Annotated in this window: 54 protein-coding genes, 1 tRNA gene and 3 pseudogenes (2 of these 58 cut by a window edge); 24 read left to right on the forward strand and 34 right to left on the reverse strand. The window is 73.8% G+C overall.

Annotation, left to right across the window (positions count from 1 at the left end; all coding sequences use genetic code 11):
* A protein-coding gene (locus tag EES41_RS10890; RefSeq protein ID WP_123077633.1) for a hypothetical protein crosses the window boundary here: on the forward strand, positions 1 to 91 show its final stretch. It extends 800 nt beyond the left edge of the window; 91 of the gene's 891 nt are visible here — the last part of the coding sequence; its start codon lies beyond the left edge, outside the window; it ends in the stop codon at positions 89 to 91.
* Positions 92 to 304: 213 nt separating this feature from the next.
* Here EES41_RS10890 and EES41_RS10895 read toward each other — a convergent pair whose 3' ends face one another.
* Together EES41_RS10895 and EES41_RS10900 are read right to left on the reverse strand one after the other, a co-directional pair.
* Positions 305 to 1216: an SDR family oxidoreductase gene (locus EES41_RS10895; RefSeq protein ID WP_123077635.1), complete on the reverse strand. Its 912-nt coding sequence runs from the start codon at positions 1214 to 1216 to the stop codon at positions 305 to 307.
* A gap of 1 nt (position 1217) precedes the next feature.
* Positions 1218 to 1988, reverse strand: a complete 771-nt coding sequence (locus EES41_RS10900) for an SDR family oxidoreductase (protein WP_123077637.1) — start codon at positions 1986 to 1988, stop codon at positions 1218 to 1220.
* A gap of 56 nt (positions 1989 to 2044) precedes the next feature.
* Between EES41_RS10900 and EES41_RS10905 the strand changes: the two genes are divergently transcribed.
* The 5 genes from EES41_RS10905 to EES41_RS10925 are packed head-to-tail and all read left to right on the forward strand — an operon-like array spanning position 2045 to position 6462.
* Positions 2045 to 2794 (forward strand): enoyl-CoA hydratase family protein, encoded by a 750-nt coding sequence (locus tag EES41_RS10905; protein ID WP_123077639.1) that lies wholly within the window; start codon positions 2045 to 2047, stop codon positions 2792 to 2794.
* Positions 2791 to 3642 carry a CoA transferase subunit A gene (locus EES41_RS10910; protein ID WP_123077641.1) on the forward strand — a complete coding sequence of 284 codons (852 nt, stop codon included), beginning with the start codon at positions 2791 to 2793 and terminating at the stop codon, positions 3640 to 3642. The genes EES41_RS10905 and EES41_RS10910 overlap by 4 nt, the downstream gene beginning before the upstream one ends.
* Complete coding sequence (locus tag EES41_RS10915) at positions 3639 to 4394, forward strand: CoA-transferase subunit beta (protein ID WP_123077643.1); 756 nt, start codon at positions 3639 to 3641, stop codon at positions 4392 to 4394. The genes EES41_RS10910 and EES41_RS10915 overlap by 4 nt, the downstream gene beginning before the upstream one ends.
* A gap of 4 nt (positions 4395 to 4398) precedes the next feature.
* On the forward strand, positions 4399 to 5484 hold the full coding sequence (locus EES41_RS10920) for a nitronate monooxygenase family protein (RefSeq protein WP_123077645.1): 1086 nt from the start codon (positions 4399 to 4401) through the stop codon (positions 5482 to 5484).
* A gap of 30 nt (positions 5485 to 5514) precedes the next feature.
* Complete coding sequence (locus EES41_RS10925) at positions 5515 to 6462, forward strand: tyrosine-protein phosphatase (RefSeq protein ID WP_254211403.1); 948 nt, start codon at positions 5515 to 5517, stop codon at positions 6460 to 6462.
* A gap of 78 nt (positions 6463 to 6540) precedes the next feature.
* Here the strand turns inward: EES41_RS10925 and EES41_RS10930 are convergent, their stop codons facing one another.
* From EES41_RS10930 to EES41_RS10950, 5 genes are all read right to left on the reverse strand, one after another.
* Positions 6541 to 8238 carry a DEAD/DEAH box helicase gene (locus tag EES41_RS10930; RefSeq protein WP_250569898.1) on the reverse strand — a complete coding sequence of 566 codons (1698 nt, stop codon included), beginning with the start codon at positions 8236 to 8238 and terminating at the stop codon, positions 6541 to 6543.
* A 108-nt stretch (positions 8239 to 8346) separates the two neighbouring features.
* The gene (locus tag EES41_RS10935; RefSeq protein WP_008743912.1) at positions 8347 to 8550 is read right to left on the reverse strand and encodes a cold-shock protein; all 204 of its coding nucleotides are present in this window, start codon (positions 8548 to 8550) and stop codon (positions 8347 to 8349) included.
* 222 nt (positions 8551 to 8772) lie between these two features.
* Positions 8773 to 9930 (reverse strand): acetyl-CoA C-acetyltransferase, encoded by a 1158-nt coding sequence (locus EES41_RS10940; RefSeq protein WP_123077649.1) that lies wholly within the window; start codon positions 9928 to 9930, stop codon positions 8773 to 8775.
* A 24-nt stretch (positions 9931 to 9954) separates the two neighbouring features.
* The gene (locus tag EES41_RS10945; RefSeq protein WP_008743914.1) at positions 9955 to 10569 is read right to left on the reverse strand and encodes a TetR/AcrR family transcriptional regulator; all 615 of its coding nucleotides are present in this window, start codon (positions 10567 to 10569) and stop codon (positions 9955 to 9957) included.
* Between the two features lie 15 nt (positions 10570 to 10584).
* Entirely contained in the window at positions 10585 to 11367 is a 783-nt protein-coding gene (locus tag EES41_RS10950) for an SDR family oxidoreductase (protein ID WP_123077651.1), read from the reverse strand.
* A 119-nt stretch (positions 11368 to 11486) separates the two neighbouring features.
* On the opposite strand from EES41_RS10950, the gene EES41_RS10955 reads away from it, so the two are divergent.
* Positions 11487 to 12632, forward strand: coding sequence for an acyl-CoA dehydrogenase family protein (locus EES41_RS10955; protein ID WP_123077653.1), 1146 nt, complete (start codon positions 11487 to 11489; stop codon positions 12630 to 12632).
* Positions 12632 to 13597, forward strand: a complete 966-nt coding sequence (locus tag EES41_RS10960; protein WP_123077655.1) for an acyl-CoA dehydrogenase family protein — start codon at positions 12632 to 12634, stop codon at positions 13595 to 13597. The genes EES41_RS10955 and EES41_RS10960 overlap by 1 nt, the downstream gene beginning before the upstream one ends.
* Before the next feature lie 10 nt (positions 13598 to 13607).
* Here EES41_RS10960 and EES41_RS10965 read toward each other — a convergent pair whose 3' ends face one another.
* Together EES41_RS10965 and EES41_RS10970 are read right to left on the reverse strand one after the other, a co-directional pair.
* Complete coding sequence (locus tag EES41_RS10965) at positions 13608 to 14354, reverse strand: class I SAM-dependent methyltransferase (RefSeq protein WP_123077657.1); 747 nt, start codon at positions 14352 to 14354, stop codon at positions 13608 to 13610.
* Between the two features lie 62 nt (positions 14355 to 14416).
* Positions 14417 to 14725, reverse strand: a complete 309-nt coding sequence (locus EES41_RS10970; RefSeq protein WP_123077659.1) for a hypothetical protein — start codon at positions 14723 to 14725, stop codon at positions 14417 to 14419.
* A gap of 43 nt (positions 14726 to 14768) precedes the next feature.
* Here EES41_RS10970 and EES41_RS10975 point away from each other — a divergent pair.
* Positions 14769 to 14839, forward strand: a tRNA-Ala gene (locus EES41_RS10975).
* Positions 14840 to 14862: 23 nt separating this feature from the next.
* Here EES41_RS10975 and EES41_RS10980 read toward each other — a convergent pair.
* Positions 14863 to 15591, reverse strand: coding sequence for an SDR family NAD(P)-dependent oxidoreductase (locus tag EES41_RS10980; RefSeq protein ID WP_123077661.1), 729 nt, complete (start codon positions 15589 to 15591; stop codon positions 14863 to 14865).
* Between the two features lie 96 nt (positions 15592 to 15687).
* Here EES41_RS10980 and EES41_RS10985 point away from each other — a divergent pair, with 96 nt between their 5' ends.
* From EES41_RS10985 to EES41_RS10995, 3 genes are read left to right on the forward strand one after another with little or no spacing between them, the layout of a single operon-like run.
* Positions 15688 to 16278 carry a PadR family transcriptional regulator gene (locus tag EES41_RS10985; protein ID WP_123077663.1) on the forward strand — a complete coding sequence of 197 codons (591 nt, stop codon included), beginning with the start codon at positions 15688 to 15690 and terminating at the stop codon, positions 16276 to 16278.
* A 14-nt stretch (positions 16279 to 16292) separates the two neighbouring features.
* Complete coding sequence (locus tag EES41_RS10990) at positions 16293 to 17021, forward strand: VWA domain-containing protein (protein ID WP_073774392.1); 729 nt, start codon at positions 16293 to 16295, stop codon at positions 17019 to 17021.
* A gap of 36 nt (positions 17022 to 17057) precedes the next feature.
* Positions 17058 to 17570: a pyridoxamine 5'-phosphate oxidase family protein gene (locus tag EES41_RS10995; protein ID WP_123077665.1), complete on the forward strand. Its 513-nt coding sequence runs from the start codon at positions 17058 to 17060 to the stop codon at positions 17568 to 17570.
* On the opposite strand, the gene EES41_RS11000 is transcribed toward EES41_RS10995, so the two are convergent.
* Both EES41_RS11000 and EES41_RS11005 read right to left on the reverse strand, forming a co-directional pair.
* Positions 17563 to 18897 (reverse strand): DUF1906 domain-containing protein, encoded by a 1335-nt coding sequence (locus EES41_RS11000; RefSeq protein ID WP_123077667.1) that lies wholly within the window; start codon positions 18895 to 18897, stop codon positions 17563 to 17565. The genes EES41_RS10995 and EES41_RS11000 overlap by 8 nt on opposite strands.
* A gap of 291 nt (positions 18898 to 19188) precedes the next feature.
* Positions 19189 to 19860, reverse strand: coding sequence for a hypothetical protein (locus tag EES41_RS11005; protein ID WP_164495805.1), 672 nt, complete (start codon positions 19858 to 19860; stop codon positions 19189 to 19191).
* Between the two features lie 128 nt (positions 19861 to 19988).
* Here EES41_RS11005 and EES41_RS11010 point away from each other — a divergent pair, with 128 nt between their 5' ends.
* Complete coding sequence (locus tag EES41_RS11010) at positions 19989 to 22856, forward strand: LuxR family transcriptional regulator (protein WP_174261670.1); 2868 nt, start codon at positions 19989 to 19991, stop codon at positions 22854 to 22856.
* A gap of 118 nt (positions 22857 to 22974) precedes the next feature.
* Here the strand turns inward: EES41_RS11010 and EES41_RS11015 are convergent.
* From EES41_RS11015 to EES41_RS11025, 3 genes and pseudogenes are all read right to left on the reverse strand, one after another.
* A pseudogene (locus EES41_RS11015) lies at positions 22975 to 23304 on the reverse strand (GNAT family N-acetyltransferase); the annotation flags it as partial.
* A 67-nt stretch (positions 23305 to 23371) separates the two neighbouring features.
* Positions 23372 to 23497: pseudogene (locus EES41_RS42910) on the reverse strand (hypothetical protein); the annotation flags it as partial.
* Between the two features lie 15 nt (positions 23498 to 23512).
* Entirely contained in the window at positions 23513 to 24046 is a 534-nt protein-coding gene (locus EES41_RS11025; protein ID WP_123077671.1) for an NUDIX hydrolase, read from the reverse strand.
* A 171-nt stretch (positions 24047 to 24217) separates the two neighbouring features.
* Between EES41_RS11025 and EES41_RS42915 the strand changes: the two are divergent.
* Positions 24218 to 24402: pseudogene (locus EES41_RS42915) on the forward strand (UTRA domain-containing protein); the annotation flags it as partial.
* A 98-nt stretch (positions 24403 to 24500) separates the two neighbouring features.
* Here EES41_RS42915 and EES41_RS11030 read toward each other — a convergent pair.
* On the reverse strand, positions 24501 to 24890 hold the full coding sequence (locus EES41_RS11030; protein WP_123077673.1) for an ATP-binding protein: 390 nt from the start codon (positions 24888 to 24890) through the stop codon (positions 24501 to 24503).
* Positions 24891 to 25036: 146 nt separating this feature from the next.
* Here EES41_RS11030 and EES41_RS11035 point away from each other — a divergent pair, with 146 nt between their 5' ends.
* Positions 25037 to 25579, forward strand: coding sequence for a GntR family transcriptional regulator (locus EES41_RS11035; RefSeq protein ID WP_123077675.1), 543 nt, complete (start codon positions 25037 to 25039; stop codon positions 25577 to 25579).
* Positions 25576 to 26358 (forward strand): GntR family transcriptional regulator, encoded by a 783-nt coding sequence (locus tag EES41_RS11040; protein ID WP_123077677.1) that lies wholly within the window; start codon positions 25576 to 25578, stop codon positions 26356 to 26358. The genes EES41_RS11035 and EES41_RS11040 overlap by 4 nt, the downstream gene beginning before the upstream one ends.
* Positions 26359 to 26481: 123 nt before the next feature.
* Here EES41_RS11040 and EES41_RS11045 read toward each other — a convergent pair whose 3' ends face one another.
* The 3 genes from EES41_RS11045 to EES41_RS11055 form a co-directional block, all read right to left on the reverse strand.
* Positions 26482 to 27942 (reverse strand): glutamate synthase subunit beta, encoded by a 1461-nt coding sequence (locus EES41_RS11045; protein WP_123077679.1) that lies wholly within the window; start codon positions 27940 to 27942, stop codon positions 26482 to 26484.
* Positions 27935 to 32488: a glutamate synthase large subunit gene (gltB, locus tag EES41_RS11050; protein WP_174261803.1), complete on the reverse strand. Its 4554-nt coding sequence runs from the start codon at positions 32486 to 32488 to the stop codon at positions 27935 to 27937. Before gltB ends, EES41_RS11045 begins: the two co-directional genes overlap by 8 nt.
* 423 nt (positions 32489 to 32911) lie before the next feature.
* The gene (locus EES41_RS11055; RefSeq protein ID WP_123077683.1) at positions 32912 to 33643 is read right to left on the reverse strand and encodes a VIT1/CCC1 transporter family protein; all 732 of its coding nucleotides are present in this window, start codon (positions 33641 to 33643) and stop codon (positions 32912 to 32914) included.
* 246 nt (positions 33644 to 33889) lie between these two features.
* On the opposite strand from EES41_RS11055, the gene EES41_RS11060 reads away from it, so the two are divergent.
* From EES41_RS11060 to EES41_RS11090, 7 genes are all read left to right on the forward strand, one after another.
* Entirely contained in the window at positions 33890 to 34876 is a 987-nt protein-coding gene (locus EES41_RS11060; RefSeq protein WP_037797419.1) for an ADP-ribosylglycohydrolase family protein, read from the forward strand.
* Entirely contained in the window at positions 34873 to 36201 is a 1329-nt protein-coding gene (locus EES41_RS11065; protein ID WP_254211404.1) for an ADP-ribosylglycohydrolase family protein, read from the forward strand. The genes EES41_RS11060 and EES41_RS11065 overlap by 4 nt, the downstream gene beginning before the upstream one ends.
* Positions 36198 to 37352, forward strand: a complete 1155-nt coding sequence (locus EES41_RS11070; protein WP_123077685.1) for an ADP-ribosylglycohydrolase family protein — start codon at positions 36198 to 36200, stop codon at positions 37350 to 37352. The genes EES41_RS11065 and EES41_RS11070 overlap by 4 nt, the downstream gene beginning before the upstream one ends.
* A gap of 338 nt (positions 37353 to 37690) precedes the next feature.
* Complete coding sequence (locus EES41_RS11075) at positions 37691 to 39079, forward strand: ADP-ribosylglycohydrolase family protein (RefSeq protein WP_123082390.1); 1389 nt, start codon at positions 37691 to 37693, stop codon at positions 39077 to 39079.
* Positions 39076 to 40026 (forward strand): ribokinase, encoded by a 951-nt coding sequence (rbsK, locus tag EES41_RS11080; RefSeq protein WP_123077687.1) that lies wholly within the window; start codon positions 39076 to 39078, stop codon positions 40024 to 40026. The genes EES41_RS11075 and rbsK overlap by 4 nt, the downstream gene beginning before the upstream one ends.
* Complete coding sequence (locus tag EES41_RS11085) at positions 40023 to 41240, forward strand: CaiB/BaiF CoA-transferase family protein (protein WP_123077689.1); 1218 nt, start codon at positions 40023 to 40025, stop codon at positions 41238 to 41240. Before rbsK ends, EES41_RS11085 begins: the two co-directional genes overlap by 4 nt.
* Positions 41237 to 42058 (forward strand): CoA ester lyase, encoded by an 822-nt coding sequence (locus EES41_RS11090; RefSeq protein WP_123077691.1) that lies wholly within the window; start codon positions 41237 to 41239, stop codon positions 42056 to 42058. Before EES41_RS11085 ends, EES41_RS11090 begins: the two co-directional genes overlap by 4 nt.
* A gap of 210 nt (positions 42059 to 42268) precedes the next feature.
* Here EES41_RS11090 and lgt read toward each other — a convergent pair whose 3' ends face one another.
* From lgt to hisI, 11 genes are all read right to left on the reverse strand, one after another.
* Complete coding sequence (lgt, locus tag EES41_RS11095) at positions 42269 to 43318, reverse strand: prolipoprotein diacylglyceryl transferase (protein ID WP_123077693.1); 1050 nt, start codon at positions 43316 to 43318, stop codon at positions 42269 to 42271.
* 78 nt (positions 43319 to 43396) lie between these two features.
* A complete protein-coding gene (locus EES41_RS11100) occupies positions 43397 to 44296 on the reverse strand; it encodes a thioredoxin domain-containing protein (protein WP_123077695.1) in 900 nt (299 codons plus the stop codon).
* A 110-nt stretch (positions 44297 to 44406) separates the two neighbouring features.
* The gene (trpA, locus tag EES41_RS11105) at positions 44407 to 45219 is read right to left on the reverse strand and encodes a tryptophan synthase subunit alpha (RefSeq protein ID WP_123077697.1); all 813 of its coding nucleotides are present in this window, start codon (positions 45217 to 45219) and stop codon (positions 44407 to 44409) included.
* Positions 45216 to 46460, reverse strand: a complete 1245-nt coding sequence (gene trpB, locus EES41_RS11110) for a tryptophan synthase subunit beta (RefSeq protein ID WP_123077699.1) — start codon at positions 46458 to 46460, stop codon at positions 45216 to 45218. Before trpB ends, trpA begins: the two co-directional genes overlap by 4 nt.
* A gap of 172 nt (positions 46461 to 46632) precedes the next feature.
* On the reverse strand, positions 46633 to 46875 hold the full coding sequence (trpM, locus tag EES41_RS42920) for a tryptophan biosynthesis modulator TrpM (protein ID WP_073774408.1): 243 nt from the start codon (positions 46873 to 46875) through the stop codon (positions 46633 to 46635).
* A 9-nt stretch (positions 46876 to 46884) separates the two neighbouring features.
* Positions 46885 to 47694, reverse strand: coding sequence for an indole-3-glycerol phosphate synthase TrpC (trpC, locus tag EES41_RS11120; protein WP_037797442.1), 810 nt, complete (start codon positions 47692 to 47694; stop codon positions 46885 to 46887).
* A gap of 183 nt (positions 47695 to 47877) precedes the next feature.
* Positions 47878 to 48315, reverse strand: a complete 438-nt coding sequence (locus EES41_RS11125; RefSeq protein ID WP_254211750.1) for a DUF2752 domain-containing protein — start codon at positions 48313 to 48315, stop codon at positions 47878 to 47880.
* 149 nt (positions 48316 to 48464) lie between these two features.
* Positions 48465 to 48716, reverse strand: a complete 252-nt coding sequence (locus tag EES41_RS11130; protein WP_037797444.1) for an HGxxPAAW family protein — start codon at positions 48714 to 48716, stop codon at positions 48465 to 48467.
* A 109-nt stretch (positions 48717 to 48825) separates the two neighbouring features.
* Positions 48826 to 49464 carry a TIGR02234 family membrane protein gene (locus tag EES41_RS11135; RefSeq protein ID WP_123077703.1) on the reverse strand — a complete coding sequence of 213 codons (639 nt, stop codon included), beginning with the start codon at positions 49462 to 49464 and terminating at the stop codon, positions 48826 to 48828.
* Positions 49465 to 49538: 74 nt separating this feature from the next.
* Complete coding sequence (locus EES41_RS11140) at positions 49539 to 51041, reverse strand: anthranilate synthase component I (protein ID WP_123077705.1); 1503 nt, start codon at positions 51039 to 51041, stop codon at positions 49539 to 49541.
* Positions 51042 to 51056: 15 nt separating this feature from the next.
* Positions 51057 to 51422 carry a phosphoribosyl-AMP cyclohydrolase gene (gene hisI / locus EES41_RS11145; protein WP_123077707.1) on the reverse strand — a complete coding sequence of 122 codons (366 nt, stop codon included), beginning with the start codon at positions 51420 to 51422 and terminating at the stop codon, positions 51057 to 51059.
* 83 nt (positions 51423 to 51505) lie between these two features.
* Between hisI and EES41_RS11150 the strand changes: the two genes are divergently transcribed.
* Positions 51506 to 52138, forward strand: coding sequence for a TIGR03085 family metal-binding protein (locus EES41_RS11150; RefSeq protein ID WP_123077709.1), 633 nt, complete (start codon positions 51506 to 51508; stop codon positions 52136 to 52138).
* Positions 52139 to 52237: 99 nt separating this feature from the next.
* Here EES41_RS11150 and hisF read toward each other — a convergent pair whose 3' ends face one another.
* The 4 genes in view from hisF to hisH are tightly spaced (each overlapping or abutting the next) and all read right to left on the reverse strand, a layout consistent with a single transcriptional unit that may run on beyond the window.
* A complete protein-coding gene (gene hisF / locus EES41_RS11160; RefSeq protein WP_008738612.1) occupies positions 52238 to 52993 on the reverse strand; it encodes an imidazole glycerol phosphate synthase subunit HisF in 756 nt (251 codons plus the stop codon).
* Positions 52990 to 53370 carry a RidA family protein gene (locus EES41_RS11165; RefSeq protein WP_123077711.1) on the reverse strand — a complete coding sequence of 127 codons (381 nt, stop codon included), beginning with the start codon at positions 53368 to 53370 and terminating at the stop codon, positions 52990 to 52992. Before EES41_RS11165 ends, hisF begins: the two co-directional genes overlap by 4 nt.
* On the reverse strand, positions 53367 to 54098 hold the full coding sequence (gene priA / locus EES41_RS11170; RefSeq protein ID WP_008738616.1) for a bifunctional 1-(5-phosphoribosyl)-5-((5-phosphoribosylamino)methylideneamino)imidazole-4-carboxamide isomerase/phosphoribosylanthranilate isomerase PriA: 732 nt from the start codon (positions 54096 to 54098) through the stop codon (positions 53367 to 53369). The genes EES41_RS11165 and priA overlap by 4 nt, the downstream gene beginning before the upstream one ends.
* On the reverse strand, positions 54098 to 54374 hold the 3' end of the coding sequence (gene hisH / locus EES41_RS11175) for an imidazole glycerol phosphate synthase subunit HisH (RefSeq protein WP_073774413.1). The gene runs 374 nt beyond the window's last position; the window shows 277 of its 651 coding nt (coding positions 375-651); its start codon lies beyond the right edge, outside the window; its stop codon occupies positions 54098 to 54100. The genes priA and hisH overlap by 1 nt, the downstream gene beginning before the upstream one ends.

A 54374-nucleotide genomic window follows, 5' to 3' on the forward strand; every position in this document is an offset into this window, starting at 1 on the left:
GGTGTGCGCGCAGCGGCTGCGGCTGCCGGTGCGGGGGCCGCTCACGGCCCGCTGCGCGCTGTGTCACACGGTGCTCGAATGCGACACCTGACCGGTCCGCGGGATTGCCCGGAACATGATGGGGCCGAGGCGGTTCAGGGCGGGTCGGGGGTGGGTACAGATATCCCACGCACAAGTGCGGGATGCGGGCCCGACCCCTCGCCAGGGGGCCGGGCCCGGACCCTTTTCCGGGGCCGTCGCCACCCGCCCCGGCACCCACCCCGGCACTCGCTCCGCCACCCGCCCCACCCCGCCGACGGCCCCGCTACTCGGCCCCGTACACCGGGTGCGGGGGCTCGGCGCGGGAGAGGAGTTTGGCCGCCGCCTCGCCCGCCTCCGACGGGGTCCAGCGGGCACCGCGGTCGGCCGTGGGGCCCGGCCGCCAGCCCTCCATCACGGTGATCCGGCCGCCCTCCGCCTCGAAGACCCGGCCCGTCACCCCCGCCGACGCGTCCGAGCCCAGCCACACCACGAGCGGCGACACGTTCTCCGGAGCCATCGCGTCGAAGGAGCCCGCCCCCGGGGCCGCCATGGTGTCCGCGAACGTCTGCTCCGTCATCCGGGTCCGCGCCGCCGGCGCGATCGCGTTCACCTGCACCCCGTACCGCGCCATCTCCGCCGCCGCGACCAGCGTCATCCCGAGGATGCCCGCCTTGGCCGCGCTGTAGTTGCCCTGCCCGACCGATCCCAGCAGCCCGGCGCCCGAGGAGGTGTTGACCACCCGGCCCGCCACCGCGCGCCCCGCCTTGGCCTGCTCCCGCCAGTGCGCCGCCGCGTACTTCAGCGGCAGGAAGTGCCCCTTGAGGTGCACCCGCATCACCGCGTCCCAGTCCGCCTCCTCCAGGTTGACCAGCATCCGGTCCCGCAGGAACCCCGCGTTGTTGACGAGGGTGTCCAGCCGGCCGAACGCCGTCAGGGCCGCCCCGACCAGCGAGGCCGCGCCCTCCGGCGACGCGATGTCCTTGCCGTGGGCGACGGCCTCGCCGCCCAGCGCCCGGATCTCCGCGACCACCTGCCCGGCCGGGCTGTCCTCGCCCGGCTGTCCGTCCAGCCCCACCCCGAGGTCGTTGACCACGACCCTGGCCCCCTCCGCCGCGAACGCCAGCGCGTGGGCGCGCCCCAGTCCCCGCCCCGCGCCCGTCACGATGACCACGCGGCCCTCGGCGATTCCCGTCATCTCAGCTCTCCTCGTCCTGGTTCACAGTCGCCGCATCCAAAAACGCCGGGCGTTCCCCGCCGCCGTGCAGGAGCAGGCTCGCCCCGCTGACGTACCCGGCCCGGTCGGAGGCCAGGAACACCGCCGCCTCCCCCACGTCCGAGGGTTCCGCCAGCCGCCCCAGCGGTACGGTCGCTCCCACGGCCGCGATCCCCGCCTCGTCCCCGTAGTGCAGGTGCGCGAGCTCGGTCCTCACCATTCCCAGCACCAGCGAGTTGACCCGTACCCGCGGCGCCCACTCCACCGCCATCGAGCGGGCCAGGTTCTCCAGCCCCGCCTTCGCCGCCCCGTACGCCGCCGTGCCGGGCGAGGGCCGGGTGCCGCTGACGCTGCCGATCATGACGACCGAGCCCCGGCTCTCGCGCAGCCACGGGTACGCGGCCAGCGAGGCGGTCAGCGGGGCCAGCAGGTTGAGCTCGACGACCCGTGCGTGGCGCTCGGCCTCGCCCTCCCCCAGCAGCCGGTACGGGGTGCCGCCCGCGTTGTTGACCAGGCAGTCGAGCCGCCCGTGGCGGGCCGCGACCGCGCCGAAGAAGTCCCGTACGGCGGCCGGGTCGCGCAGGTCCAGCGCGGTGAAGGAGGCCGCGCGGCCCGCCGCTGCGACCGGTTCCCGCGGCGGCCTGCGGGCGCAGACGACCACCTCCGCGCCCGCCGCGAGGAACGAACGCGCGATCCCGGCGCCAACGCCCCGGGTTCCGCCGGTGACGACGACGACCCTCCCGCCCAGCTCCATCGGCTGCTACCTTCCTCACCTAACAAATGTTTGGTGGAAAGGTAGCTGATCCGCTCATGGGTGTCTCCACCTCAAGCCCGGGCAAGGGCATCGCACTCGTCACAGTCGACTTCCCACCCGTCAACGCGCTCCCCGTACAGGGCTGGTACGAGCTCGCCGACGCCCTGCGTTCCGCCGGCCGCGACCCCGAGACCCGCTGCGTCGTCCTCGCCGCCGAGGGCCGGGGCTTCAACGCCGGCGTCGACATCAAGGAGATGCGGCGAGACTCCGGCCACGCCGCCCTCATCGGCGCCAACCGCGGTTGCTACGAGGCCTTCGCGGCCGTGTACGAGTGCGAGGTCCCGGTCGTCGCCGCCGTGCACGGGTTCTGCCTGGGCGGCGGCATCGGGCTCGTCGGCAACGCCGACGCGATCGTCGCCTCCGACGACGCCACCTTCGGGCTGCCCGAGCTCGACCGGGGCGCCCTCGGCGCCGCCACCCATCTGGCCCGGCTCGTCCCCCAGCACCTGATGCGCGCCCTGTACTACACCTCGCGCACCGCCACCGCCGCCGAACTGCACGCGCACGGCTCGGTCTGGCGGGTGGTGCCGCGCGCGGAGCTGCGGTCCGCCGCCCTCGCGCTCGCCGCCGAGATCGCCTTGAAGGACGGGTACCTGATCCGGCTCGCCAAGGCGGCCATCAACGGCATCGACCCCGTGGACGTGCGCCGCAGCTACCGCTTCGAGCAGGGGTTCACCTTCGAGGCCAACCTCAGCGGGGTCGCGGCCCGGGTCCGCGACGCCTTCGGAGAGGAGGAGCGCTCATGACCGACAAGTCCATGACCCCCGAAGACGTGGTCGGGCGGCTGCGCAGCGGGATGACCCTCGGCATCGGCGGCTGGGGTTCCCGGCGCAAGCCGATGGCCCTGGTGCGAGCGCTGCTCCGGTCCGAGATCACCGATCTCACCGTGGTCTCGTACGGCGGCCCCGACGTCGGCCTGCTGGCGGCCGCCGGCCGGATCCGAAGGCTCGTCGCCCCCTTCGCCACCCTCGACTCGATCCCGCTGGAGCCGCACTTCCGGGCCGCCCGCGAGGCCGGCGCGTTCGCGCTGACCGAGCTCGACGAGGCCATGTTCATGTGGGGGCTGCACGCCGCCGCGAACCGGCTGCCCTTCCTCCCCGTCCGCGCGGGCCTCGGCTCCGACGTGATGCGGGTCAACCCGGAGCTGCGCACCGTCACCTCCCCCTACGCCGACGGCGAGGAGCTCGTGGCCGTGCCCGCGCTGCGGATGGACGCGGCGCTCGTCCACCTCAACCGCGCCGACCGGCTCGGCAACGCCCAGTACCTGGGCCCGGACCCGTACTTCGACGACCTGTTCTGCGAGGCGGCCGACGCCGCCTACGTCTCCTGCGAGCAGCTCGTGGAGAGCGCCGAGCTGTCCAAGGCGGGGCCGCCGCAGTCGCTGCTGGTCAGCCGGCATTGCGTCACCGGGGTGGTGGAGTGCCCGAACGGGGCGCACTTCACCTCCTGCGTCCCCGACTACGGCCGTGACGAGGCGTTCCAGAAGCTGTACGCGTCCACCCCCTGGGCGGAGTTCGCCGCCCGCTTCCTCTCCGGCGCGAGCGAGCAGGACTACCAGCGCGCCGTCCGGGCCTGGCACGAGGAGCAGAGTTGAGCAGCGGGAGGAGCGAGAGCGCGGCGACCGCGGTCAGCCGCGCCGAATACTGTGTGGTCGCCTGCGCCGAGGCCTGGCGGGACAACGGCGAGGTGCTGGCCAGTCCGATGGGGCTGATCCCCTCGTTCGGGGCCCGGCTGGCGAAGCGGACCTTCTCCCCCGATCTGCTGCTGACCGACGGGGAGGCGATGCTGGTCGGGCTCGACGGGACGGCCGAGGGCTGGCTCCCGTACCGCCGTCATCTCACGATGGTCACGGGCGGCAGGCGGCACGTGATGATGGGCGCGAGCCAGATCGACCGGTTCGGCAACCAGAACATCTCCTGCGTCGGGGACTGGGAGCGGCCTTCGCGCCAGTTGCTCGGGGTGCGCGGGGCGCCCGTCAACACGCTGAACAATCCGGTGAGTTACTGGGTGCCCCGGCATTCCCCCCGGGTCTTCGTCGAGCGGGTCGACATGGTCAGCGGCGTCGGTTACGACCGTGCCGAGGCGGCGGGGGTGACCCGCTTCCACCGGCTGCCGCGGGTGGTGAGCGATCTCGGCGTCTTCGATTTCACCGGTCCCGGGCACAGCATGCGGCTGGTTTCCCGCCACCCGGGGGTCACCGTCGAGCAGGTGCGGGCGGCGACCGGATTCGAGCTGGCGGCCCGGGGCGAGGTCCCGTACACGCGGGAGCCGACGGCGCGCGAGCTGGCGCTGATCCGCGAGGTGATCGATCCCGGGGGGCTGCGCGAGCGGGAAGTGCGGGGCTGACGCGATGAAGACGGCGTTCACGAAGCTGGTCGGGGTCGAGCACCCGATCGTACAGACGGGCATGGGCTGGGTCGCCGGACCCCGCCTGGTGTCGGCGGCCGCGAACGCGGGCGCCCTGGGGATCCTGGCCTCGGCGACGATGACCCTGGAGCAGCTGCGCTCCGCGGTACGGGAGGTCGCGTCCCGGACCGACGCCCCGTTCGGGGTGAACCTGCGCGCGGACGCGGGGGACGCGGCCGAGCGGGCCGCCCTGATCGCCGACGAGGGCGTACGGGTGGCCTCGTTCGCGCTGGCCCCGTCGAAGGAGCTGATCGCGCGGCTCAAGGACGCGGGCGTGGTCGTCATCCCGTCGGTCGGGGCGCGCCGGCACGCCGAGAAGGTCGCGGCGTGGGGCGCGGACGCGGTGATCGTGCAGGGCGGCGAGGGCGGCGGGCACACCGGGGACGTGGCGACGACGGTGCTGCTGCCGCAGGTGGTCGACGCCGTGGACATCCCCGTGATCGCGGCGGGCGGCTTCCACGACGGCCGGGGCCTGGTCGCGGCGCTGTCGTTCGGGGCGGCGGGCGTCGCGATGGGCACCCGGTTCCTGCTGACCTCCGATTCCACCGTCCCGGACGCGGTGAAGGCCGAGTACCTGAAGGCGGGCGTCCGGGACGTCACCGTGACGACGGCGGTCGACGGGCTGCCGCACCGGATGCTCCGCAGCGAGCTGGTCGCCTCCCTGGAGCGGGCGGGCCGGGCCCGGGCGCTGGCCCGGGCGGTGCGGCACGCGGCCGGGTTCCGGAAGCTGTCGGGGCTGTCGTGGTCGCGGATGGTGCGCGACGGCCTCGCGATGAAACACGGCAAGGAGCTGTCCTGGAGCCAGGTCTTGCTCGCCGCGAACACCCCGATGCTCCTGAAGGCGTCCATGGTCGAGGGCCGTACGGACCTCGGCGTCATGGCATCGGGCCAGGTGGCCGGTGTGATCGAGGATCTCCCGTCGTGTGCGGAGCTCGTCACCCGGGTCATGGCCGAGGCGCACACCGTGCTGGAACGACTGCACGGGCTCACCCCCCCGCACCCGCTCGGCACCCTGCCACCACCAAGGTGATCCCCCTTCTCCTCCCCAGGAGTCGCCCAGATGAGCCGTGCCCGAATCCGCCTATCGACCGCGGTGCTCGCCGCCGCCCTCGCCATGGCGGGCCTGCCCGCCTCCGCGTTCGCGGAGGCGGCGCCCGCAGCCGCCGACGCCGACGCCGACGCCCAGCACCGGTACCCGGCGCACCCGCAGGCGGAAACGATTCGCCAGATTCCGCTCCAAGGTGCGGTCAACGTCCGTGACCTGGGCGGTTACCGCACCTGGACGGGCGGCAAGGTGCGCCGGGGCCTGGTCTACCGTTCCGACGCGCTGAGCAGGCTGACCCCTGCCGACGTCACCACCGTCGCCGGTCTGGGCCTCACCGAGGTCGTCGATTTCCGCATCCCGGCGGAGCTCCAGTACGACGGCGCCGACCGGCTGCCCGCCGGGCTCACCGCCACCTCACGCCCCGTCAGCGACCTCGGTCTGTACGCGACCCTGGTCGGCGCGATCGCCAGCGGCGATCCCGTCCAGCAGGAGCGGATGCTCGGCGGCGGCCGCGCCGAGGCGTACATGCGCGACATCTACCGCACGTTCGTGACGAGCCCCGAGAACCGGGCGGGGTTCGCGGCGACCCTGCGGGAGATCGCGGACGGCGGCCGGGGACCGCTGCTCTACCACTGCACCTCGGGCAAGGACCGGACGGGCTGGCTGAGTTACGTACTGCTGCGCGCCCTGGCCGTGCCCGAGGACTCCGCGGAGCGCGACTACCTGGCCTCCAACACCTTCCGGGGCGCGTACGACGCCCAGGTGCGGGCGGGCCTGAAGCAGTCCGGGCGGATGCTGAACCCGGACCTGCTGATCCCGCTCCAGGAGGTCCGCACGGACTACCTGGACTCCGCGACGGCCCAGATGGAGGCCGATTTCGGCGGCTTCTACGGCTACCTGACGGACGGTCTGGGCCTGGACCTCAGGACCCTGGCGAAGCTCCAGGCCAAGCTGGTCGGGTAACGGGCCAACGGGCCCGGACAGCGGAGCGCCGGGCAGCGCGCGTGCGCTGCCCGGCGTTCCGGCGTGTGGAGAGAGGGGTCAGGAGCTGGTGCGCCCCGCGGCGGGACGACCGCCACCGGAGCGGCGGCGCGACGCCGCCGGAGCGCCGCCGGTGCGGGCACCGCCCTGGCCGCCGCCCGCCTGGCCGCGGGCGCCGCCCTGACCGCGCCCGGCGGACTGACCGCCCTGGCCGCGCGAGCCGGCCTGGCCGCCGCCGCCCTGACCACCGGCGGAGCGGGCCCGGCGCGGCCGGCCCTCGCCCGAACCGGCCGCCGGGGCGGAGGCACCCTGGGCGCCGCCCTGACCGCCACCGGAGCGGCGGCGGGCGCCGCCGGAACCGGAGCCGGAACGGCCGGAGCCGGAGCGCGCCTTGGGCTGCGGCGGCTGCGGGACCTCCAGCACCACGGGGATGCCCGAGGGCTCCTTGGCGCCGGTGAGGCGGGACAGCTCCTCGTCGGAGGACTTGATCTGCGCGGTGCGCGGGGAGATGCCGGCGTCCGACATCAGGCGGGTCATCTCGCGGCGCTGGTCGGGCAGGACCAGGGTGACCACGCTGCCGGACTCGCCGGCGCGGGCGGTACGGCCGCCGCGGTGCAGGTAGTCCTTGTGGTCGGTGGGCGGGTCCACGTTCACGACGAGGTCGAGGTCGTCGATGTGGATGCCGCGCGCGGCCACGTTGGTGGCGACCAGTGCGGTGACCTCGCCCGTCTTGAACCAGTCCAGGGTCCGGTTGCGCTGCGGCTGCGAGCGGCCGCCGTGCAGGCCGGAGGCGCGGACGCCGTCCGCCAGGAGCTTCTTGACCATGCGGTCGACCCCGCGCTTGGTGTCGACGAACATGATCACCCGGCCGTCGCGAGCGGCTATGCGCGTCGCCACGGCCTTCTTGTCGGTCTCGTCCATGACGTACAGGACGTGGTGCTCCATGGTGGTGACCGCGCCGGCCGACGGGTCGACGGAGTGGCCGACCGGGTCGTGCAGGAACATCTTGACGAGCTTGTCGATGTTCTTGTCGAGGGTCGCCGAGAACAGCATGGTCTGGCCCTCGGGCCGGACCTGCTTGAGCAGCGCGGTGACCTGCGGCATGAAGCCCATGTCGGTCATCTGGTCGGCCTCGTCGAGGACCGTGATGGCGACCTGCGAGAGGTCGGCGTCACCGCGGTCGATGAGGTCCTTGAGGCGGCCGGGGGTGGCGACGAGCACCTCGGCGCCGCGGCGCAGGGCGCCGGACTGCCGGTTGATCGACATGCCGCCGACGACGGTCGCGATGCGCAGGTTGACGGACGTGGCGTACGGGGCCAGGGCGTCGGTGACCTGCTGCGCGAGCTCGCGGGTCGGTACGAGGACCAGCGCGAGCGGCTGCTTGGGCTGGGCGCGGTGCCCGGCGGTGCGGGCCAGCAGGGCCAGGCCGAAGGCGAGGGTCTTGCCGGAGCCGGTGCGGCCGCGGCCGAGCAGGTCACGGCCGGCCAGCGAGTTCGGCAGCGTGGCGGCCTGGATCGGGAACGGCTCGGTGACGCCCTGGGCGGCGAGGGTCTTCAGCAGCGCCTCGGGCATGTCCATGTCCCCGAACGCGGCGACCGGCGGGAGCGCCGGGGTCTGCGGCTCGGGCATGGTGAACTCTTGGGGCCTGGCTACGGGGGCGGACTTCTGCCGTCCCGCGCCAGACTTCGGACGCCCCTGGGCCGCACCTCGACCCCGGGTGGGGCGGCGGCTGGGTCGTGCGGAGCTGGAGCTGGTCATGCGAGAAAGCCCTCCTGAAACCGGCAGGTAAAACGAGCGGTGCGTGTCGGAACAGCAGACAAGCCGGGGCCCGCACCTCGCGGTGCGGACCCCGGCATGCTGAAGAAATTAGGCGGGGAGGATGTTCTCCGCCTGGGGGCCCTTCTGGCCCTGGGTCACGTCGAAGGAGACGCGCTGACCCTCGGTGAGCTCACGGAAGCCCTGGGTGGCGATGTTCGAGTAGTGGGCGAACACGTCCGGACCGCCACCGTCCTGCTCGATGAAGCCGAAGCCCTTTTCCGAGTTGAACCACTTCACGGTGCCAAGTGCCATTTTGAATCTCCTGAATAGGCGGCAAGGGCCCCATCCGGAGACTCCGGTAAAACAATTAAAGCGCCTGTCGGAGCAATCCCGTCAGGCGCACATAAAGTTCATGGGTACCACAACTGCAACTCCCCAAAGCTATCACAGACCACCGCGGCGCGTCGCCCCACCCCTGTGACCTGCGTCGCCCGGGGCGGGCGCGGCCTGCCCGGCGCCACTTCGACGACGGGCCTAGAGCCGTTCGATGATGGTCACGTTGGCCTGGCCGCCGCCCTCGCACATGGTCTGGAGGCCGTAGCGCCCGCCCGTGCGCTCCAGCTCGTGGAGGAGGGTGGTCATCAGCTTGACGCCGGTCGCGCCCAGGGGGTGGCCGAGGGCGATGGCGCCGCCGTTGACGTTGACCCGCTCCGGGTCGGCGCCGGTCTCCTTCAGCCAGGCCAGTACGACCGGGGCGAAGGCCTCGTTGATCTCGACGAGGTCGATGGCGGCCAGGGACATGCCGGTCTTCTTCAGGGCGTACGCCGTCGCCGGGATCGGGGCGGACAGCATCCGGATCGGGTCCTCGCCCCGTACCGACAGGTGGTGGATCCGGGCCCTGGGGGTCAGGCCGTGTTCCCGCACCGCCCGCTCGGAGGCGATGAGCATCGCCGCCGCCCCGTCGGAGACCTGCGAGGAGACGGCCGCGGTGATGGTGCCGCCCTCCACGACGGGCCGCAGGCCCGCCATCTTCTCCAGGGTGGTGTCCCGGCGGGGGCCCTCGTCGGTCCGCACGTCCCCGTACGCGACGGTCTCCCGCTCGAAACGGCCCTCGTCGATCGCCCGGACCGCCCGCCGGTGCGAGCGGAGCGCGAACTCCTCCATGTCGCGCCGGCCGATGCCCCACTTCGCGGCGATGAGCTGCGCGCCGTGGAACTGGTTCACGGGCGCTTCCCCGTACCGGGCGCGCCAGCCCTCGGAGCCGGCGTAGGGGCCCTCGGTGAGGCCGAGCGGCTCCGCCGCCTGCCGTGAGGCGAAGGCGATCGGGACCATCGACATGTTCTGCGTACCGCCCGCGACGACGAGGTCCTGGGTGCCGGAGAGGACGCCCTGGGCGGCGAAGTGGACGGCCTGCTGGGAGGAGCCGCACTGCCGGTCGATGGTCACGCCCGGCACCTCCTCGGGCAGCCCGGCGGCCAGCCAGGCCGTCCGCGCGATGTCCCCGGCCTGGGGGCCGACGGTGTCCAGGCAGCCGAAGACGACGTCCTCCACCGCGGCCGGGTCCACTCCGGAGCGGGCGACCAGGGCCTTCAGGACGTGTGCGCCGAGGTCGGCGGGGTGGACGGCCGACAGGCCGCCGCCCCGGCGCCCCACGGGGGTGCGTACCGCGTCGACTATGTAGGCCTCGGGCATCGGGACTCCTTCTGTTGGTGGTGGTCAGCCGCGTACGGCGATCCCGTCCAGCACCATCGACAGGTACTGCCGGGCGATCTCCTCGGGGCTGTGCTGTCCGCCGGGCCGGTACCAGGACGCCGCGACCCACACCGTGTCGCGGACGAAGCGGTAGGTGAGGCGGATGTCCAGGTCGGCCCGGAAGACCCGGGCGGCGACCCCCCGCTCCAGCGTCCCCAGCCAGGCCTTCTCGAACTTCTGCTGCGAGTCGGAGAGGTAGCGGAAGCGGGGCTGCGCGGACAGGTGCCGGGATTCCTTCTGGTAGATCGCGACGGCGGCGCGGTGCCGGTCGATCTCCCGGAACGACTCGGTGACGAGGGCCTCGATGGTCTCCCGGGGGCCGAGGCCGGCGGCGAGGACGGTGTCGTACCCCTCCCACAGCTCGGTCAGGAAGGCCGAGAGGATCTCGTCGAGCATCGATTCCTTGGAATCGAAGTGGTAGTAGAGGCTGCCGGCGAGCATCCCGGCGGCGTCGGCGATCTTGCGGACGGTGGTGGCGTTGTAGCCCTGGGCGGCGAAGACCTCGGCGGCGGTGCCGAGGAGTTCGCGGCGTCGCTCCGGTGAGGCCGTCACCTGGGTTTTCTTCTTGTTCGTTGGCACGCGCCCATTCTGTGCCTACGCGCGCTGGCTGCTGACCGAAACGGTCTCGCCCGTCATGTACGACGCGTACCCGCTGGCCAGGAACACGATGACGTTGGCGACCTCCCACGGCTCGGCGTACCGGCCGAAGGCCTCGCGGGCCGTCAGCTCGGCCAGCAGCTCCTCGCTGGTGACCTTCACCAGGTGCGGGTGCATGGCCAGGCTCGGGGCGACCGCGTTGACCCGTACGCCGAAGCCGGCGGCCTCCAGCGCGGCGCAGCGGGTCAGGGCCATCACCCCGGCCTTGGCGGCGGCGTAGTGGGCCTGGCCGGTCTGGGCGCGCCAGCCGACGACGGAGGCGTTGTTGACGATGACCCCGCCGGTGCCGGAGGCCTTGAGCGAGCGCAGGGCGGCGCGGGTGCAGCGGAAGGTGCCGTTCAGGGTGACGTCGAGGACCCGGCCCCATTGGTCGTCGGTCATGTCGACGAGGGCCGCGGTGCCGCCGAGTCCGGCATTGTTGACGACGACGTCCAGGTGGCCGTGGGTCCGCTCGGCGTGCGCGAACAGGGCCCGGACCTGGTCCTCGTCGGTGACGTCGCAGGGCAGGGAGGAGATGCGGTCCGCGCCGAACTCGGCGGCGAGGGCCTCCTCGGTCTCCTTCAGCCGGCGGGCGTGGGCGTCGCCGATCAGGACGCGGGCGCCCTCCTCCAGGAAGCGGCGGGCGGTGGCGCCGCCGATGCCGGCTCCGGCGGCGGCGGTGACGACGGCGGAGCGGCCTTCCAGCAGGCGGTGGCCGGCCACGTACCGGGGCTCGTTCATGCGCACTCCTCGACGCTGCTCATGGCCGTACGTTAACCTACCAAACACTTGTTAGGGAAGCCGCTCAGGCTCACGCTCACGCTCACGTTGACGTTCACGCTCAGGGAGGCGGGCACCCGATGGATCTGACCCAGTCGGCGGAGGTGGCGGCCTTCCGGGCCGAGGCCCGGGCCTGGCTCCGCTCCCACGTCCCGGCCGCGCCCCTGCCCTCCCTGGAGACGGAGGCCGGGTTCGCGGCGCACCGGGAGTGGGAGGCGCTGCTGCACGCGGACCGCTGGTCGGCGGTGTCCTGGCCCGAGGAGTACGGGGGCCGGGGCGCGGACATCGAGCGGTGGCTGGTCTTCGAGGAGGAGTACTGGGCGGCGGGCGCGCCCGGCCGGGTCTCGCAGAACGGCATCAGCCTGCTGGCCCCGACCCTGTTCGACCACGCGACGCCCGAGCAGCGGGCGCGGGTGCTGCCGCCGATGGCGAGCGGCGAGGTGATCTGGGCGCAGGCCTGGTCGGAGCCGGAGGCGGGGTCGGACCTGGCCTCGCTGAGGTCGCGGGCGGTGCGGGCGGAGGGCGGCTGGCTGCTGTCCGGGCACAAGACCTGGTCCTCGCGGGCGGCCTTCGCGGACCGGGCCTTCGGGATCTTCCGCACCGACCCGGCGGCCGCGAAGGCGCACCACGGCCTGACGTACCTGATGTTCGACCTGCGGGCGCCGGGGGTGACGGTGCGGCCCATCGGGCGCCTCGACGGGAAACCGGCCTTCGCGGAACTGTTCCTGGACGGGGTCTTCGTACCGGACGAGGACGTCATCGGGGAGCCGGGGCAGGGCTGGCGGATCGCGATGTCGACGACGGGCAACGAGCGGGGGCTGACGCTGCGCTCCCCCGGGCGGTTCCTGGCGGCGGCGGACCGGCTGGTCTCCCTGTGGCGGGAGGCGGGGGACCCGGCGGACACGGCGCTGCGCGACCGGGTCGCGGACGCGGTGGTGGGGGCGCGCGCGTACCAGCTGTTCACCTGGGCGAACGCCTCCCGGTTCGCGGCGGGCGAGGCCATCGGCGCGGAGTCCAGCCTGAACAAGGTGTTCTGGTCGCGGTACGACATCGCGCTGCACGAGACGGCGCTGGACCTGCTGGGCGCGGACGCGGAGCTGGCGCGGGGCGAGTGGGCCGAGCCGTGGGTCTTCTCGCTGGCCGGGCCGATCTACGCGGGCACGAACGAGATCCAGCGCGACATCATCGCCGAGCGGCTGCTCGGCCTGCCGAAGGGGCGCCGCTGATGCGATTCCTGCTGACGCAGGAGCAGCGCGACTTCGCGCGGAGCCTGCGGGGGCTGCTGGCGGCGGCGGAGGTTCCGGCGGTGGTACGGGCCTGGTCGGCCGGGGACCACGGGCCGGGGCGGGCGGTGTGGGGGCGGCTGGCGCGCACGGGCGTGTTCGCGCTCGCGGCCGACGAGGCGGGTCCGCTCCCGGTGGAGCTGGCGGTCGCCTTCGTGGAGCTGGGGCGGGCGGGGATGCCGGGGCCGGTGGTGGAGACGGTGGCGGCGGCCGTGCTGCTGGGGCGGCTGGGGGACGAGGAACTGGCGAAGCGCCTCGTCCCCGGGCTGGCGGACGGCGGGGCGGTGGCCACGCTGACGCTGCCGGGCGGAAGCCCGTACGCGCTCGACGCGGACGCGGCGGCGTACTGCCTGACGGTGTCGCGGGCCGGGGAGCTGCGGTCGGCGGGGGCGGGCCCGCCGGTCGCCTCCCTGGACCCGGCGCGCCGGCTGTCGGTTCCGGTGGCGGCGGGCCCCGCGCTGGCGGCGGGAGCGGCGGTGTCGGCGGCGGCGCGGGCGGCGCTCGACTGGGCCCGGCTCCTGACGGCGGCGCAGTGCCTCGGCGTCGGGGAGGCGCTGCTGGCGCGGACGGTGGCGTACGCGAGGCAGCGCACCCAGTTCGGGGCGCCGATCGGGTCGTTCCAGGCGGTGAAGCACCGGCTGGCGGACACCCTGCTGGCGCTGGAGTTCGCCCGCCCGCTGCTGTTCGCGGCGGCGCTGTCCCTGGACCCGGGGGAGGTGGCGGCGGCGAAGCTCGCGGCGGGCGAGGCGGCGTACGCGGCGGCGCTGACCGCGCTCCAGCTGCACGGTGCGATCGGCTACACGGAGGAGCTGGACCTCTCCCTGTGGCTGCGCAAGGCACGGCCGCTGCGGGACGCGTGGGGCACGCCGGCGGCGTGCCGCGAGGCGGTCCTGGCCGGCCGGCGCTGACGCCGCCGCCCTAGACCACGGCTACGTGGAGGGAGACGACGTAGGGCTCCTCGACCGTCCCGTCGGGGAAGAGCGGGGCGAGGCGGGCCCGTTCTTCGCGGAGGAAGGCGCTGGTGCCGGGCTCGCCGAGGAGGAGGAAGGCGGAGTGGCTGGCGAGGTTGGCGAGGTGGTCGTCGAGGGGAACGCGGCGGGACCAGGCGACGGTGCGCGTACGGAAGCCGGAGTCGAGGCCCTGGGGCAGGGTGCGGAAGCCGACTCCGTCGTCCGTGGCGTCGAAGAGGGCCCGGATCCGGGCGCCTTGCTCCGCGACCCAGCCGACGGACGCGTCGATGTCGTTCCACCAGATGGCGAGCGCGCCGCCCGGGCGCAGCACGCGGCGGGCCTCGGGGACGGAGCGGGCGGGATCGGTCCAGTGCCAGGCCTGGGCGTACGTGAGGAGGTCGAAGGCGCCGGTGGCGAGCGGGAGCCGGTCGCCGTCACCGCGGACGAGGGGGATCCCCGGGTGCGCCCGGCGCAGTTCGGCGGACATGCCGTCACCGGGCTCGACGGCGACGACGCGGGCCCCGCGGGCGTGCAGCGGCCCGGTGGCGATCCCGGTCCCGGCCCCCACGTCCGCGACCCGCGCCCCGTCGAGCGGCCGGCCGGTGAGCTCCTCGACGGCGTCGAACAGCCCGCCGGGATACCCGGGCCGGCTGGCGGCGTACAGCGCGGCGGCGGCATCGAAGGACCGCGCTCGCGCACGGGGGTTCGTGGTCATCGGCCCATCCTTTCCGATCACGGGCCGGCCCCGCGAGCCCGGCATGGTCCGAAAGGCAGGCCCTAGCCGCCGCGGCGGGAGAAGCGGATCAGGAGGGCCGTCTGGATCACCAGCAGGGTCACGGCGCCGGCCGCCGGGACGGAGTCCGTCGCCTCCCCGGCCGCGCCGCCCAGCCAGGCCACGCCCACCGCCACGAACGCGAGAAGGAAGCGCGGCACGAACTCGGCGTCCGTGCCGTGCAGTACGCCGGAGCCGACGACGAAGACGGCCAGCAGGACCGGGATCCAGGGCGCCGGGTCCGGGCTCCGCAGGAGGTACGCGGCGCCGAACTCCACCGCCAGGACAAGGAGGTTGCGGAGCAACGTGGACATGAGCACATCATGCCGGGCGTGCCGTAGGCTTGATCACAAGGGTGGGGTCGTAGCACAGAGGCAGTGCGCCTACACAGCATGGAGGAGGACGCCGGTTCGAATCCGGCCGCCCCGCCCCCCTGAGCCCGGCCGCGCCGCTAGCGCGCCGTCATTCCGCCGTCGACCGCGAACTCCGCCCCCGTCACGTACGCGGAGGCGTCGGCGCACAGGAACAGCACCAGCTCCCCCACCTCTTCCGGCCGGCCCATCCGCCCCAGCGGGACGTGCGACCAGTCCCGGCCCGCGACCGCCGCCGCGACCATCGGGGTGTCGATCGCGCCCGGGTGCACCGAGTTCACCCTGATCCCGTCCCCCGCCAGGTCCAGCGCCGCCGAGCGGGTCAGGCCGCGCAGGGCGAACTTGGTGGAGCCGTACGCCGCGTGGCCCGGGATGCCGACCAGCCCGGCCGTGGAGGAGATGTTGACGATCGAGCCGCCGCCGGCCGCCCGCAGCACCGGCGCCACCGCCTGGATGCCGAGGAACGGCCCGAGCAGGTTGACCCGTAGCAGCGCCTCGAAGTCCTCGGCCGTCTGCTTCTCCACGTGCGCCGTCCGCCACAGCGCCGCGTTGTTGACCAGGGCCGAGATCGTGCCGAAGGCCGACACCGCCTCCCGCACCACCCCGGCCCAGCTCCCGGCGTCGGCCACGTCGTGCCGTACGTACATGCCCCGGGGGCCGAGTTCCGCCGCGACCGCCCGGCCCTCGTCCTCCCGTACGTCCGTGACGACGACCCGCGCGCCGGCCTCCGCGCAGAGCCGGGCCTCGGCCGCTCCCTGGCCGCGCCCGGCTCCGGTGATGACGACGACTTTTCCGTCCAGCGAGATCACGGCTCAGACCTCCGGGTTGTTTTGATTCGGAATATTTCTAGCAGTCATGTGACGGGGAGGGGAACGGCCGCGGGGGCCGGTCGTAGACTGCGCCGCGTGGCAGACGAGACGAGCGAGCGCGCCCTCCCCCCGACCAGCTGGGCGGTGCTCGGACTGCTGTCCTTCGGCGAGGAGCTCTCCGGCTACGACCTGAAGAAGTGGTCGGACCGGTCGCTGCGCTTCTTCTACTGGAGCCCCTCCTTCAGCCAGATCTACAGCGAGCTGGGGCGCCTGGAGCGGGCCGGATACGCCTCCTCCCGGACGGTCGCCCAAGGCAGTGGTACCCGCGACAAGCGCGTCTACCGGATCACCGACGACGGCATGGCCGCCGCACGGCGATGGGCCCGCGAGGCCCCGGTCGACCCGCCCGTCCTCAAGCACGGGCCGATGCTGCGGCTGTGGCTGGGGCACCTGCTGGAGCCGGAGCAGATGCGCGAAGTACTGATCCGCCAGCAGGAGTTCGCGGAGGACATGCGCCTGCGGTCGGTGGCCGACGCGGAGGGGGCGAAGGAGGAGCCCGCCTGGGCGTACCCGGCGCTCACCCTCAGGTGGGCCGAGCGGTACTACGCCCGCGAGCGCGACCTCGCCGCGGCCATGCTCGACGACCTCGCCGCCCTGGAGAACGGCCCCGGCGCGGACCGGGGCTGACGTACCCTCGGGCCATGACGGGCAGCGCGATAGACCTCCGCAAGGTGGAAGAGACCGCTCCGGCGCTGGTGAGCCTCTACAAGAGCGCCGGGGTCTCCCTCCGCAAGTACGGCCTGGAGGGTGGCCGGGCGGCGGTCTACCTGGTGCTGGACTACTCCGGGTCGATGCGCCCGTACTACGAGGACGGCAGTGTGCAGGCCCTCGCGGACCAGGTGCTGGGCCTGTCCGCGCACCTCGACGACGACGGGCGGGTGCCGGTGGTGTTCTTCTCCACCGACGTCGACGCCGTCGCGGAGATCTCCCTCGCCGGGCACGCGGGGCGGGTGACCGAGATCGCCGCCGGGCTGGGCCACATGGGCAAGACGGCCTACCACCTGGCGATGGACGCGGTGATCGACCACTACCTCGACTCGGGGGCGACGGACCCGGCCCTGGTCGTCTTCCAGACCGACGGCGGCCCGGTCAGCAAGCTCGCGGCGGAGCGGTACCTCTGCAAGGCGGCCCGGCTGCCGCTGTTCTGGCAGTTCGTCGGCTTCGGCAACACCCGCAGCTCCCAGTTCGACTTCCTGCGCCGCCTGGACGAGCTGCCCGTGCCCGGCCGGCGGGTGGTGGACAACGCGGGCTATTTCCACGCCGGTCCGGACCCGCGCACCGTCCCGGACGGGGAGCTGTACGACCGGCTGGTCGCCGAGTTCCCGGCGTGGCTGGCGGCCGCGCGCGGGGCGGGCATCGTGCGCGCCTGACCGCCCGGCGCCGCCGCCAGGCGCTTTCATGGACGTATGACGCACACCAGCTGGGCCGTCTTCGAGAAGGCGGAACCGGAGTTCGCGGCGGCCGTCGAGGCCCGTTTCGCTCAGTACCCGCACCATGTCCTCGCCACGCTCCGCAAGGACGGCTCGCCCCGGGTCGCCGGCCTCAACGTCGACATCCGCGGCGGGGAGCTGTGGCTCGGCATGATGCAGGGCTCGATGAAGGCGCGGGACCTGGAGCGCGACCCGCGCTTCGCGCTGCACACCAACCCGGGCGAGGGCGAGACGATGCCGGACGGGGACGTACGGATCTCGGGGCGCGCGGTGGAACTCGTGGACCCGCCCGAGCTGCACCGGTACGCGGAGGAGCGGGACTCCCCGCACCCGTTCCACCTCTTCTACGCCGACCTGACCGAGGTCGTCCACATCGGGATCGACGGCGACGACCTGGTGCTGCGGTCCTGGACCCCGGCGGGCGGCGTGCACACCGTCCGCCGGGGCGACGACGACGAGCCGCCGCACGAGGAGCCGACGACTAGCTGAGGGGGCCGGGGCCGGGCCCGGGGCCGGGGCCGCCCGGGCGGGCGAGGGCGGCGGGCTCCACGTCCAGCCAGCTGCGGTCGATCTTGAGGGTGACATCGCCGTACGTGGCCTCGTGGTCCCCGCGGAACTGGTGGGCCCGGCGCCGCCCGGCCCACAGCCTCTTCCCCGCGGGCAGCCCCATGTCCGCGTCGGCGACCGAGGCCCGGCCGTTCCAGACGGCCACCCAGATCACGTCCGGCATGGCTTCGGGAGCCTGGTGGTGATGGGCGCTCAGGGCCTTGACGCCCGAGCTCGCGGCGACGTAGGCGGCGGAGCGGTAGCCGAGCTCGTGCAGCCGTACGGTCCAGGCGGTCAGGTAGGCGACGACCGGGGCGTCCCAGGTGGCCCGGTCGGTGTAGTTCTCCAGGTCGTTGTAGAGCAGCGTGCCGCCGGCCAGGCCCAGGGAGCGGGCGGCCTGCGCGGCGCCTTCGGCGGCCTCCTTGCCCTGCTCGTTGGCCTCGGAGGGGTCGGTGGACAGGCCGGTGTCGGCATTGTGCCAGGGCTGCGGGCCCACCCAGATCGGCATCAGGTGCCAGCCGGCGCCGACCTGGCGCCGGACCCAGTTCGCCGTGAGCCGGGGCTGGGCGCAGGCCCGGGCGCGGCCGCCGATGTAGATTCCGACGGCTCCGAAGGGGGAGGCGCCGTGCCAGGCGTCCATGGCGCGCTGGGTGGGGGCGGTGCAGGTGTCGAAGCCCTCGCCGGTGAAGGCCTCCTGGGCGCCGCGGGGGCCGGCGAGGACCGCGGCGGCGGCCGCGGTGGCCGCGGTGCGTGCGGCAGTCGCGGCGGGAGCGGCCGGAGTGACGGGACCGGGGCCGGGGGCGGTGCGGAGCTGCGCGAGCAGGCCTCGTACGACGCCGGGACCGGCCCCGTACGAGAGCGTGGCCATCACCCCGGAGCGGCGCAGGGCGTAGCGCACCTCGTTGCTGTCGGCCCGGGTGGCGGGCAGCGCCCGCAGGTCGTCGGCGGCGACGGTCGGGATGTCGGCGCGCGGCGGGGCGTCGTCGAGGGGCTCCAGGTGCAGGGTGTCGGCGCGGGTGCGGACGGCGCGGCCGCTGCACTCGGCCTGGGTGCCGGCGTGCCCGAGGTAGAGGGAGGGCAGGTCGAGGCGCAGGCAGGCGTCGGGGTTCCGGTCGAGGTCCACGACGCGCCAGCCGGCGGGGACGGTGAGCCGCAGCCCGCGGTAGTCGACGGTCGGACCGGCGGCGGCCGGGCCGGCGGCGGCGGGCGCGGCGGGCGCCAGCAGGGCGGTGCCCAGCAGTCCGGCCGACAGCAGCCGGGCCGACAGCACACGGGCGCGCGGGGCACGGGAGGACGACGTTCGGAAGGGCGACGTTCGGGAGGGCGACGTTCGGGAGGGCGACGTTCGGAAGGGCGACGTTCGGGAGGGCATGTGACCCACAGTTACCAGAGCGCGGCGGCCCTCAACTTCGCTGCGGGACGCCCCAGATGGGCCGTACGGCCCATGCCGCGCCCGCCCCCGGGCCGTGGGGCCCGCACCCGTACGAGTGAGGCCGCCCCGGCCCTGTCACGGCGGCCGGTGCGCTCCCCCACGGGGCACCGACCGCCGGTCCCTGCCCCGTCAGCAGGAGGAGGCCCCCGCCGGCGGCTTGAAGACGGCGCTCAGGGCGCGGTCGGCGTCGAGCGTGACCAGGCTCCAGTCCAGCGAGCCGCCCGGCATGTTCAGTCCGTCCGGCAGGTCACCCTCGGTGATCTCCTCGCCGACGTAGACGACGGACAGCGTTCCGGCGCAGCCCTTCGGCGGCGGGGGCACGCTGCCCACGACGCGGCCGTCGCGCGGGCCGACGGAGAGGGTGGTGGACTCGATCGGCGCGTAGGTGAAGGAGTAGCGGGCGCTCGATCCGGACCCGGCGCGGGTCATCTCGACCCGGAACCAGCTGAGCTGGAACCGGACCGCCTCGCAGGGCCGCTGCGTCTCCTTGGCGAGGAGGTACACCCCGGAGTCGGTCATGAAGAACGCGGGGGAGGCTCCGTGGCTGCTGTCGCTGAGGTCCTTGAAGTAGGCGAGCCGTTCGGCCGTGGTCATGTCCGTCGTGGGCACGCACAGCCGGTTGCGGGTGCTGCTGGGAGAGGGAGAGGGCGAGGGCGCCGGGTCCGCGGACGGTGAGAGCGGGCTCGGCGATGCGGGCACGGACGTAGGTGCGGTCCGTGTCTGGCCACCGCCCCCGCACCCGGCGAGGGCGAGCAGGGGAACGGTCAGGAGCGGGACGATCAGCCCAGGTAATCGGCGCATACGGCCTCCTCTTCGGGCGGAGCCGGGACTGCTTCGATGCTGGCAGCCCGCGTCCGGCGGCGGTATCCGTAGAACCGCCTACGTATCCCCGGCGCCGGTTGCGGGTACCGGTCAGCTGGGGAGGGACCATGACGGACAGGACTCCACTGGTCGGCCGGGAGGCCGAACTGGACCGGCTGGACGCGGTACTCGACGGGCCGGGGGGCCCGCCGGGTGTCGTCGACCTGACCGGCGCGGCGGGCATCGGCAAGAGCCGGCTGCTGACCGAGGTGTGCGGGCGGGCCGAGGAGCGCGGGCTGACGGTGCTGCGCGGCCGGGCCACCGAGTACGAACGCCACATTCCGTTCCGGGTGTTCGGCGACGCGTTCACGGACCTGGACCCGGAACTCCTGCGCGGCCTGGGCGCGCCGGGCGCGACCTGGGCGGCGTCCGCCGGGGCGGCGGCGGACGGGATCTCGGCGAACCCCGCCGCGGACCCCGCCGGGGCCGGGGCCGGGGCCGGGGTGTCGGCCGTGGACCGGTTCGCCGCGCACCGGGCGACCGCGCGGCTGCTCACGGCGCTCGGCGGGCGGACGGGAGCCGGGCTGCTGATCGCCCTCGACGATCTGCACTGGGCCGACCCGGCCTCGCTGGAGCTCCTCGACCACCTCGTACGCCACCCCCTGCGCGCCCCGGTGGTCATCGTCGTGGCCCGGCGGGACCGGCAGACCGCGCCGTCGCTCGCCGCCGCGCTCACCCGGGGCGTCGACACGGGCGCCGTGCTGCGCCTGGACCTCGGGCCGCTGACCGAACGGGCCTGCGTCGAGCAGCTCGCGCCCGGGCTGCCGCCGGGCCGGGCCGCCCGGCTGTACGCGGCCAGCGAGGGCAACCCGCTGTACTTCCTGACGCTGCTCCAGGGCCAGGGACAGGGCCGGAGCGGTCCGGCCCTCCCGCCGGGCGGGCTCGGCGCCCTGCTGCTCGACGAGCTGACGCCGCTGAGCGCCGCGCAGCGCCGTACCGCCGAGGCGGTGGCGGTCCTCGGCGACCAGGCCACGCCGCCACTGCTGCTCGCGCTCACCGAGCCCGCGTCGGGTCCCGAGCGGCTCGACGCCGACCTCGGCGTCCTGGCCGGGCGCGACCTGATACGGCCGCACCCGGGCGGGGTCTGGTCGCTGCGCCATCCGGTGCTGCGGGCCGCGGTGTACGAGGACACCGGGCCCGGCCGGCGCGCCGCGCTGCACCGGCGGGCGGCCGCCGCGCTGGCGGCGGCGGGCGCGCCCGCGACCGTACGGGCCCATCACGTGGAGCGGGCGCTGACCGGCTGGGAGCCGGAGGCCGCGGCCGTCCTGCTGGAGGCGGCCGAGCAGTCCGAGACGACCGCGCCGGCGAGCTGCGCGCACTGGCTGGAGGTGGTGCTGCGGGTGCTCCCGGACACCCCCGGCCATGCGGCGCGCCGCCGGGACCTGATGCTGAAGCGGGCGCGGGCGCTGAGCGTGTGCGGCGAGTTGCGGGCGAGCCGGGACCTGCTGCACGAGGTGATCGCGGGGCTCCCCGCCGACGACGGCAGCGGGGTGCGCGCGGGCGCCGTCACGCTGTGCGCGTCGATGGAGCGCCACCTCGGTCAGTACCGTGCCTCGGTCGCGCTGCTGCGCCGGGCGCTGTCGCGGCGGCCCGCTCCCGCTCCGGCCGACGCGGTGGCCCTGGGCCTGGAGCTGGGCTCGTCCGCGCCGCACGCCCTGCCCTTTCCGGCGGTGCGCGCGGAGGTGCTGCGCACCTTGGAGCTGGCCCGGGCCCTGGGAAACGAGCCGGCCGCGGCGGGGGCGCTGGCGGTGTCGGCGCTCGGGGAGGCGTACGAGGGGAACACGGCCGCCGCGCGGGAGCTGACGGACCGGGCCGCCGCGTGCGTGGACGCGCTGACGGACCGGGACTTGGCGGACCAGTGCGAGCCGCTGGCCCGGCTGGGGTGGGCGGAGTTCTACCTGGAGCGCTACGAGGACGCCGAGCGGCACGCGGACCGGGGGCTGGCCATCGCCCGCCGCGGCGGGCCGCTGCACCTGCTGCCGCACCTGCTGATGTGCAAGGCGATCGTCCACACGCACGCGTGCCGGCTGCCGTCGGCGCTGGACCTGATAGACGAGGCGGAGAGCATCGCCCGGGGCATCGGGAGCGACGAGCTGCTCGGGCTGGTCCTCGCGAACAAGGCTCAGGTGCTGATCGCGGCCCGGCCGCCGGGGGACGTGAGCGCGCTCGCGGCGGCGGAGGAGGCGGTCGCGGCGGCCGGTGCGCGGAGCAGTTGGTGGACCTCCCTGGTGTGGTGCGTCATGAGCTACGCCGCGCTGCACGGCGGCGATCCGGTGCGGGCCAGGTCGGCGATGCTGCGGGCGGGCGGGCCGGATCTGGCGGGGCTGCAGCCGTCGATGCGGCCGCTGTTCCTGGAGGCCCTGGTCACCGCGGCCGTCACGACGGGGGACCTGGCCGGGGCGCAGGAGTGGGCCGCGCTGGCCGGGCGGGACGCGGAGCGGCTCGGCCTGCCCGTCCAGCGTGCGGCGGCGCTGCGCTGCGCGGGGCAGGTGCTGGCGGGCTCGGGCCGTCCGGCCGCGGCGGCGGAGCGGTTCGCGCGGGCCGCCGAGGAGGCGGGCCGCTCGGGCGCGGTGCTGTGGGAGGCCCAGTCCCTGCTGATCGGCGCGTCCCTGACGGCGGAGGCGGGCGACCCGGCGACGGCGTCGGCCATGTGGCGGCGCGGCCGCCGCCTGGCCGAATCGGGCGGGGCCCTGCTCCTGACGGGCCTCGCGGACCTCCTCCTCCCGCCCGCTCCCCCGCCCCGCGTGCCGGGCCTCACCCCGCGCGAGCACGAGATCGCCACCCTGGTAGCCGAGGGCCTCACCACCCCGGCCATCGCGGCCCGCCTCTACCTGAGCCCGCGTACGGTGGACACCCACCTGTCCCACATCTTCCGCAAAACGGGCGTCACCACCCGCTCCGCCCTGGCCGCCCTCACGGCCCGCCACCTGCCGTGAGAAAGCCGCCCGCGACAACGCCCGACACCCCCGCACGGACGCCTCGCGTTGCTCATGCCTCTCCAGGACGACGCCGACCGCCCCGGCCGGGGCGGTCGGCCGGACGCAGGGGCTGAGGTCAGGCAGGCTTGGTGGTGGTCAGGAAGTCGTCGGCGATGACGTCCATGAGGATCTCGTCGCAAGGGCGGCCCAGCCAGTACCCAGACTGGCGCAGGCGGCCGGCGTCCTGGAATCCGGCCTTCTGGTAGGCCGTCATTCCTGCCGTGTTGGCCTCCAGGACCTTCAGCCACACCATGCGCAGTGCGGCGTACTCGAAGGCCCAGCGGAGGGTCAGGGAGGTGGCTTCGGTCGCCAGACCCTTCCCCCGGGCTTCCGGGGCGATCAAGATGACGAACTCGGCAGTCCGGACTGCCGAGTCGATCTGCAACGTGGTGAGCCCGACGGGCGCCTGATCGTCGTTGGTCGGCGAGGAGCAGCGAAGCGGCGGTGGACTCCTCCAGACAGGCGATGCGGGCGGGAACGGCCCGTGCAGCCCGGCGGACGGAACGCACGGCCGCACGGGCGTGGGCCGTGCTGGCAGGGGGGAGGGCGCTATCGCGAGGTGTCGGCCGCGGTTCCTTCGAGGCACGTCCGCGAGCGATGCTTTCCCTGCAGGGTCAGCGCACCCCTTCGTCCATCAGGACGTAGAGGAGGCCGACGAGGGAGCCGCTGCTGACGATCTCGCGGCGGTCGATCATGCCGCGGATGTTCGCCAGGGGGATCCACTCGATCCGGTCCGACTCGTTTTTCTCGGTCGGCGGCCCGTCGTACGTGGCGCCGTCCGCGCGAAACAGGTGGTGCTGGGAGTCCGTGATGCCGTTCGCCGGTTCGGCGTAGATCAGCGGCTTCATCGGGCCCGGACGCCAGCCGGTCTCTTCGAGGACTTCACGAGCGGCAGCCTCACCGGGGGTCTCGTCCGCCTCCACCAGGCCCATGGGTAGCTCCCAGGCCCACGCGTCCGTGATGAAGCGGTGGCGCCACATCATCAGGACCTCTTGGCGGTCGTTGAGCACGGCGGCCACGGCCAGTTGACGGAGCTTGACGACGTGGTGTTCCCAGCGGTGCCCGTCCGGCGTCTCCACATCGGTGAGCCACAGGTTCACCCACTTGTTCTCGTAGATCGGACGTTCCCCGTGGATCTTCCACTGCATCGCCGCGGCCCCTCTCGATCGGCCCCAGCATCGCAGAGCCGTCACGAGCAGTCGCAGAGTGGACCGCCAGTGGCGATGAGGGGCCGGGTAGGCGGGGTAGGCGGGTACGAGCAGGTCAGTCACAGTGAAGACGCTTGCCACAGCACTCTCTCGAAAACCGTCGCCGTCCACCGACGGGTCATCGAACTCGATTACATTCCGGTGGAGTTGACGGACACCTACTACCCCTCCTCGATCGCCTCCGGCACCGTCTCACGGCGATCGGCAAGATCCGCGCTGGCGCCGTGACCCTCCTGGCCGAGCTGGGGAACGTCGACGCGAGGGCGGTCGAGAAGGTGGCGCCTCGCATGCCGTCGACGGACGCACGCGTTCGCCTCGGACGCCCGACCCCATACACCACAGCGCCCGTCATGCCTGGTCGGGGGCATGACGGGCGCCGCGCGAGGGCTTCCGCTCAGGCCCTCGCCACCTTGAACCGCGCCCACACCGTCTTGCCCACCACTTCGTCGCGGACCCCGAACTCGTCTGCCAGTTCCTTGACCAGCCACAGGCCCCGGCCGCAGAACTCTTCAGGCGCGGGACGGCGCTCCTTCGGCATGCCGGGACCTGTGTCCCGTACTTCGATGCTCACCGCATCCGCTGCCCGAACGAGCCGGACCGAGAACTCCCGGCCCAGCGGCGCCCCGTGCAGCACGGCGTTCGCCGCGAGCTCCGAGGCACACAGGCGCATGTCGTCGCGGCGGTCGCCGAACCCCCACTCTCCGAGCGTGTCGCCGACGAACTGACGGGCCGCACGTACGGAGACGCGCACCCGGGGAAACTGCTGTTGCCGAGACAGGGACATGCCGCCCCACCGCCTTAACGCTGAGCTTCCAATGCCGCACAGACCGTATCGCTATTCGGAAAAAGCAGCAAGGTTGAGCACTAGGGGCCAGGCGCCCCGTCGCATACCGTTGAGTCCGACACCAACCAGCGGCACGGGAGGACGACATGGGCAGCGGCGAGTGGACCAGTACGTCGATGCCCTACCTGACGCCCCGCGCCACCGGGGAGCCCGACGCGTGGACCAGCGAGACCAAAGCCCGCGGCCGCAGCGGCGGACAGCGGATTCTGTACGCCGGCGAGCGAGCCGCCTCGGCCGAGGTCTCGCAAATGCTGCGGACAGCGGTCGGCGAGAGCGTCGTCGTACGCCGACGCGTCATCGAACTCGACGAAATTCCGGTGGAGTTGACGGACACCTACTACCCCTCTTCGATCGCCTCCGGCACCCGCCTCGCGGCGACCGGCAAGATCCGCGGTGGCGCCGTGACTCTCCTTGCCGAGCTGGGACACGTCGGCGTGAGGGCGGTCGAGAAGGTGGCGGCTCGCATGCCGTCGGCGGACGAACGCGATCAGCTGGGCATGGGGCCGGGCGAGCCCGTCCTGCAGATCTCCCGCGTCACCCTGGACGCGGGAGATCGTCCGGTCCAGGCGGACGTGATGGTCATGCCGGCCGCACGCCAGCAGCTGCGGTACGAGATCAGGATCGGATGACTGTGCCGACCACGGACGACAACGTGCCCGACGGCAGGTCACTGCACGCCCGCATCGCCGCCGACCTGCGGGACGAGATCATGAGCGGCGACCTCGCGCCGGGCGCGAAGCTCCCCTCCACCGTCCATCTGAAGGCCCGGTTCGACGCGTCGAGCGCGACCGTGCAGAAGGCGCTGCAGCTCCTCAAGGACGAGCGACTCGTCATCGGCCGCGCGGGTGCGGCCGTGACCGTACGGGAGAACCGGCAGCGCACCATCGACCCGACGGCGTCCCTCACGACGGCGCCGACCGGTGCGGCGTACCCCTGGCTGGCGAGCGCGGCTGCACACGGCGGCACGGCGCGCAGCACCCTGCTGGAAGTCGGCGAGGTGACGCCTCCCGCCGATGTGGCCGCGGCGCTCGGGCTCCAGGACGCGCAAGCCGCACTGCTGCGCCGGCAGCTCCTCCACATCGACGACGAACCCGCCGAACTCGTCTGCTCCTACTACCCGCTGGAGATCGCCCTCGGTACGGCCCTGGCCGAGCCCCGCAGGATCAAGGGCGGCACGCCGACCCTGCTCACCGGGCTGGGCTTCCCGCCCCGGCTGAGCGTCGACCGCGTCTCCGCCCGCGTCCCGACGCAGGAGCAGTGCGGCGCCCTGCGTCTCCCTCGCGACCTGCCGGTCCTGCGCACCCTCCGCACGGTGTACGGCGACGGCGACCGCCCCCTCGAAGTCACCGTGATGGTGAAGGCCGGGCACCTCTACGAGCTCCGGTACGAGTTCACGCCCGAGCCCTGACCCCGCACACGCCACAGCGCCCGTCATCCCTGGTCGGGGACATGACGGGCGCTGTGTCGGAGTGCCGTACACCGTTGTACGGACCGTATGAGGGGCCCTCCCCCGAGGGGGAGGCGCGACGGGCTACACCATCAGGGAGCGGTCCGTCGGCTTGACCGGGTACGGGAGGGCGCTGGCGCCGGTCAGGAAGCGGTCCACGCCGCGGGCGGCCGAGCGGCCTTCCGCGATGGCCCAGACGATGAGCGACTGGCCGCGGCCCGCGTCGCCGGCGACGAAGACGCCGTCCACGTTGGTCGCGTAGGAGGCGTCGCGCTCGACGTTGCCGCGCGCGTCCAGCTCCAGGCCGAACTGCTCCACCAGGCCGTTGGCCTGGTCGGTGCCGGTGAAGCCCATCGCCAGGGTGACCAGCTGCGCCGGGAGGACGCGCTCGGTGCCCGCCTTCTGGACCAGCTTGCCGTCCTCGAAGGCGACCTCGACCAGGTGCAGGGCCTGGACGTTGCCGTCCTCGTCGCCCTCGAAGTGGGTGGTGGAGACGGAGTAGATCCGCTCGCCGCCCTCCTCGTGGGCCGAGGTGACCTTGTACAGCATCGGGAACGTCGGCCACGGCTGGCCGGTGGGCCGGTCCTCCGACGGGCGGGGCATGATCTCCAGCTGGGTGACCGAGGCCGCGCCCTGGCGGTGGGCGGTGCCCACGCAGTCCGCGCCGGTGTCGCCGCCGCCGATGACGACCACGTGCTTGCCCTCGGCTGTGATCGGCGGGGCCATGAAGTCGCCTTCCTGGACCTTGTTCGCCAGGGGCAGGTACTCCATCGCGAAGTGGATGCCTCCCAGTTCACGGCCCGGGACCGGCAGGTCGCGGGAGACCGTGGCGCCGGCCGCGACGACGACCGCGTCGAACCGCTTGCGCAGGTCGGTCGCGGACAGGTCGCGGCCGATCTCGATGCCGGTGCGGAACTTGGTGCCCTCCGCGCGCATCTGCTCGATGCGGCGGTTGATGTGCACCTTCTCCATCTTGAACTCGGGGATGCCGTAGCGGAGCAGGCCGCCGATGCGGTCCGCGCGCTCGTACACCACCACGGTGTGGCCGGCCCGGGTCAGCTGCTGGGCCGCGGCCAGGCCGGCGGGGCCCGAGCCGATGACGGCCGCCGTCTTGCCGGACAGCCGCTCGGGCGGCTGCGGGGTGACGCCGCCGTTGTCCCACGCCTTGTCGATGATCGAGACTTCGACGTTCTTGATCGTGACGGCGGGCTGGTTGATGCCGAGCACGCACGCCGACTCGCAGGGGGCCGGGCACAGCCGCCCGGTGAACTCCGGGAAGTTGTTCGTCGCGTGCAGGCGCTCGGCCGCGGCGGACCAGTCCTCGCGGTACGCGAAGTCGTTCCACTCCGGGATCAGGTTCCCGAGCGGGCACCCGTTGTGGCAGAACGGGATGCCGCAGTCCATGCAGCGGCCGGCCTGCTTGCTGATGATCGGGAGCAGCGAGCCCGGAACGTAGACCTCGTTCCAGTCCCCCAGCCGTTCGGCGACCGGACGGGAACAGGCGGTCTCGCGGCCGGTGGTGAGGAAGCCCTTCGGGTCAGCCATGGGTCGCCGCCTCCATCATCTTCTCCGTGGTCTCGGACTCCGAGAGTCCGGCCAGCTCAGCGGCATCCTTGGCGGCGAGCACTGCCTTGTACGTGGTCGGGATGATCTTGCTGAAGCGGTCCGCCGCGACGGACCAGTCAGCCAGGAGCTTCGCGGCCACGGTCGAGCCGGTCTCCTCCTCGTGGCGGCGCACGACGTCGTGCAGCCACTGCTTGTCGGTGTCGGACAGGTCGGTCTCGACCGCGTCCGTGTTGCCGACGTTGACGTGGTGCGGGTCGAGGTCGATGACGTACGCGACGCCGCCCGACATGCCGGCCGCGAAGTTGCGGCCCGTCTCGCCCAGGACCACGGCCTGGCCGCCGGTCATGTACTCGCAGCCGTGGTCGCCCACGCCCTCCGAGACGACCAGCGCGCCCGAGTTGCGGACGCAGAAGCGCTCGCCGGTGCGGCCGCGCAGGAACATCTCGCCGCCGGTCGCGCCGTAGCCGATGGTGTTGCCGGCGATGGTCGAGTACTCGGCGAGGTGGTCGGCGGCGCGGTCCGGGCGGACCACGACGCGGCCGCCGGAGAGGCCCTTGCCGACGTAGTCGTTGGCGTCGCCCTCCAGGCGCAGCGTGACGCCGCGCGGCAGGAAGGCGCCGAAGGACTGGCCGGCGCTGCCGGTGAAGGTCAGGTCGATGGTGTTGTCGGGCAGGCCCGCGCCGCCGAACTTCTTGGTGACGTGGTGGCCGAGCATGGTGCCGACGGTCCGGTTGATGTTGCGGATCGCGACCTGGGCGCGGACCGGCTGGGCCGTTTCCGCGGTGTCGGCGTTCAGGGCCTCGGAGGCGAGCTCGATCAGCTCGTTGTCGAGGGCCTTCTCCAGGCCGTGGTCCTGCTCGATCAGGGCGTGGCGGACCGCGCCCTCGGGCAGCTGCGGCACGTGGAAGAGGGGCTCCAGGTCGAGGCCCTGCGCCTTCCAGTGCGTGACGGCCTTGCCGGTGTCGAGGAGCTCGGCGTGGCCGACGGCCTCCTCGATCGTGCGGAAGCCCAGCTCGGCGAGGATCTCGCGCACCTCCTCCGCGATGAACTCGAAGAAGTTCACGACGAACTCGGCCTTGCCGGAGAACCGGTCGCGCAGCACCGGGTTCTGGGTGGCGATGCCGACCGGACAGGTGTCCAGGTGGCAGACGCGCATCATGACGCAGCCGGAGACGACGAGCGGCGCGGTCGCGAAACCGAACTCCTCGGCGCCGAGCAGCGCGGCGATGACGACGTCGCGGCCGGTCTTGAGCTGGCCGTCCGTCTGGACCACGATGCGGTCGCGCAGGCCGTTGAGCAGCAGGGTCTGCTGGGTTTCGGCGAGGCCGAGCTCCCAGGGGCCGCCCGCGTGCTTGAGGGAGGTCAGCGGGGAGGCGCCCGTTCCCCCGTCGTGGCCGGAGATGAGGACGACGTCCGCGTGGGCCTTGGAGACACCGGCGGCGACCGTGCCCACGCCGACCTCGGAGACCAGCTTCACGTGGATGCGGGCGACCGGGTTGGCGTTCTTGAGGTCGTGGATCAGCTGGGCCAGGTCCTCGATGGAGTAGATGTCGTGGTGCGGCGGCGGGGAGATCAGGCCGACGCCCGGGGTGGAGTGCCGGGTCTTGGCGACCCACGGGTAGACCTTGTGGCCGGGCAGCTGGCCGCCCTCGCCGGGCTTGGCGCCCTGCGCCATCTTGATCTGGATGTCGTCCGCGTTGACCAGGTACTCGCTCGTCACGCCGAAGCGGCCGGAGGCGACCTGCTTGATGGAGGAGCGGCGCGCCGGGTCGTACAGGCGGTCCGGGTCCTCGCCGCCCTCACCGGTGTTGGACTTGCCGCCCAGCTGGTTCATGGCGATGGCGAGGGTCTCGTGGGCCTCGCGCGAGATGGAGCCGTAGGACATGGCGCCGGTGGAGAAACGCTTGACGATGTCGGCGACCGACTCGACCTCGTCGAGCGGGATCGACGGGCGGCCCCCGTCCTCGGCGGCCTTGAACCCGAAGAGCCCGCGGAGCGTCATGAGGCGCTCGGACTGCTCGTTCACCCGCTCGGTGTACTTCTTGAAGATGTCGTACCGGCGGTTGCGGGTGGCGTGCTGGAGGCGGAAGACCGTCTCCGGGTCGAAGAGGTGCGGCTCGCCCTCGCGGCGCCACTGGTACTCGCCGCCGATCTCCAGCGCGCGGTGCGTGGCCGCGATGCCGGAGGCCGGGTACGCCTTGGCGTGGCGGGCGGCCACTTCCTTGGCGATGACGTCCAGGCCGGCGCCGCCGATCTTGGTGGCGGTGCCCTCGAAGTACGAGGCGACGAACTCGTCGTTCAGGCCGACGGCCTCGAAGACCTGGGCGCCGCGGTAGGAGGCGACGGTGGAGATGCCCATCTTGGACATGACCTTCAGGACGCCCTTGCCGAGGGCGTAGATCAGGTTCTTGATGGCCTGCTCCGGCTCCAGGCCGGACAGGAAGGTACCGGCGCGCAGCAGGTCCTCGACGGACTCCATGGCGAGGTACGGGTTGACGGCGGCGGCGCCGTAGCCGATGAGCAGCGCGACGTGGTGGACCTCGCGGACGTCACCGGCCTCGACCAGCAGGCCCACCTGGGTGCGCTGCTTGGTCGCGATGAGGTGGTGGTGCACGGCGGAGGTGAGCAGCAGCGACGGGATCGGCGCGTGCTCGGCGTCGGAGTGGCGGTCCGAGAGGACGATCAGGTGGGCGCCGCCGGCGATGGCCGCGTCGACCTCGCCGCGGATCTCCTCCAGGCGGGCGGCCAGCGACTCGCCGCCGCCGGAGACCCGGTAGAGGCCCGCGAGGGTGGCGGCCTTCATGCCGGGCATGTCGCCGTCGGCGTTGACGTGTATCAGCTTGGCGAGCTCGTCGTTGTCGATCACCGGGAAGGGCAGGGTGACGCTGCGGCAGGACGCGGAGGTCGGCTCCAGCAGGTTGCCCTGCGGGCCCAGCGAGGACAGCAGCGAGGTGACGAGCTCCTCGCGGATGGCGTCCAGCGGCGGGTTGGTGACCTGCGCGAACAGCTGCGTGAAGTAGTCGAAGAGGAGCCGGGGGCGGGCGGACAGGGCCGCGATCGGGGAGTCCGTGCCCATGGAGCCGAGCGGCTCGCCGCCGGTGCGGGCCATCGGCGCGAGGATGACGCGCAGCTCTTCCTCGGTGTAGCCGAAGGTCTGCTGGCGGCGGGTGACCGAGGCGTGGGTGTGGACGATGTGCTCGCGCTCGGGCAGGTCCGTCAGCTCGATCTCGCCGGTCTCCAGCCATTCGGCGTACGGGGCGGCGCCGGCCAGCTCGGCCTTGATCTCGTCGTCCTCGATGATCCGCTTCTGGGCGGTGTCGACGAGGAACATCTTGCCGGGCTGCAGGCGGCCCTTGCGGACGACCTTGGCCGGGTCGATGTCGAGCACGCCGACCTCGGAGCCGAGGACGACGAGGCCGTCGTCGGTGACCCAGTAGCGGCCGGGGCGCAGACCGTTGCGGTCGAGGACCGCGCCGACCTGGGTGCCGTCGGTGAAGGTGACGCAGGCCGGGCCGTCCCAGGGCTCCATCATCGTGGAGTGGTACTGGTAGAAGGCGCGGCGGGCCGGGTCCATGGAGGCGTGGTTCTCCCATGCCTCCGGGATCATCATCAGCACGCTGTGCGGGAGCGACCGGCCGCCGAGGTGGAGCAGCTCCAGGACCTCGTCGAAGGAGGCCGAGTCGGAGGCGTCGGGGGTGCAGATCGGGAAGATCCGGTCCAGGACGCCGTCGCCGAAGGCGTCGGAGGCCAGCTGGGACTCGCGGGCCTTCATCCAGTTCCGGTTGCCCTTGACCGTGTTGATCTCGCCGTTGTGCGCGACGAAGCGGTACGGGTGGGCGAGCGGCCAGGACGGGAAGGTGTTCGTCGAGAACCGGGAGTGGACCAGCGCGAGCGTCGAGGCGAAGCGGCGGTCGGAGAGGTCCGGGAAGAAGGGCTCCAGCTGGCCGGTGGTCAGCATGCCCTTGTAGACGATGGTGCGCGCGGAGAGCGACGGGAAGTACACGCCGGCCTCGCGCTCGGCGCGCTTGCGCAGCACGAAGGCCTTGCGGTCCAGCTCGATGCCGGTGCTGCCGTTGCTGACGAAGAGCTGCGAGAAGGCGGGCATGGTGGCGCGGGCGCCGTTGCCGAGCAGGTCCGGGGTGACCGGGACCTCGCGCCAGCCGAGGACCGTGAGGTTCTCCTCGGCGGCGATGGCCTCGATCCGCTCCACGGCGACGGCCTGTGCGGTGCCGTCGGCGGGGAGGAAGGCGATGCCGACGGCGTACGCACCGGCCTCGGGGAGCTCGAATCCGGCGACCTCGCGCAGGAACGCGTCCGGCACCTGGGACAGGATTCCGGCGCCGTCGCCCGAGTCGGGCTCGGAGCCGGTGGCACCACGGTGTTCGAGGTTCCGCAATACGGTCAGCGCCTGCTCGACCAGCGTGTGGCCGGCCTCGCCGCTGAGGTTGGCCACAAAGCCGACGCCGCAGGCGTCGCGCTCGTTGCGCGGGTCGTACATGCCCTGGGGGGCGGGGCGACCGTCCATGGGCGACCAGGCGGTGGTGCTGGAGCCGGTCGCGGAGTGCGTGGATGCGGAACGCATCGGCTCTCCCGTCGTCGTAGCGGCATATGTGCGTTGCCGAGGGACGACGTTGGCCCTCTGCGAAATTTCGTGCAGGTTACATGATGACGGCAATCCCGAGAAGCGGATATGTCATTCCAACATGCGGACACCGCACGAAACGAAAGCCGGGACCTTCGCTGCCGTTTTGACGGTCGTCAGCGATCGAAAAATGGGGGCGAAGGGACCCGAACGGGTGCTTGACGGGCCTCATTGCCCGCAGGAGGTACCTTCCCGGCGAGAGAGTCGGGATGGTCCTGGTGTGATGCCCGGCGGTCACACGATTGAAACCGCCGAGTAACGGACTACTTATGTTGCGCGGTGCATAGTGTCGCACTCCCGCGCCGCTTAGCCTACGGCGCCACCGATCCAGGTTCCCAGGATGTACGTCACACCGGCGGCCGCGCCACCCAGGACGAGCTGGCGCAGTCCGCTGAACCACCACGACCGCGCGGTGACCCGGGCGACGACCGCCCCGCAGCCGAAGAGGCCGACCAGCGCCAGCAGCACCGCCGGCCACAGGGCGGTCGCACCCAGCAGGTACGGCAGTACGGGGAGCAGCGCGCCCAGCGCGAACGAGGCGAAGGACGACACCGCGGCGACGAGCGGCGACGGCAGGTCCTCGGGGTCGATCCCCAGCTCCTCGCGGGCGTGGATCTCCAGCGCCTGCTCGGGATCGCGCGAGAGCTGCATCGCGACCTCGCGGGCGAGGGCCGGCTCGACACCGCGCGATACGTACAGCTCGGCCAGCTCCTCCATCTCGTCGACGGGGTGCTTGCGCAACTGCTGGCGTTCCACGTCGAGTTCCGCGAGGACCAGTTCGCGCTGCGAGGCGACGGAGGTGTACTCGCCCGCCGCCATCGAGAAGGCGCCGGCGGCGAGGCCGGCGAGCCCGGTGATGACGATGGTCTGCGGGGCGGCGGCGCCGCCGGCCACGCCGGTCATCAGGGCGATGTTGGAGACGAGGCCGTCCATGGCGCCGAACACGGCCGGGCGCAGCCAGCCGCCGTTGACATCACGGTGGCTGTGATTGTCACGGTGGGCGGTGTGCAGCGACGCTGCGGTGTCGATGATGGACATGCGAAGTTTCTCCCCTTTTGCATGAACGGGCACGGTGAGGCGTCCGCTCCCCCTGAACACCTCGAAACTACGCACGATTTCTGCCGCCCGCCAGCAAGGTAGGCCGTACTTACCTGGGGTTTTGGGGGTCGGCGACCGGGTGACGGGGGTGCGGGCGGGGTGTTTCGCGACGAGCGACAAACCTCTTGTCATGGCACAAATCCCCCAAGGGCTCAATGTGAGTCCCATCAAGTGGAGAGGCGCGCCATGGAGCTGATTGCATGCAATCCGCAGGTCCTCCTCGAACGGGCCCGGGGCGCTCTTCTGGGACTGGCGGTGGGTGACGCGCTGGGTGCCCCCGCGGAGAACATGAAGCCCTCGCAGATCCGGGCGAAGTGGGGCCGCATCGAGGGCTTCGTGTCCGACGACCCGGCGGGCACCGACGACACGGAGTACGCGATCTTCTCCGGCCTGCTGCTGGCCCGGCACGGGTCGGCGCTGACGGTCGCGCACGTGGAGCGGGCGTGGCACCACTGGATCGCGGACCTGGACGAAGGCCCGTTCCGCGGCGCGGGCTTCAGCGAACGCGGCACCCTGGAGAACCTGCGCCGCGGCCTCGCCGCCCCCATCTCGGCGCAGCACCGGCACGCGTGGTCGGACGGACTCGCCATGCGGGCGGCCCCCTTCGGGGTCTTCGCGGCGGGCCGCCCCGCGGAAGCGGCGCGGCTCGTCGCCATCGACGGCTCGGTCAGCCACGACGGCGAGGGCATCTACGGCGGCCAGGCCGTCGCGGCGGGCGTCGCGGCGGCGATGGCCGGGGGCTCCCCGGCCTCGGTCGTCTCGGCGGCCCTGTCCGTCATCCCCTCCGACTCCTGGACGGCCCGCTCCCTGCGCCGGGCGGTCACCGCGGCGCCGCGCGGCGAACGGGCGGTCCGCTCGGCGGTCGTCATCGGCGGCTACCCGTGGACGGACCTGGCCCCGGAGGCGGTGGGCCTCGCGTTCGGGGCGTTCGCCGCGTGCGGGGGCGACTTCCCGTCCTCGGTCCTGACGGCCGTCAACATGGGGCGCGACGCGGACACCACCGCCGCGGTGGCCGGCGCCCTCTCCGGCGCCCTCGCCGGCGCCGCGGCGATCCCCGCCGCCTGGTCCTCGGCCATCGGCCCGGTCCGCGGCAGCTGCCTCCCCTCGATGCGGGGCTACCACGTCCTGGACATCGCGGACCTCCTCACCCCGGAATACGAGGCCCCCCGATGACGACCACCGACCCCGCGAGCCCCGCAGCCCCCAGCCCCGGCCCCGCCACCGCCACCGCCACCGCCCCGGCCACCGAGCCCGTCGGGGCGCGTGCCGTTCCGGGGATCGTGGTGGCCGGGGCCCGTCGGGTGGCGGGGGCCCGGGCCGAGACGGGGGCCGAGACGGGGGCCGAGGCGGCGGCGCAGGGGCGGGCGCGGCGGATCGAGGGGATCCTGCTCGGGCTCGCCGCAGGCGACGCCGCCGGGTGGCCGGCGGCCCGCCACCGGGCGATCCGGATGCCCGAGTGGACCCGCCGCCTCACCCGCGAGCTCGACACCTTCGCCGAGCAGAACGCCACCACCACCCTCCCCGTCCCCATCGCCCTCAACCAGCCCCCCGAACCCCTCCGCCTCGGGCCCTCCGACGACGCCGAGTGGGCCGCCTTCGCCGCCGAGTCCGTCCTGACCGCCGCCGGTGTGCTGCTCAGCGACCTCTCCCGGTCCCGCCGGATGCGCGCCGCCATCGACCTCGCCTGGAACGCCCTCGCCTCCGAAGTCGCCGCGGCAGCGGAACGCGCGCCGGAGGTGGAGTCGGCCGTCCTGCCCCTGCGCGCCCGGATCTCCGTCCGCGCCGGCCTCGGCAACCTCGCCGCCGGGCTGCGCCCGCCCGCCACCGGCCACGACAACCCCCACTACTTCGACGACGCCGCCTGCGTCCGCGCCTGCGTCCTCGCCGTCGTCCACCCCGGCGACCCGGCCGCCGCCGCCGACCTCGCCGAGTTCGACGCCCGCTACACCCAGGACGGCGACGGGGTCCACGGCGCCCGCGCCATGGCCGCCGCCATCGCCACCGCCCTCACCGACCCGGACACCGACGCCGCCGTCGAGGCCGCCCTCGCCCAGCTCCCCGCCGCAACCGAGATCGGCCGCAACGCCCGCCACGCCGTGAAACTCGCCCGAACGGAGGAGACCGGCGGCGCCTTCGCCCTCGTCCCCCTCCTCGAACACCAAATCGTCGACCACGTCTACAGCTACGGGATCGCCGCCGCCGAAACCGTCCCCGTCGCCCTCGCCCTCGCCACCGCCGCCCGCGGCCGCGTCGCCGAGGCCGTCCCCGCCGCCGCCTGCCTCTCCCGCGTCGCGGACTCCGCGCCCGCCCTGGCCGGGGCCCTCACCGGCGCCCTCGGCGGCGGCGACTCGATCCCCGCCACCTGGCGCGAGGCCTGCCGCACCCTCTCCGGCTGCGCCCTGCCCCGCCTCGCCGGCACCGACCTCGTGGAACTCGCCGCGCTGCTCTCCCGTACGGAGCTCACCTCGCCCAAGACCCAAGGGATGATTCGGACATGACCCTCACCCCCCTCACCCTCGACGACCGGGCGGCCGGCTGCCTGATCGGGGCCGCCGTCGGCGACGCGCTCGGCGGCCCGGTGGAGGGCTGGACCCCGGACCAGATCGTGGAGCGGCACGGCGGCCGCGTCCACGGCGTCGTCGGCCCCTGGTACGAGGACTGGCGCACCGCCCGCCCCATCGCCCCGTACCACAAGGGCGACGGGCACGTCACCGACGACACCCTCATGACGCACGCGCTGGTACGGGTCTACGAGGCCGTACGGGACCACCTGGACGCGTACGCCGTCGCCGACCACCTCGTCCCGGACCTCATGACGAACCCGCGCTGGATCCCGGAGCTGGAGGCCGAGGCCCTCCCTCTCCAGCGGATCTTCCTCGCGGAGAAGTGGATCGTCACCCGGCTGCACTACGCGCACGCCGACCCGCGCGAGGCCGGCGCGGGCAACATCGTCAACTGCGGTGCGGCGATGTACATGGCGCCGGTCGGCATCGTCAACGCGGGCAACCCGGACGGGGCGTACGCGGAGGCGCTGGACATCGCCGGAGCGCACCAGTCCTCGTACGGCCGGGAGGCGGCGGGCGTCTTCGCGGCGGCGGTGGCGGCGGCCTGCGCACCGGGGGCGACGGCCGGGTCGGTCGTCGAGACTGCGCTCGCCCTCGCCAAGGACGGCACCCGCGAGGCGATCGCGGCGGTGCGCGAGGTCGCGCTCGGGCAGCGCGACTTCGAGTCCGCGCTGGCCCCGCTGCGGGCGGCCGTCGCCCCGTACGACTCGGTCGGCGCGGACTACCGCAAGCCGTCGCTGGGCGCACGGCGCCCGTCCCGCCTTCACTCGATCGAGGAGCTGCCGGTCGCGCTCGGCATGCTGCTCGTCGCGGACGGGGCGTACGAGGCCTCGGTGCTCGGCGCCGTCAACTACGGCCGCGACTGCGACTCCATCGCCACCATGGCGGGCGCGATCGCGGGCGCGCTGGGCGGCGAGGGCGCGGTCCCCGCCGCCTGGGCCAAGCAGGTCGCCGAGGCCAGCCGCCTCGACCTGCACGCCCCGGCGGCGGCGCTGACGACGGTGGCCCGGGAGGTCTTCGCCCGCGACCGGTCCCGCCGCCGCACCCACGAGTCCGCGTTCACCGCGATCGCGTCCCCCCGGTGAACTCCCACCCGCCCCCGCCCGGCGACACCGCCCCCGCGTCCCCTCCCCCGCCCGGCTCCCCGCCCGCCCGTGCGACCGACCGCGGCAGCGACACCGCCCCCGCCGCCGCACCCCCGCCCACCCCCAACCCTGCGACCGCCCGCCGCGGCGACACCGCCCCCGCCGCCGCATCCCCGCCCGGCGACACCGCCCCCGCGTCCGCTCCCCCGCCCGCCCGTGCGACCGCCCGCGGCGGCGACACCGTCCCCCCGACCACACCCCCGCCCGGCTCCCCGACCGCCCCCGGCCCTGCGGCCGGCCGCGGCGGCGAGGCCGTCCGCGGCGCCCGGGCGGGGGCCGTGCGCCTGACATGGGTGCAGCCGGAGGACCTGATCGGCCATGAGCTGCGCCAGGCGGGGGAGGACGGCCGCGATCCGGAGCCGGCGCGCCGTGTCTGGCTGGCGGCGGGCGGCCACGAGGCCCCCGCCCGGGCCGGGGCCTCCCCCGCGCCGGCCGCGCCGGAGCTACGGGCCCTGGCCGGCCGTCTCCTCACCGGCCTCGCCGCGCTGCCGTCCCCGTCGGCGGCGGCGGAACCGCAGTCCTGGCCGGCCGTCACCGCCACCTGGCCCCGCAGCACCCGCCCCGGCCCCCGCCCCCGCCCCGGCGCGGCGCGGCGCGCGGGCCCGGCCGGGCTTCGGGGGCGGCTGGAGCGGGCCTGGACGGGCCGCGCCGTGGGGTGCGTGCTCGGCAAGCCCGTCGAGAAGCTGCCGCTCGACGGGATCAGGGCCCTCGCCCGCGCCGCGGGCAACTGGCCGCTGGACGACTGGTTCACCGAGCGCCGCGTCCCGGCGGAGCTCCTGGCCGCGTACCCCTGGAACCGCCGTTCCGCCGCCACCTCCCTCGCCGAGAACATCGACGGCGCCCCCGAGGACGACGACCTCAACTACCCGCTCCTGAACCTGCTGCTCCTCCAGCGGTACGGCCGCCGCTTCACCCCCGCCGACGTCGGCCGGCTCTGGCTCGACGAGCTCCCCGCCGGCCGGACCTTCACCGCCGAGCGCGTCGCGTACCGCAACCTGCTCCAGGGCCTGGAGCCCCCCGCCACCGCCACCCACCACAACCCGTTCCGCGAGTGGATCGGCGCCCTCATCCGCGCCGACGTGCACGGCTGGACCAACCCCGGCGACCCGGCCGCCGCCGCGGCCCAGGCGTACCGGGACGCCACCCTCACCCACACCGGCAACGGCGTCTACGCCGCGCTGTTCGTCGCCGCCGCGACCGCCGAGGCGGCCGGCGGCCGCGCCGGGGCCGACATCCACACCGCACTGCGGGCCGGGCTGGCCGTCGTACCGCCCCGCTCGCGGCTCGCGGAGGCCGTCGGCTTCGGGATCCGCAGCGCCCGCGCCGCCCGGGACGCGGACTTCGACCTCGTCGTCGACCGGCTCCACGCGCGGTACGGCCACTATCACTGGGTACACGCGATCCCGAACACCGCCCTGATCGCGGCCGCCCTCACCCACGCCGACGGGGACTTCACGCACTCCGTGTGCCGCGCCGTGTCCGGCGGCTGGGACACCGACTCCAACGGCGCCACCGCCGGCGCCCTGGCCGCCCTCGTCACCGAAGACATCCCGCACCGCTGGACCGCACCCCTGAAGAACCGCCTCGCCACCACCGTCCCCGGCTTCGACGGCATCGGCTTCGACACCCTCGCCCACCTCACCGCACAGGAGGCAGCCCGCCCATGACGGCCATCGCCGTGCTCGGCAGTACCAACATGGACCTCGTCGCCTACGTCCCCAAGGCCCCCCGCCTCGGGGAGACCGTCACCGGCCGCGCGTTCCGCACCGTCCCCGGCGGCAAGGGGGCCAACCAGGCCGTCGCCGCCGCCCGCCTCGGCGCGGAGGTGGTGATGATCGGCGCGGTCGGGGCCGACGAGTTCGGCGTACGGCTGCGCGCCGCGCTCACCTCGGCCGGCGTGGAGACCGCCGCCCTGCGCACCGTGGAGGGCGCCAGCGGCACCGCCCACATCACCGTCGACGACGAGGGCGCCAACAGCATCATCGTCATCCCCGGCGCCAATGCCTCCGTCACCGGCCTGGAGGCGGGGGACGACGCCCGCATCGGCGCCGCCGGCTCGCTCCTCCTCCAGCTCGAACTCCCGCTGTCGGCCGTCCTCGCCGGCGCGCTCGCCGCCCGTGCCCGCGGCGTCCGTACGATCCTCACCCCGGCCCCCGCGCGGCCGCTGCCCGCCGAACTCCTCGCCGCCACCGACCTGCTGCTCCCGAACGAGCACGAGGCGGCCGCCCTCACCGGCCGCACCGACCCCCGCCGGGCCGCCGAGGCCCTCCTCCAGGACGTGCCCGAGGTGGTGATCACCCTCGGCGCGGCCGGGGTGCTGCACGCCGTCCGCGGCCGGGAGCCGCTGACGGTGGCCGCGCCGGTGGTCCGGGCCGTGGACACCACCGCCGCCGGGGACACCTTCGCCGGCGCGCTGGCCGTGGCCCTCGGGGAGGGCCGCCCGATGCCGGAGGCGCTGCGCTGGGCGTCGGCGGCGGCCGCGCTGTCGGTGCGGCGCCGGGGCGCCCAGGACTCGATGCCGACCCGCGCCGAGGCCGACGCCTTCGCCCTGACCGGCCCCGCGCACGGGTCGGCGGCCGCGCGGGGTGACGGGCGCTCCGGAGGAACCCCTTGAGCACCGCCGCCCCGGCCCCCGCCACCGCGCCCGGCCCCCTGCGGGGGCTCCGCGTCCTGGACCTCGCCACCCTCTTCGCCGGTCCCCTCGCCGCGACCCTGCTCGGCGATTTCGGCGCCGAGGTGGTCAAGGTCGAGCACCCCGGCCGCCCCGACCCCTCCCGCGGGCACGGCCCCGCCAAGGACGGCATCGGCCTGTGGTGGAAGCTGCTCGGCCGGAACAAGCGGACGATGACCCTCGACCTGTCCACCCCGGGCGGCCGGGACACCCTGCTGCGGCTGGCCGGGACCGCCGACGTGGTCATCGAGAACTTCCGGCCCGGCACCCTGGAGAAGTGGGGTCTGGGCTGGCCCGAGCTGTCCGCCGCCAATCCGCGGCTGGTGCTGGCCCGCGTCACGGCGTTCGGCCAGCAGGGCCCGTACGCCGGGCGCCCCGGCTTCGGCACCCTCGCCGAGGCGATGAGCGGGTTCGCCGCGATCACCGGGGAGCCGGCCGGGCCGCCGACCCTGCCGCCTTTCGGACTCGCGGACTCGATCGCCGCGCTGACCTGCGCGTACGCCGTGATGACCGCGCTCGCCGGGCTTGAGCGCACCGGGCACGGGCAGGTCGTGGACCTGGCCATCATCGAGCCGATCCTCACCGTGCTCGGCCCGCACCCGCTCTGGTACGACCAGCTCGGCTACGTCCAGCCCCGCACCGGCAACCGCTCCACCAACAACGCCCCCCGCAACACCTACCGCAGCGCGGACGGGCGCTGGCTGGCCGTCTCCACCTCCGCGCAGTCCATCGCCGAGCGCGTGATGCGCCTGGTCGGCCGGCCCGAGCTGATCGCCGAACCCTGGTTCGCGAACGGCTCGGGCCGGGCGGCCCACGCGCACCTGCTCGACGAGGCGGTCGGCGACTGGATCGCCCGCCACAAGGCCGAGGAGGTGGTCGCCCTGTTCGAGGAAGCCGAGGCGGCGGTCGCCCTGGTCTACGACGTACGGGACGTCATGGCCGATCCGCAGTTCGCCGCGCTGGACACGGTCACCGAGGTCGAAGACCCGGAGCTCGGCCCGATCCGCATGCAGAACGTCCTGTTCAGGCTGTCCGAGACCCCCGGCGCGATCCGCTGGGCCGGACGGCCGCACGGCGCCGACACCGACGCCGTCCTGACCGAACTCGGCCTGACCCGGGCCGAGATCGACGCGCTCCGTACCGAGGGGGCCCTGTGATCCTCACCTGGCTGTACGTACCCGGAGACCGCCCCGAGGTGGTCGCCAAGGCGCTGCGCTCCGGCGCCGACGCCGTGATCGTCGACCTGGAGGACGCCGTGTCGGCCTCCCGGAAGGAGTACGCCCGCGCCGCCACCGCCGAGCTGCTCACCGAGCCGCCGCCGGTCCCGGTCCACGTCCGCGTCAACGCCCTGGCCTCCCCCTGGGCCGGCGCCGACCTGACCGCCCTCGCCAAGCTGCCGGGCCTCGCCGGGCTGCGGCTGCCCAAGGTCAGCGCGCCCGAGCAGATCGCCGCCGTCGCCGACCGGACCGGCGGGGTCGCGCTGTACGCCCTGCTGGAGTCCGCGCTGGGCGTGGAGCGCGCCTACGACATCGCCCGCGCGCACCCGGCCCTGCGCGGGCTGTCGCTCGGCGAGGCGGATCTGCGGGCCGACCTGGGCGTCACCATCGAGGCGGGGCTGGACTGGCCGCGCTCGCGGGTGGTGGTCGCGGCCCGCGCCGCCGGCCTGGCGCCGCCGGCGCAGTCCGTGTTCCCCGACATCCGGGACCTGGAGGCGCTGGCCGTGTCCTGCGCGCGGGGGCGGGCGCTGGGCTTCCTGGGCCGGTCGGCGATCCATCCGCGCCAGCTCCCGGTGATCGAGCGGGCCTACCTCCCGGGCCCGGAGGAGGTCGCGGCGGCCGAGGAGATCGTGGCCGCCGCGCGCCGCACCCCGGGCGCGGTCGCCCTCCCCGACGGCCGCTTCGTGGACCCGGCGGTCCTGGCCGGCGCCGAACGCGTAGTCTCCCTGGCCCGCCGCGAAGCCCCGGTCCCCTCCTGACCCCACCCCGCCCCCGCGCCCTCCCGGCCCGCCCCGGCATCAATCCCGACGGCGGACCCGGCCGGCCCAGTACGTCCGCGCCGACAGCGGTCGCGGTACGCCGCGGGCCGTCAGCGGCGGTCCCCGACCCCGCAGACCCGGCCGCCGGGAACGCGTGAGGGGCGCCGCGCGGATGCGCGGCGCCCCTCACGGCGGTGTCTGCTGCCGGAGTCAGAGCTTCTTGGCCTCGGGGGCCTTCGCCCCGGCGGCCTCGTCCCCGCCCGTGGTCTTGTCCTCGGCCGTGGCCCCCGCCTCGGGGGTGGCCTCGGCGGCGGCTCCGGCCTTGGGGACGGCCCCGGCGTCGGCCTTGGTGGCGGAACCGGCCTCCGCCCCGGAAGCGGCGTCGGCCTTGACGGTGGCGGACTCGGAACCGGCCCCGGCGGCGGGCTCGGAACCGCCGGAAAGCTCGCGGTCCGGTTCCACGATCGCCTCGCGGCCCGGCCGCAGCTTCGCCGACAGGACCAGGTAGGTCACCGCCAGCAGGAAGACCACGATCGAGGTCCACACGTTGAGCCGGACGCCCAGGATGTGGTGCGCCTCGTCGACCCGCATGTACTCGATCCAGCCGCGGCCCACGCAGTACGCGGCGACGTACAGCGCGAACGCCCGTCCGTGCCCGAGCTTGAAGCGGCGGTCGGCCCAGATCACCAGGAGGGCGACACCGACGCACCACAGCGACTCGTACAGGAAGGTCGGGTGGTAGGTACCGGCGACCCGGTTCGGGCCCTCGCTGATCTTGAGGGCCCACGGCAGGTCCGTGGCACGGCCGTACAGCTCCTGGTTGAACCAGTTGCCCCAGCGCCCGCAGGCCTGGGCCAGCGCGATCCCCGGGGCCAGCGCGTCCGCCCAGGCCGGCAGCGGGATGCCGCGCAGCCGGCAGCCGATCCAGGCGCCGACCGCGCCCAGCGCGATCGCGCCCCAGATGCCGAGGCCGCCCTCCCAGATCTTGAAGGCGTCGACCCAGTTGCGGCCCTCGCCGAAGTAGAGCTGGTAGTCGGTGATCACGTGGTAGAGGCGACCGCCGACGAGGCCGAAGGGCACCGCCCACACGGCGATGTCCGCGACCGTGCCCGGCTTTCCGCCGCGCGCGATCCATCGCCTGTTGCCGAGCCAGACGGCGACGAAGACGCCGATGATGATGCAGAACGCGTAGCCGCGCAGCGGGATCGGTCCGAGATGGATCACGCCGGTCGACGGACTGGGAATGTAAGCAAGGTCCATGGCAGACCCGACGCTACCCTGCCGGGCGGTGCGGACCGCAACCCGCCCGGCAACCTGCCGTCAAATCGACACATGGCCTCAGCGGCCCGCGGCCCCCCTGGTACCCGGCGCCGACGACGCCGCCGAGGCGGAAGCGGAACCGGAGGGCGAGGGCTTTCCGCTACTCTTCGGGGCGGCGGCGCCGGAGCCCTTCGCCGCGGCCTCGACCTGCTCCTTCAGCTTCTGCGGGGTCAGCGGGTTGGCCTGGTCCGCGAAGATGTCCTTGCCGTTCAGCTGCACCGTCGGGGTGCCCTTGAACTTCCCGGCTGAGAAGGCCGCGAAGGACTTGGCCACCCAGCTGTTGTGCTTCCCCTCCTCCACGCAGGCGCGGAACTCGGGGGTGTCCAGCCCCGGCACCTTGCCCGCCAGCTCCAGCAGCTTGGCGTTCTTGCCGTAGGCGTCGTCGGCCTCCTGCGGCTGGTTCTGGAACAGCACGTCGTGGTACTCGGCGAATTTGCCGGCGTCCTGCGCGCAGGCGGCCGCGTTGGCGCCCTTGAGGGAGCCGCTGCCGCCCATGTTCCCGTCGATCAGGGTGACCAGGTGGTAGTCCACGTTGAGCAGGCCCTTGGCCTCCAGCTCGTGGACGGTGGCCCGGTAGTTGTCCTCGAAGGCCTTGCAGGCCGGGCAGCGGAAGTCCTCCCACACGGTCAGGGTGGACTTCGCCCCGTCCTTGCCGGTGCGGATCGCGAGCGCGTCCTTGCCGGTGGCCCCGGAGGGGGCGACCACGGGCCCGGCCTTGTCCGTGTCGTCCTTGCCCGCGTTGGCCGCGATCAGGCCGACGACGGCCGCGAGGCCGAGCACGCCGACCACCGCCGCCGCCACGAGGAGGGTCCGCCGGCGCTTCTCCCGGGACTTCTCCCGCTCGCGCTCCTCCTGGAGTCGCTCCCGGGCCGATCGTTTGGTCGCATCGCGGTTCGCACCGTCGTTCTTCTCGCTCACGTTCGGCCAAACGAAGCGGGGAGGCACTCGCGTGCCTCCCCGCCCCCACTTCCACCCGATCGGGCTACAGAACCCGCTCAGGGGTGCCCGTCGTCAATCGAACGCGGAGGTCAGCTCCTGCGCACACCGTCCGCGAGCTCGCCCGCCAGCGCCCGTACGGCCTCCAGCCCGGCCGGCAGGTCCGGCGCCTCCAGCAGCAGCTTCACGAAGGCCGAGCCGACGATCACACCGTCCGCGAATCCGGCGACCTCCTTCGCCTGGACGGCGTTGGAGACGCCCAGGCCGACGCAGACCGGCAGGTCGCTGGTGGCGCGGGTGCGGCGCACCAGGTCCTCGGCCTGGTTGCCGACCGACTCGCGGGTTCCGGTGACGCCCATCAGCGAGGCGGCGTAGACGAAACCGGAACCTGCGGCCGTGATGGTGGCCAGGCGTTCGTCCTTGCTGCTGGGGGCCACGACGAAGACGGTCGCGAGACCGTGCTCGGCCGCGTGCTCGCGCCACAGCGCGGACTCCTGGACCGGCAGGTCGGGGAGGATGCAGCCCGCGCCGCCCGCCGCCGCCAGCTCGGCGGCGAACCGCTCGACGCCGTAGCGGTCGATGGGGTTCCAGTACGTCATCACCAGGATCGGGGCCCCGGTGGCCTCGTGCGCCTCGCGCACGGTGCGCAGCACGTCTGCGATCTTGACGCCGCCGCGCAGGGCGATGTCGTCGGCGGTCTGGATGATCGCGCCGTCCAGGACCGGGTCGCTGTGCGGGAGGCCGATCTCGACGACGTCCGCGCCGCCCGCGAGGACGGCCTTGACCGCCTCGATGGCCCCGTCCACGGTGGGGAAGCCCGCCGGGAGGTAGGCGACGAGGGCCGCGCGGTCCTCGGACTTCGCCTTGGCGAGGGTGTCGCTCAGCAGTTGGATGTTGCCGCTCACTTCGACTCCCCCTCGCCGTCGTACAGCCCGAAGTAGCGGGCCGCCGTGTCCATGTCCTTGTCGCCGCGACCGGACAGGTTGACGACCAGCAGGCCGTCCTTGCCGAGCTCCTTGCCCACGTCGAGGGCGCCCGCGAGGGCGTGTGCCGACTCGATGGCCGGGATGATGCCCTCGGTGCGGGAGAGCAGGCGCAGGGCCTGCATCGCCGCGTCGTCGGTGACCGCGCGGTACTCGCCGCGGCCGGAGTCCTTGAGGTAGGAGTGCTCCGGGCCGATGCCGGGGTAGTCCAGTCCGGCCGAGATGGAGTACGGCTCGGTGATCTGGCCCTCCTCGTCCTGGAGGACGTAGCTGCGGGAGCCGTGCAGGATGCCCGGCTCGCCCGCGGTCAGGGTGGCCGCGTGCTCGCCGGTCTCGACGCCGTGCCCGGCGGGCTCGAAGCCGATCAGGCGGACGTCGGCGTCCGGGATGAAGGCGTGGAAGAGGCCGATGGCGTTGGAGCCGCCGCCGACGCAGGCCAGGGCGGCGTCGGGCAGCCGGCCGGCGCGCTCCAGGATCTGGCGGCGGGCCTCGACCCCGATGACCCGGTGGAAGTCGCGGACCATGGCAGGGAAGGGGTGCGGGCCGGCGACGGTGCCGAAGAGGTAGTGGGTCTGGTCCACGTTGGCGACCCAGTCGCGGAACGCCTCGTTGATGGCGTCCTTGAGGGTGCGCGAGCCCGAGGTCACGGCGATGACCTCGGCGCCCAGCATCCGCATCCGGGCCACGTTCAGGGCCTGGCGCTGGGTGTCGATCTCGCCCATGTAGATGGTGCAGTCGAGGCCGAAGAGGGCGCACGCGGTGGCGGTGGCCACGCCGTGCTGGCCGGCGCCGGTCTCGGCGATGACGCGGGTCTTGCCCATGCGCTTGGTGAGCAGCGCCTGGCCCAGCACGTTGTTGATCTTGTGCGAGCCGGTGTGGTTGAGGTCCTCGCGCTTGAGGAAGATCCGGGCGCCGCCGGCGTGCTCGGCGAACCGGGGCACCTCGGTGAGGGCGCTGGGCCGGCCCGTGTAGTTGACCATCAGGTCGTTGAGCTCGGCCGCGAAGGCCGGGTCGTCCTTGGCCTTGTCGTACTCGACGGCGACCTCGTCCACGGCGGCGACGAGCGCCTCGGGGATGAACTTGCCGCCGAAGTCGCCGAAGTAACCCTCGGCGTTGGGGGTGTGACCCTCCGGGTCCGGAATGAAGAACGAGGTGCTGGACATGGCCAGTACTCCTACGGGTGCGATGGGATGGATGCACCGTATTGCGCCGCCGGTCCGCGGTACGCGCACCCCGCTGCGGGAGCGGGTGCGGGCGTGGTCGGACGGCGGCCCGCGCCCGGAGCCGGCGGCTCGGGACGGCGGACCGTACGGGGGTGCCGCGCGGCGCGGTACGTCAGTCGGCGTACCGGGCCGGGACAGCCCTCGTCACAGCGCTTCGCCTGGTGCGCCATCGCATGCCGTTGACCTGACCGGGCTCGGAGCCGATCACGTACCGCACCCGCCGCCCGTGGACGCGCCGGGCCGGGGCGCGGCAGCCGCGGGGGCGGCAGCCGCGCGCCAGGGGCGCGTGCGCCGTCGGCACGCCGGCCGGGCCGTGGCCCGATCGGGTGCGGACGGAGGGACGGTGGGGGGCCATGGGGACGGGTCAGCTCCGCCCGTGCCGCAGGGCGGGGTGGGCGCCGGCGGCGACGAGGTCGGCCACGGCCGCCTTCGGGTCGCGTCCGGTGACCAGGGACTCCCCGACGAGGACGGCGTCGGCGCCCTCGTTCGCGTAGGCGATGAGGTCGTGCGGGCCACGGATGCCGGACTCGGCGATCTTGACGATGTGGTCCGGGATCTCGGGGGCGACGCGCTCGAAGGTGGCGCGGTCGACCTTGAGGTCCTTGAGGTTGCGGGCGTTGACGCCGATGATCTTGGCGCCGGCGGCGACCGCGCGCTCGACCTCCTCCTCGTCGTGGACCTCGACGAGCGGGGTGAGGCCGATGGACTCGGCCCGCTCGATGAGGGAGACGAGGGCCTCCTGCTCCAGCGCCGCGACGATCAGCAGCGCGAGGTCGGCGCCGTAGGCGCGGGCCTCCCACAGCTGGTACGCCGTGACGATGAAGTCCTTGCGCAGGATCGGGATGTCCACGCGGGCGCGGACGGCCTCCAGGTCGGCCAGCGAGCCGCCGAAGCGGCGCTGCTCGGTCAGGACGGAGATGACCGCCGCCCCGCCCGCCTCGTAGTCGGCGGCGAGCCCGGCCGGGTCCGCGATGGCGGCCAGCGCGCCCTTGGAGGGGCTGGAGCGCTTGACCTCGCAGATCACCTTGACGCTGTCGCCGCGCAGGGCCGCGACACCGTCCTTGGCCTGGGGCGCCTTGGCGGCACGCTCCTTGAGCTCGTCGAGGCTGACGCGAGCCTGCCGTTCGGCAAGGTCTTCGCGGACCCCTTCGATGATCTCGTCGAGCACACTCACGCGAGCGGCCCCCTTCCGGGTCGATGACGGTCGGCCGCCTTGCAGACACGTATCACCGCAAGGTCAGCACTCAAATGGTATCCGCAGGTCGCCGTGGCCTCCGCACGGACGTGTCGGTGTCCCAGTGACTGGACATCCGCGATCCGCTCTCCGTCCGGGCCCTGCCCGGGCCCCGCCCGGGCGTCAGGGCGCCAGGGCGGATCCGAAGGGAAGATTCCGGATGACGGAAAAAACCAGCGCCACCGCTCCGATGACCCACCAGTACCGCGGCTGCGGGGCGAACCGGGGAGCGGGAGCGCCGCGGTAGGCCCGTACGAGCCACAGGGCCATGAAGACGGCGAAGCCGAAGTAGCCGACGACGGCCATGGCGTTCGCCCCGAGGGCGGTGACGAGATCGCCGTGGGCGAACGCGTGGGCGCTGCGCAGCCCGCCGCAGCCGGGGCACAGCACGCCGGTCAGCCGGAACAGCGGGCAGACCGGGTAGTGGCCGGGCTCGTTGGGGTCGACGGTGCCCACGTACGCGAAGGCCCCCACGACCGAGGCCAGCGTGAACGCCGGGAGCGCGAGCCGCCGGGCCCTGGAGACCTGCCCGGGCGCTGCGGACGGCGCGGGCGCGGGCATCGCGGGCGCGGAGTTCACCGGCGCGGGCGGCACCGGCGCGGGCGGCACCGGCGCGCCGTCGGGGGTGCGGGGGGAGGCGTCCACCAGCTGATTCTCTCCGGTCATGACAAAAGGCGCAGCCCGACGGGCCGCGCCTTTCGAATGCGGACTCAGACCTTCGCGGTGGCCTTGTTGGCGGCGATGACGACGGCGAGGTCGTCGTGGGCGGCCTTCGGCGCACCCATGCCCGCGGCCTTCATGGCCAGGCCCACGACACCGCCGAGTGCGACGACGACCAGGCCGGCCCAGAAGCCGACCGGGTTCGCGAGCACCATGAAGGCGCCGGAGACGCAGAAACCGATGAAGGCGATGATGACACCGGTCCAGGCGGCCGGGGTGTGTCCGTGGCTAGTGCCCGCCATGAGTTGCTCCTCGTTGATCTGTCTGATCTGTCGCACGTGCTGTGTCGAACGCTCGGTGTCATTGTCCCGCACGGGGCGGGGTCGCCGTCCACGGGGGTCACGGACGGTGTCAGGCACCGTCCGGGCGGCGAGTGGGGTCCTCGCCCCGGTCCAGAGCCTTCCACAAGTCCTCCGGCCGGTCCGGGTCCACCGCGACCGGTTTGCGCGTCCGGGGGCTGCCGTCACGCTCGTAGCGGCCGCCCATCGCGGGCCAGGCACGGCCGAACCGCAGGGCCAGCAGCCCCGCGAGCAGGATCAGGACGGCTCCGGAAGCCGTGACGTACGGCCACGCCGTATGGCTCAGTCCCATCACCTGCGCGGCGGTGTCCGCGGTGGTGCGGGCGGCCTCGGCGTCCAGCGCCTTCCGGTCGTCGGCCCCGGCCACCGCCGCCAGGGCGGCGCCCAGGCCGCTCAGCGCGAGCAGCGCGGAGACCAGCAGCCGGCCCTTGCCCCGGACGGCGAACACCGCGACGAGGGCGGCGAGGCCGACGATGGCCAGCGCCGCCGGGAGCCCGGTGACGGCGCGCCCGTCCGCCGCCAGCGGGAGGGAGCCGTCGCCGACGGCGGCGCTGCCCCGGGCCCAGACCCGGCCGGAGGCGAGCAGGACGACGGTGGCGCCCAGCGCGCCGCACAGCAGGGCGACGGCCACGCTGCGGCGGCCGGCGCGGCCGGCCGGGCTTTCGGTGGCCTCGGCCTCGGACCCGGACACGGGGTCCGGCTCGGGCGCGGCATCGTTTCGGGGCGGGGGTACGGCACTCACGTACCCCACTATCCCCTACGCCCTCAGGCTCCGTGGAGGCGGTTCGCCGCTCCGACGGCGCGGAGCACGGCGGCCGCCTTGTTGCGGCACTCCGCGTCCTCCAGCTCGGGCACCGAATCGGCGACGACCCCGGCGCCGGCCTGTACGTACGCCGTGCCGTCGCGCAGCAGCGCGGTGCGGATCGCGATGGCCGTGTCCGAGTCCCCGGCGAAGTCGAGGTACCCGACGCAGCCCCCGTACAGGCCGCGGCGGGAGGGCTCCAGCTCCTCGATGATCTGCATGGCGCGCGGCTTGGGCGCGCCGGAGAGGGTGCCGGCCGGGAAGCAGGCGGTGAGGACGTCGAAGGCGGTCTTGCCCTCGGCGACCCGCCCGGTGACGGTGGAGACGATGTGCATGACGTGGGAGTAGCGCTCGATCGACATGAAGTCGACGACCTCCACCGAGCCCGGTTCGCAGACCCGGCCGAGGTCGTTGCGGCCCAGGTCGACGAGCATGAGGTGCTCGGCGCGCTCCTTGGGGTCGGCCATCAGCTCCTCGGCGAGCTCGTGGTCCTGCTGCGGGGTGGCGCCGCGATGCCGGGTGCCGGCGATCGGGTGGACCATGGCCCGCCCGTCCTCGACCTTGACGAGCGCCTCGGGGCTGGACCCGACCACGTCGAAGCCGTTCTCGAAGCGGAAGAGGTACATGTACGGGGACGGGTTGGTGGCCCGCAGCACCCGGTAGACGTCCAGGGCGGAGGCGTGGCAGGGGGTCTCGAACCGCTGCGAGGGCACCACCTGGAAGGCCTCGCCGGCGCGGATGCGCTCCTTCACGTCCTCCACGGCGGCCTGGTACTCCGCGCCGCCCCACAGCGCCGAGAACTCGGGGAGCTCGGAGGCGGGCAGCGGGGTGGGCGCGTAGGGCGCGGGCCGCGCGAGGTCGGCCTCCATGGCGTCGAGGCGGGCGACCGCGTCCGCGTACGCCTCGTCCACGCCGGTGTCGAGGTCGTTGTGGTTGATCGCGTTGGCGATGAGCTGGACGGTGCCGTCCCAGTGGTCCAGGACGGCCAGGTCGGAGGTGAGGAGCATGGTCAGCTCGGGCAGCTTGAGGTCGTCCTCGGTGTGCTCGCCGATGCGCTCCAGGCGGCGGACGATGTCGTAGCCGAGGTAGCCGACCATGCCGCCGGTGAAGGGGGGCAGTGTCCCGCCGAGGACCGCGGCGAGGTCGCGGGGGGTGTGCAGGGCCTCGACGGTGGCGCGCAGGGCGTCGAGCGGGTCGCCGTCGGTGGGTACGCCGACGGGCGCGGCCCCGATCCAGTGCGCCTGCCCGTCGCGGACGGTCAGGGTCGCGTCGGAGCGCACGCCGACGAAGGAGTAGCGCGACCAGGAGCGGCCGTTCTCGGCGGACTCCAGCAGGAAGGTGCCGGGGCGTTCGGCGGCCAGCTTCCGGTAGAGCCCCACGGGGGTGTCCCCGTCGGCCAGCAGTTTGCGGCTGACGGGGATGACGCGGCGGTCGACCGCGAGCTTGCGGAACGTCTCAAGATCCATGGTGCGGGTCCCTGGCTAGTCGGCGTCGCTGAGGAGGACATCGGCGTCGAAGCAGGTGCGGGTGCCGGTGTGGCAGGCGGCTCCGACCTGGTCGACCTTGACGAGCACGGTGTCGGCGTCGCAGTCGAGGGCGACGGACTTCACGTGCTGGAAGTGGCCGGAGGTGTCCCCCTTGACCCAGTACTCCTGGCGGCTGCGCGACCAGTACGTGCAGCGGCCGGTGGTCAGTGTGCGGTGCAGGGCCTCGTCGTCCATCCAGCCGAGCATCAGCACCTCACCGGTGTCGTACTGCTGGGCGATGGCCGGGACCAGACCGTCCGCGGACCGCTTGAGGCGGGCGGCGATGGCGGGGTCGAGGGAGGACGTACTCATGGGGGACATTGTGCCGCGCCGCGGGCCGGGATATGGATCTCCGTCCGCCTGATGGGCGCCGCCCCGGCGGTGCCGGCCGTAGGCTGGCCCGCATGTCTACCCATGCGAAGCGCGAACGCCTCCTGCTGGCGGACCTGTTGGAGGCGGTGGGGCCGCAGGCGCCGACGCTGTGCGACGGCTGGCGGGCGCGGGAACTGGCGGCGCACGTGGTCGTCCGGGAGCGTCGCCCGGACGCGGCGGGCGGTCTGCTGCTGAACGTGCTGAAGGCGCGCCTGGACAAGGCGATGGAGGAGTACACGGCCAAGCCGTACGAGGAACTGGTCCGGCTGATCAGGACCGGCCCGCCGAAGATGTCGCTGTACTCGCTGAAGCAGATCGACGAGGCGGCGAACGCGGTGGAGTTCTACGTCCACGCCGAGGACGTCCGGCGCGCCCAGCCGGACTGGTCGCCGCGGGAGCTGGACCCGGTGTTCTCGGACGCGCTGTGGTCCCGCCTGGAGAAGCTGGCCCGCCTGACGGGCCGCCGCTCCCCGGTGGGCCTGGTGCTGCGCCGCCCGAACGGCCAGACCTCGGTGGCGCACAAGGGCACCCCGGTGGTGACGGTCACGGGCGATCCGGGTGAGCTGACCCTGTTCTGCTTCGGCCGCCAGGACGCGGCGGCGGTCGAGCTGGACGGCCCGCCGGAGGCGATCGCGAAACTGACGGTGGCCGAACTCGGCATCTGACCCGGCCCCGGCCCGGCGGCCCGCACCACGGGCCGCCCCGCCCGCGCCCGGCCCGGCCGGGGTGGGGAAGCAGGCCCCGGCCCGACCGGTGGTGCGGGGTCAGCGGACCGGGTGGCCCGCCTCCCGCAGCGTGTCCTTGACCTGCCCGATGCGCAGGTCGCCGAAGTGGAACACGGACGCCGCGAGCACCGCGTCGGCGCCCGCGTCGATGGCCGGCGCGAAGTGTTCCAGCCTGCCCGCGCCGCCGGAGGCGATCACCGGGACGGTGACGTGCTTGCGGACGGCCGCGATCATCTCGGTGTCGTAGCCGTCCTTGGTGCCGTCGGCGTCCATCGAGTTCAGCAGGATCTCCCCGGCGCCCAGCTCGGCCGCCCGGTGCGCCCACTCGACCGCGTCGATGCCGGCGCTCTGCCGGCCGCCGTGCGTGGTGACCTCGAAGGAACCCGAGGCGGTGCGCCGCGCGTCCACCGACAGCACCAGCACCTGCCGGCCGAAGCGCTCGGCGATCTCGCGGATGAGGTCGGGGCGGGCGATGGCGGCGGTGTTGACGCCGACCTTGTCCGCGCCGGCCCGCAGCAGCTTGTCCACGTCGTCCGCGGTGCGGACGCCGCCGCCCACGGTCAGCGGGATGAAGACCTGCTCGGCGGTGCGCCGCACCACGTCGTAGGTGGTCTCGCGGTTCCCGGAGGACGCGGTGATGTCGAGGAAGGTCAGCTCGTCGGCGCCTTCGGCGTCGTACAGCTTGGCCATCTCCACCGGGTCGCCGGCGTCGCGCAGGTTCTGGAAGTTGACGCCCTTGACGACCCGGCCGTTGTCCACGTCCAGGCAGGGGATCACCCGTACGGAGAGGCTCATGCGGACGCCTCCCCGTACGCCTCGACCTCCACCTCGACGACCATGCCGGGGTCGACGAAGCCGGAGACGATGAGCATCGTCGCGGCGGGGCGGACGGAGTCGAAGAGCTGCTTGTGGGCGCGGCCCACCTCGTCCACGTCGCGGGCGTGGGTGAGGTACATGCGGGTGCGCACCACGTCCTCGGGGCCGAGGCCGGCCTGGGCGAGGGCCTTGAAGGCGACGTCGAAGGCCGCGACGGTCTGGTCGTACGGGCCGCCCGCGTCGCCCGCGGTGCAGCCGGAGACGAGGACGAGCCCGTTCGGGAGCCGCACGGCGCGGGAGTAGCCGATGACGTCCTCGTAGGGGCCGCCGGAGGAGATACGACGTACGGAACTCATGCGGAGACCACCTTCAGGGCTTCTTCCAGGGTGAAGGCCTTGGCGTACAGGGCCTTGCCGACGATCGCGCCCTCGACGCCCTGCGGCACCAGCGCGGCCAGCGCCCGCAGGTCCTCCAGCGAGGAGATGCCGCCGGAGGCGACGACGGGCCGGTCGGTGGCGGCGCAGACGTTCTTCAGCAGCTCCAGGTTGGGGCCGGTCAGCGTGCCGTCCTTGCCGATGTCGGTGACGACGTAGCGGGCGCAGCCCTCGGAGTCCAGGCGGGCCAGGGTCTCGTACAGGTCCCCGCCCTCGCTGGTCCAGCCGCGGCCCTTGAGGGTGGTGCCGCGTACGTCGAGACCGACGGCGATCCGGTCGCCGTGCTCGGCGATGGCCTTGGCGGCCCATTCGGGGGTCTCCAGCGCGGCGGTGCCGAGGTTGACCCGGGTGCAGCCGGTGGCGAGGGCCGCGGCGAGCGAGGCGTCGTCGCGGATGCCGCCGGACAGCTCGACCTTGATGTCCATGGCGCCGGTGATCTCGGCGACCAGGGCCCGGTTGTCACCGGTGCCGAAGGCGGCGTCGAGGTCGACCAGGTGCAGCCACTCGGCGCCGGAGGCCTGCCAGGCGAGGGCGGCCTCCAGCGGGGAGCCGTAGGAGGTCTCGCTCCCGGACACGCCGTGCACGAGGCGGACGGCCTGCCCGTCGCGGACGTCGACCGCGGGGAGGAGTTCCAGCTTGTTGACGGGCATCAGAGGGTCTCGATCCAGTTGGTGAGGAGCTGGGCGCCGGCGTCGCCGGACTTCTCGGGGTGGAACTGGGTGGCCCACAGGGCCCGGTTCTCCACCGCCGCGACGAAGGGCTCGCCGTGCGTGGCCCAGGTGACCTTGGGGGCGCGGATCGCCGGGTTGGTGACCTCCAGCTCCCAGCTGCGGACCGCGTACGAGTGCACGAAGTAGAAGCGGGAGTCGGCGTCCAGGCCCTTGAAGGCCTGGCTGTCGGCCGGGGCGTCCACGGTGTTCCAGCCC

Origin of the sequence: Streptomyces sp. ADI95-16 (genome assembly GCF_003721495.1) — a bacterium.
GTDB classification, from domain to species: domain Bacteria; phylum Actinomycetota; class Actinomycetes; order Streptomycetales; family Streptomycetaceae; genus Streptomyces; species Streptomyces goshikiensis.

Excerpts from the sequence above, each read along its gene's own strand:
- EES41_RS10895 (WP_123077635.1), bottom strand. The coding sequence starts at position 1,216 with ATGACGGGAATCGCCGAGGGCCGCGTGGTCATCGTGACGGGCGCGGGG.
- EES41_RS10900 (WP_123077637.1), bottom strand. The coding sequence starts at position 1,988 with ATGGAGCTGGGCGGGAGGGTCGTCGTCGTCACCGGCGGAACCCGGGGC.
- EES41_RS10905 (WP_123077639.1), top strand. The coding sequence starts at position 2,045 with ATGGGTGTCTCCACCTCAAGCCCGGGCAAGGGCATCGCACTCGTCACA.
- EES41_RS10910 (WP_123077641.1), top strand. The coding sequence starts at position 2,791 with ATGACCGACAAGTCCATGACCCCCGAAGACGTGGTCGGGCGGCTGCGC.
- EES41_RS10920 (WP_123077645.1), top strand. The coding sequence starts at position 4,399 with ATGAAGACGGCGTTCACGAAGCTGGTCGGGGTCGAGCACCCGATCGTA.
- EES41_RS10925 (WP_254211403.1), top strand. The coding sequence starts at position 5,515 with ATGAGCCGTGCCCGAATCCGCCTATCGACCGCGGTGCTCGCCGCCGCC.
- EES41_RS10930 (WP_250569898.1), bottom strand. The coding sequence starts at position 8,238 with ATGACCAGCTCCAGCTCCGCACGACCCAGCCGCCGCCCCACCCGGGGT.
- EES41_RS10935 (WP_008743912.1), bottom strand. The coding sequence starts at position 8,550 with ATGGCACTTGGCACCGTGAAGTGGTTCAACTCGGAAAAGGGCTTCGGC.
- EES41_RS10940 (WP_123077649.1), bottom strand. The coding sequence starts at position 9,930 with ATGCCCGAGGCCTACATAGTCGACGCGGTACGCACCCCCGTGGGGCGC.
- EES41_RS10950 (WP_123077651.1), bottom strand. The coding sequence starts at position 11,367 with ATGAACGAGCCCCGGTACGTGGCCGGCCACCGCCTGCTGGAAGGCCGC.
- EES41_RS10955 (WP_123077653.1), top strand. The coding sequence starts at position 11,487 with ATGGATCTGACCCAGTCGGCGGAGGTGGCGGCCTTCCGGGCCGAGGCC.
- EES41_RS10960 (WP_123077655.1), top strand. The coding sequence starts at position 12,632 with ATGCGATTCCTGCTGACGCAGGAGCAGCGCGACTTCGCGCGGAGCCTG.
- EES41_RS10965 (WP_123077657.1), bottom strand. The coding sequence starts at position 14,354 with ATGACCACGAACCCCCGTGCGCGAGCGCGGTCCTTCGATGCCGCCGCC.
- EES41_RS10970 (WP_123077659.1), bottom strand. The coding sequence starts at position 14,725 with ATGTCCACGTTGCTCCGCAACCTCCTTGTCCTGGCGGTGGAGTTCGGC.
- EES41_RS10990 (WP_073774392.1), top strand. The coding sequence starts at position 16,293 with ATGACGGGCAGCGCGATAGACCTCCGCAAGGTGGAAGAGACCGCTCCG.
- EES41_RS10995 (WP_123077665.1), top strand. The coding sequence starts at position 17,058 with ATGACGCACACCAGCTGGGCCGTCTTCGAGAAGGCGGAACCGGAGTTC.
- EES41_RS11005 (WP_164495805.1), bottom strand. The coding sequence starts at position 19,860 with ATGCGCCGATTACCTGGGCTGATCGTCCCGCTCCTGACCGTTCCCCTG.
- EES41_RS11010 (WP_174261670.1), top strand. The coding sequence starts at position 19,989 with ATGACGGACAGGACTCCACTGGTCGGCCGGGAGGCCGAACTGGACCGG.
- EES41_RS11025 (WP_123077671.1), bottom strand. The coding sequence starts at position 24,046 with ATGCAGTGGAAGATCCACGGGGAACGTCCGATCTACGAGAACAAGTGG.
- EES41_RS11030 (WP_123077673.1), bottom strand. The coding sequence starts at position 24,890 with ATGTCCCTGTCTCGGCAACAGCAGTTTCCCCGGGTGCGCGTCTCCGTA.
- EES41_RS11035 (WP_123077675.1), top strand. The coding sequence starts at position 25,037 with ATGGGCAGCGGCGAGTGGACCAGTACGTCGATGCCCTACCTGACGCCC.
- EES41_RS11040 (WP_123077677.1), top strand. The coding sequence starts at position 25,576 with ATGACTGTGCCGACCACGGACGACAACGTGCCCGACGGCAGGTCACTG.
- EES41_RS11045 (WP_123077679.1), bottom strand. The coding sequence starts at position 27,942 with ATGGCTGACCCGAAGGGCTTCCTCACCACCGGCCGCGAGACCGCCTGT.
- gltB (WP_174261803.1), bottom strand. The coding sequence starts at position 32,488 with ATGGACGGTCGCCCCGCCCCCCAGGGCATGTACGACCCGCGCAACGAG.
- EES41_RS11055 (WP_123077683.1), bottom strand. The coding sequence starts at position 33,643 with ATGTCCATCATCGACACCGCAGCGTCGCTGCACACCGCCCACCGTGAC.
- EES41_RS11060 (WP_037797419.1), top strand. The coding sequence starts at position 33,890 with ATGGAGCTGATTGCATGCAATCCGCAGGTCCTCCTCGAACGGGCCCGG.
- EES41_RS11065 (WP_254211404.1), top strand. The coding sequence starts at position 34,873 with ATGACGACCACCGACCCCGCGAGCCCCGCAGCCCCCAGCCCCGGCCCC.
- EES41_RS11070 (WP_123077685.1), top strand. The coding sequence starts at position 36,198 with ATGACCCTCACCCCCCTCACCCTCGACGACCGGGCGGCCGGCTGCCTG.
- rbsK (WP_123077687.1), top strand. The coding sequence starts at position 39,076 with ATGACGGCCATCGCCGTGCTCGGCAGTACCAACATGGACCTCGTCGCC.
- lgt (WP_123077693.1), bottom strand. The coding sequence starts at position 43,318 with ATGGACCTTGCTTACATTCCCAGTCCGTCGACCGGCGTGATCCATCTC.
- trpB (WP_123077699.1), bottom strand. The coding sequence starts at position 46,460 with ATGTCCAGCACCTCGTTCTTCATTCCGGACCCGGAGGGTCACACCCCC.
- trpM (WP_073774408.1), bottom strand. The coding sequence starts at position 46,875 with ATGGCCCCCCACCGTCCCTCCGTCCGCACCCGATCGGGCCACGGCCCG.
- EES41_RS11125 (WP_254211750.1), bottom strand. The coding sequence starts at position 48,315 with ATGCCCGCGCCCGCGCCGTCCGCAGCGCCCGGGCAGGTCTCCAGGGCC.
- EES41_RS11130 (WP_037797444.1), bottom strand. The coding sequence starts at position 48,716 with ATGGCGGGCACTAGCCACGGACACACCCCGGCCGCCTGGACCGGTGTC.
- EES41_RS11140 (WP_123077705.1), bottom strand. The coding sequence starts at position 51,041 with ATGGATCTTGAGACGTTCCGCAAGCTCGCGGTCGACCGCCGCGTCATC.
- hisI (WP_123077707.1), bottom strand. The coding sequence starts at position 51,422 with ATGTCCCCCATGAGTACGTCCTCCCTCGACCCCGCCATCGCCGCCCGC.
- EES41_RS11150 (WP_123077709.1), top strand. The coding sequence starts at position 51,506 with ATGTCTACCCATGCGAAGCGCGAACGCCTCCTGCTGGCGGACCTGTTG.
- hisF (WP_008738612.1), bottom strand. The coding sequence starts at position 52,993 with ATGAGCCTCTCCGTACGGGTGATCCCCTGCCTGGACGTGGACAACGGC.
- EES41_RS11165 (WP_123077711.1), bottom strand. The coding sequence starts at position 53,370 with ATGAGTTCCGTACGTCGTATCTCCTCCGGCGGCCCCTACGAGGACGTC.
- priA (WP_008738616.1), bottom strand. The coding sequence starts at position 54,098 with ATGCCCGTCAACAAGCTGGAACTCCTCCCCGCGGTCGACGTCCGCGAC.